Raw genomic sequence first — 56,982 nt, 5'->3', positions numbered from 1 at the left:
GGTAGGCGTCGGCCTGCTTCGAGAGGTCGTCGAAGATGATGAGGACGTGCTTGCCCTCGTACATCCACTGCTGACCGATGGCCGAACCGGTGTACGGCGCCAGGTACTTGAAGCCGGCCGGGTCGGACGCCGGGGCGGCGACGATGGTCGTGTACTCCAGGGCGCCGTTCTCCTCCAGCGCGCGGCGCACGCCGGCGATGGTGGAGCCCTTCTGGCCGATGGCGACGTAGATGCAGCGGACCTGCTTCTTCGGGTCGCCGGTGCGCCAGTTGTCGCGCTGGTTGATGATCGTGTCGACGGCCAGGGCGGTCTTGCCGGTCTGACGGTCACCGATGATCAGCTGACGCTGACCACGGCCGATCGGGGTCATCGCGTCGACGGCCTTGTAGCCGGTCTCCATCGGCTCGTGCACCGACTTGCGCTGCATGACCGTGGGGGCCTGCAGCTCAAGGGCGCGGCGGCCGGACGTCTCGATCTCGCCGAGGCCGTCGATCGGGTTGCCGAGCGGGTCGACGACGCGGCCGAGGTAGCCCTCGCCGACCGCGACGGAGAGGACCTCACCGGTGCGCGTGACCGGCTGACCCTCCTCGATGCCGCTGAACTCACCGAGGACGATGGCACCGATCTCGCGCTCCTCGAGGTTGAGGGCGAGGCCGAGGGTGCCGTCCTCGAACTTCAGCAGTTCGTTGGCCATGGCCGAGGGAAGACCCTCGATCTTCGCGATGCCGTCGCCGGCAAGGGTGACCGTACCGACCTCCTCGCGCGAGGCCGCGTCCGGCTTGTACGACTGGACAAAGTTCTCCAGCGCGTCCCGGATCTCCTCCGGCCGGATCGTGAGCTCCGCCATCTGGGTTCCCTGCTCTCCTTGTTGGGCCCGAAGTTTCACTTGGGGGGTCTGGGGGCGACCCCCAGGAATCCTCTGCACGGCCCAACCAGGGCCGTAAGTACGTACTGCTTTTCTCGAGATCTCGAGTTGTCCCGAGATTTCGAGTTGCTGCTAGCTCGCCATGCGGCGGGCGGCGTCGTCCAGCCGGTCCGCGATCGAGCCGTTGATGACCTCGTCACCGACCTGCACCCGGATACCGCCGACGACCTCGGGGTCGACGTCGAGGTTGAGGTGCATCCGACGGCCGTAGAGCCTGGTCAGCGCGGCGCCGAGGCGCTGCTTCTGGCCGTCGCTCAGCGGCACCGCCGAGGTGACGACGGCGACCATGCGGTCCCGGCGCTCGGCGGCCAGCTTGGACAGGGACTCCAGTCCCGCTTCCAGGCTACGTCCACGCGGCGCGGTCACAAGGCGCACCACCAGACGCTCGGTGACCGGCTTGGCCCGCCCGCCGAGCAGCTGGTGCAGCAGCTCGGTCTTGGCGGCCGTGCCGGCGGCGCGGTCGGTCAGCGCGGCGCGCAGCTCGGTGCTGGAGGAGACGATCCGGCCGAACCGGAACAGCTCGTCCTCGACGTCGTCGAGGGTGCCGGTCCGCTCCGCGGCCGTGAGGTCGGCGATGCTCGCCAGCTCCTCCAGCGCGTCCACCAGGTCGCGGGGCTGCGACCAGCGGGAGCGCGCCATCCCGGCCACCAGGTCCGCGGCGGACCCGCTGACCTGGGCGCCGATCAGACGCTGGACGAGTTCCGCCTTGGCCTCTGCGGGCTGTGCCGGGTCGGTGAGGACCCGGCGCAGGCCGGCCTCGCGGTCGAGCAGCGCGGTGACGGCCGCCAGCTCGTCCGCGAGCTGCACGGCGTCCACGGACGTGGAGTCCGTCAGCGCGTCGAGACGCTCACGTGCGGCTGCCAGGGCCTCGCGGCTCGCTCCGTTCATCGCGTGGCCTCGGCCTTCTCCTCGAGCTCGTCGAGGAAGCGGTCGATCACACGGCTCTGGCGGGCGTGGTCCGCGAGCGACTCACCGACGAGCTTGCCGGCCAGTTCGGTGGCGAGCTTGCCCACGTCCTGGCGCAGCGTCTGCGCGGCGGCCTTGCGGTCGGCCTCGATCTGGGCGTGACCGGCGGTGACGATCTCCTCGCGCTGCCGCTGGCCCTCGGCCCGCATCTCGGCGATGAGGGCGGCACCCTGCTCCTGCGCCTCCTGGCGCAGGCGCGCGGCCTCGTGCCGGGCCTCGGCGAGCTGGGCCTTGTACTGCTCAAGGACGCTCTGGGCCTCGACCTTCATGGCGTCGGCCTCTTCGATGCCGCCTTCGATCGCCGCGCGACGCTCCTCCAGAACCTTGTTGATGTTCGGAAGCAGCTTCTTCCAGAAGAAGAAGAACACGATGGCGAAGGCGATGGTGCCGACGAGCAGCTCGGGCCCTTCGGGAACGAGCGGGTTCCCGCCCTTCTCCGGGGCCGCCAGCTGTACCAGGTTGGCGATCACATCAGTGCCTTTCGTCGTTTCGTGTCGGGTAAGGGGTGATTACTTACCGAACACGAACGGCATAACGATGCCGATGAGGGCGAGCGCCTCACAGAAGGCGAAGCCCAGGATCTGGTTGGCACGGATCAGACCGGCGGCCTCGGGCTGGCGGGCCAGGGCCTGGGTGCCGTTACCGAAGATGATGCCGACGCCGATGCCGGGGCCGATCGCGGCGAGGCCGTAACCGATGGAGCCGACGGAACCGTGAACACCAGCGGTGGCGGCAAGGGTCTGGAGAGCGGACATGCCGGTTCTTCCTTCTCTTTACTGGACCGGTGGGGGTTGGCCACCGGACGTCTGGGGGTTGGCGGGGGTGGTACGGCTCAGTGGTGCTCGGCGAGAGCGCCCTGAATGTAGGAGCAGGCCAGCAGCACGAAGACGTACGCCTGGACGGCCTGGACGAAGAGCTCGAAGAGGATCATGGCCATCGTCATCACGAAGGAGACGCCGGCGCCCACGACCAGCCAGCTGTTCAGCAGGTACCAGGAAGCCACGGTGAACATGACCAGCATCAGGTGACCGGCGAACATGTTGGCGAAGAGTCGCACCGCGTGCGTGAACGGGCGGACCAGCAGGTTCGAGAAGAACTCGATGAGCATGACCAGCGGCAGCACGGCGCCGAGGGACTTGTCGTAGCCCGTGACGTTCTTGAAGAAGCCGACGAAGCCGTGCTTCTTGAAGGTCAGCGAGACCCACGTGATGTACACGATCGCGGCGAGCACCGCCGGGTAGGCGATGATCGAGGACACCGGGAACTGCGCCAGCGGGATCACGGACCAGACGTTCATGATCCAGATGAAGAAGAACAGCGAGACCATGAACGGGACGTACTTCTCGCCCTGGCGCTTGCCGAGGGTCTCGTACACGATGCCGCGGCGCACGAAGTCGTAACCCGCCTCGCCGACCATCTGCAGCTTGCCGGGCACGACCTTGGCCTTGCCGAAGGCGGCCCAGAAGAAGGCGACGATGAGCAGGGTGGTGATGAGCACGAGGAGCATCACCTTGTTGAACTCGAAGCCCCCGACCGTGGCGATCGGCTTGAACAGGAAGGACTCAAGGCCCGGGGCCGGGAAACCGCACCCGTTGTCGGACAGGACCCGACAACTCCAGTCAAAGGCGAGCTGGGTCTGGTCAGCACTCACCGCGGGCTCCTTCGGCGTGACGCATGGGTACGGCAACCTCGTTGTGTCGGCGCGGCTCAGGCCGCGGATCGGCACCGGACTTGGTGTTACGGATGTGGGGGCGGCTGGGGGGCATCGAGCCTCGCGATCGAGCAGGCGTCAGCTCAGATGCCCGCGCCCGCGATGCCGCAGTTGGCACCGGACGATAGCAGGAGATCTCACAAGCCTTTATCCCGCCCCTACCCCTCACGGCTTCGGCCCTGTCTTCTCGGGCTTCTCACTCTTCGCGGAGTCCGGGTCGATGTAGAAGATCTTGGCCTTCAGGTGCGCACGAGCCTGCGCGGCCATCCACACGACGGTCGCGACGACGAGCGACACGGCGAACGTCTTCGCATTGAAGAGGGAGGTGTCCTTGAAAACAGCGACGAAGATCAGGAGGAGGAGCAGCTGGGCCACGTAGAGCATCAGGCCCATCATCTGGAACAGCTGCGGGAGCGTTTTTGCCGTCCACTGGAGAACGTAGAGACCGATTCCCATGAACAGGATGGCCAGCACCGTACCGACGGCCGCACCGAGCGCACCCTTGCCCCCCGCGACCGCCCCGCTCACGGCGATGGCGATCACGCCTGCAGCAGCTGTGGGCACAGCGATCTGCAGAAGGTTCCGGGCGTCTTTGGACGGCATGGCGGCAACTCCGCTTTCACAGGGGGCAGGGTGTCGTCATGGACGAGCGTAGTCCCGGGCTGAGTAGTCGAGACCTCACACCAATGGACCGTCGCACTCGGGTCCTTCGGTTCTATCCGGGGTTCTCGTGAACCGTATCACAAACTATTTGATGAGGTCTTTACCTGGTGAGTGTGCTTGCTGTCACACATGAGAGTGACAGTGCACGTCTGTGCAGAAACCCGACCCAGTTGTCTGGTATTAGGGGGCTTTATACCACCACGACTTGGCAATGCTCTAGTCAGATTCTTACCTTGGGCGTCTCTACCGGCGATCAACGAAACGCGAACGGGGGCCGATGGCCGTCGCCCCGTTGACGCCCGCGACGCCGGCGGAGACGGGAGCCCGGGGCCCCGCCTCCTGCGCCTCTGCGGCCTCCCCGGCCTCCAGAGCCACAGCGGCCTCGGCGGCACGGCGACGGCGCCGGTAGCGCGGCGGCACGAACTGCTGGGCCCAGACGGGCACCCGCGGCGTGAAGCGCGGAAGCAGCAGCAGGACCAGACCGACCGCGCTGAGGAAGACCACGCCCAGCACGATCCACATCGAGGCCGAGTTGACCGAGTAGGCCAGCGCGCCGAAGGCGATCAGCGCCGACCAGAAGTACATGATCAGCACGGCCCGGCTGTGCGAGTGACCGATCTCCAGCAGCCGGTGGTGCAGATGCCCGCGGTCCGCGGCGAACGGGGACTGGCCGCGCCAGGTCCGGCGGACGATCGCGAGGACCAGGTCCGCCGCCGGCACCGCGATGATCGTCAGCGGCAGCAGCAGCGGGATGTAGACCGGCACCGTCTGGTGCACCGCCGCCTTCTCCGAACCCGTGAACAGGGCGAGGGCGTCCGGGTCCAGCTGGCCCGTGATCGAGATCGCGCCCGCCGCCAGCACCAGGCCGATCAGCATGGAACCGGAGTCGCCCATGAAGATCCGCGCGGGATGCATGTTGTGCGGCAGGAAGCCCAGGCACATGCCCATCAGGATGGCCGCGAACAGGGTGCCGGGAGCGGCGGCCTCGATGCCGTACGAGTACCAGATCCGGTAGGCGTACAGGAAGAACGCGGCCGCCGCGATGCACACCATGCCGGCCGCGAGGCCGTCCAGGCCGTCCACGAAGTTCACCGCGTTGATCGTGATGACCACGAGCGCGACGGTCAGCAGCGTGCCCTGCCACTGGGTCAGCGCCACGTTGCCGACGCCGGGGATGGGCAGCCACAGGATCGTCAGACCCTGTACGACCATGACACCCGCGGCGATCATCTGGCCGCCGAGCTTGATCAGGGCGTCGATCTCGAACTTGTCGTCCAGGACGCCGATCAGCCAGATCAGGGCCGCGCCGGAGAGCAGGGCCCGGGGCTCGTTCGACTTCGCGAAGACCTCGTTGAGGTTGGTCAGGTGGTCCGCGACCAGCAGGCCCGCGCACAGGCCGAAGAACATGGCGATACCGCCGAGACGCGGAGTGGGTTCCCGGTGCACGTCACGGGCCCGGATCTCCGGCATCGCCCCGGCCACGATCGCGAACTTCCGTACCGGTCCTGTCAGCAGGTACGTCACCGCGGCCGTGATGCAGAGCGTCAGCAGGTATTCACGCACGGGCTTCCCCACAGGTCTCGCTGGCCATCACAGCCCCACACCCTAGCGATGGACGTATGTGGATGGGGACTTCCGGGTAGCCATGATGGTTGCACGTGTGGCTGTGGGCCACGGCACACATCAGGGTGTACGGGACAGCGCCTACCCCCGTTCAGCCCGGATACGGCGGAAAACCGGCTGTGAGAACGCGCACCTCCTCCCGTGCCGCGGCCGGGTCGGTCCCGCCGCGCAGCACGGCCGCCAGCAGCGCGGCGATCCGGACCATCTCCGGCTCCCCCATGCCCTGTGTGGTCACCGCCGCCGTCCCCAGCCGCAGCCCGCGGGCGTCGCCGTGCGGCAGCGCGCAGCAGTCCAGGACGATCCCGGCGGCGGCGAGCCGGCCGCGTGCGCTGCGGCCGTCCACCCCGAGGGGGGCCGGGTCGGCGGTGATCAGATGGGTGTCCGTGCCGCCGGTGGTGACGGTGAGGCCCTCGGCGGCCAGGTGACCGGCGAGCACGCGCGCGTTGGCGATCACCTGATGGGCGTACAGCGCGAAGGCCGGTGTCGCCGCCTCGCCGAACGCGACGGCCTTCGCGGCGATGGTGTGCATCTGCGCGCCGCCCTGGGTGAAGGGGAACACCGCCCGGTCCACCCGCTCGGCCAGCTCGCTCCCGCACAGGATCATCCCGCCGCGCGGCCCGCGCAGCACCTTGTGGGTCGTCGCGCACACGATGTCGGCGTACGGCACCGGGTTCGGCGCCGCGCCGCCGGCGACCAGCCCGATCGGATGCGCGGCGTCGGCGATCAGATAGGCCCCCACCTCGTCGGCGACCTCGCGGAAGAAGGCGTAGTCGATGTGGCGCGGGTAGGCGATCGAGCCGCACACGATCGCCTTCGGCCGGTGGTTGCGGGCGAGGTGACGCACCTGGTCGTGGTCGATCATCCCGGTCTCGGCGTCCACGCCGTAGCCGACGAAGTCGAACCAGCGGCCGGAGAAGTTCGCGGGGGAGCCGTGGGTGAGGTGGCCGCCGTAGTGCAGACCGAGGGCGAGCACGGTGTCGCCGGGGCGCAGCAGGGCGGCGTAGGCGGCCAGGACGGCCGAGGAGCCGGAGTGAGCCTGGACGTTGGCGTGTTCGGCGCCGAAGAGGGCCTTGGCGCGGTCGACGGCGGCACGTTCGGCGAGGTCCACGAGCTCGCAGCCGCCGTGGTGCCGGGCGCCGGGATAGCCCTCGGCGTACTTGTTGGCGAGCGGCGACCCGAGGGCGGCGAGCACGGCCGGCGAGCAGAAGTTCTCGGCGGCGATCAGCTGCAGGGTCGTCGACTGCCGCGCGAGCTCCGCGAGCAGGATCTCGGCCATCGCCGGGTCCTGCCGCCGCAGGACATCGGTCTCGAGGGTAGGGGTGACCGACATGGCGGGCTCCCGGGCTGTCGACGGTGACGTGCTCCCAATGTAGGCCGCGGATGTGTCGTATGCCCGGTATTGCAGCTCTTTAGGAGGCGCTCACGTCCGCGCCGGTACCCCGGTCAGCGCCGTCACCACCGGATCGAGCGCCTGGTGTATCTCGTCGCCGATCGAGCGGAAGAACGTCAGCGGCGCCCCGTACGGGTCGTACACCTCGTCCGCCTCCGCCGTCGGGGCCAGAAGCCACCCGCGTAGAGCCGCGGCCGCGCGGACCAGGGCGCGAGCCCGGGTGACCACGCCGTCGTCCAGCGGCGGCAGCGTGGCCGGGTCTATCGCCCGGACCAGCCGCGTGAACTCCTTCAGGGTGAAGGTGCGCAGCCCCGCCGAATGGCCCATGGAGATGACCTGGGCGCGGTGGTCACGGGTCGCGGTGAGCACGAGGTCGGCCCGGATGACGTGCTCGTCGAGCAGCTCCCTGCCGAAGAACCCGGAGGCGTCCGCGCCGAACTCCGACAGCACCGTCTCGGCGTTGGCCTCCATCGGCGCGCCCTCGTGGCCCCAGGTGCCGGCGCTCTCCACGATCAGCCCGCCGCCGAGCACGCCGAGCCGCTCCGTCACGAAATGGCGGGTCAGCCGCTCGGTGATGGGCGAGCGGCACACGTTGCCGGTGCTGACATGGAGGATGCGGAAGGTGTCGCGCGGAAAGCCGAACGTCGTCGTCTCCTCCGCGAGACGCTCCCCGATGCCTATGCCACGCCCCGCTTCAGGGGCCGTCAATTCGCCACCTCGAGGTCGGGTACGACCTTGCGCAGCTCCTCCGGCGAGATCGCGCCCTCGCGCAGCAGCAGCGGGACCCCGCGCGAGACGTCCACGATGGACGAGGGCACGTTGCCCGGGGTCGGGCCGCCGTCGAGGTAGACGGAGACGGAGTCGCCGAGCATCTCCTGCGCGGCGTCGCAGTCCTCCGGTGCCGGGTGACCGCTGAGGTTGGCGGAGGAGACGGCCATCGGGCCGACCTCGGTGAGCAGTTCGATCGCGACGGGGTGCAGCGGCATGCGGACGGCCACCGTGCCCCGGGTGTCGCCGAGGTCCCACTGCAGGGACGGCTGGTGCTTGGCGACGATGGTCAGGGCGCCCGGCCAGAACGCGTCGACCAGCTCCCAGGCCTGCTCGGAGAAGTCCGTGACGAGGCCGTGCAGCGTGTTCGGGGAGCCGATGAGGACAGGGGTGGGCATGTTGCGACCCCGGCCCTTGGCCGCGAGCAGGTCCGCGACCGCCTCCGAGGAGAACGCGTCGGCGCCGATGCCGTACACCGTGTCGGTCGGCAGCACCACCAGCTCGCCCCGGCGGACGGCGGACGCGGCCTCGCGCAGACCCGTCGCGCGGTCGGTCGCGTCGTTGGTGTCGTATCGCCGTGCCATGTCTAGCGGGCCTCCTCGTACACGTGCTGCTGGATGAAGGTCGTCGGGGTGCTCACGGCAGCGCCTTGCGGGCGGTCGCGAACCGGGGGCGGTTGTTGAGGTCGGGGTGGTCGGCAGCGTCGGCCCAGCCCCGCTCCTCCGTGAAGATCCACGGCACCTGGCCGCCCTGGGTGTCGGCGTGCTCGATCACCACGACCCCGCCGGGGCGCAGCAGCCGGTGCGCGGTGCGTTCGATGCCCCGGATCAGGTCGAGGCCGTCCTCGCCGGAGAACAGCGCCAGCTCGGGGTCGTAGTCGCGCGCCTCCGGGGCGACGTACTCCCACTCCGTGAGCGGGATGTACGGCGGGTTGGAGATGACCAGGTCGACCTGTCCGTCGAGGTCGGGGAAGGCCGTCAGGGCGTCGCCCTGCCGCAGGTCGACCCTGGACCCCGCCACGTTCTTCCGCGTCCACACCAGGGCGTCCTCGGACAGCTCCACGGCGTGCACACGGGAGCGCGGGACCTCCTGGGCGAGGGCGAGCGCGATGGCGCCGGAGCCGGTGCACAGATCGACGATGCACGGCTCGACGACGTCCATGGCGCGTACGGCGTCTATGGCCCAGCCGACCACGGACTCGGTCTCCGGCCGGGGCACGAAGACGCCCGGCCCGACCTGGAGCTCCAGATAGCGGAAGTAGGCCCGCCCGGTGATGTGCTGCAGCGGCTCACGCTGTTCGCGCCGGGCGATGACCTCCCAGTACCGGGCGTCGAAGTCCGAGTCCTTCACGGAGTGCAGTTCGCCCCGCTTGACGCCGTGCACGAACGCGGCGAGCTCCTCCGCGTCCGTGCGCGGCGAGGGCACGCCGGCGTCGGCCAGCCGCTGGGTGGCCTGGGCCACCTCCGCGAGCAGCAGGTTCACGCAAGTCCTCCGTGTGGTACTCGTCCGTGCCGGTGTGCGTTACGCGGCTGCCAGCTTCGCCGCCGAGTCGGCGTCGACGCAGGCCTGGATGACCGCGTCGAGGTCGCCGTCCAGGACCTGGTCCAGGTTGTACGCCTTGAAGCCGACGCGGTGGTCCGAAATGCGGTTCTCCGGGAAGTTGTAGGTACGGATCTTCTCGGAGCGGTCGACCGTGCGGACCTGGCTGCGGCGGGCGTCCGCGGCCTCCCGCTCGGCCTCCTCCTGCGCCATGGCGAGCAGCCTGGAGCGCAGGATACGCAGCGCCTGCTCCTTGTTCTGCAGCTGGCTCTTCTCGTTCTGGCAGGAGGCGACGACCCCGGTCGGCAGGTGCGTGATGCGCACCGCGGAGTCGGTGGTGTTGACGGACTGGCCGCCCGGACCGGACGACCGGTAGACGTCGATGCGGAGGTCGTTGGGGTTGATCTCCACGTCGACCTCCTCGGCCTCCGGGGTCACGAGGACGCCGGCGGCGGAGGTGTGGATACGGCCCTGGGACTCGGTGGCCGGCACCCGCTGCACACGGTGCACCCCGCCCTCGTACTTCAGCCGGGCCCACACGCCCTGACCGGGTTCGAGCTGGCCGCGGGCCTTCACGGCGACCTGGACGTCCTTGTAGCCGCCGAGTTCGGACTCGGTGGCGTCGATGATCTCGGTCTTCCAGCCGACGCGCTCGGCGTAGCGCAGGTACATGCGCAGCAGGTCGCCCGCGAAGAGCGCGGACTCGTCGCCGCCGGCGCCCGCCTTGATCTCCAGGATGACGTCCTTGTCGTCACTCGGGTCGCGCGGGACCAGCAGGAGGCGCAGGCGCTCGGTGAGCTCCTCACGCAGCTTCTCCAGGTCCTTGACCTCGGCCGCGAAGTCGGGGTCGTCGGCGGCGAACTCACGCGCGGTCTCGACGTCGTCACCGGCCTGCTTCCAGGAGCGGTACGTGGCGACGATCGGGGTGAGCTCGGCGTAGCGCTTGTTCAGCTTGCGCGCGTTCGCCTGGTCGGCGTGGACCGACGGATCGGCGAGCTTCTTCTCCAGATCGGCGTGCTCGGCGACGAGTTCGTCGACGGCCTCGAACATCTTGGGCTCCTGAATACTGCGGGGGAGGGCTGGCGGGCGACCAAAAACGCCGGTCCCGGGCACACCCCCGCGCGGGGGGCGTGGCCGTGGACCGGCGAAATGGGGCTCGCTACTTCTTGGAGCCGGCAGCCTTGCCGAAGCGGGCCTCGAAGCGGGCCACACGGCCACCGGTGTCGAGGATCTTCTGCTTGCCCGTGTAGAACGGGTGGCACTCGGAGCAGACCTCGGCCCGGATAGTGCCGGACTCGATGGTGCTGCGGGTGGTGAACGACGCGCCGCAGGTGCAGCTGACCTGCGTCTCGACGTACGCGGGGTGGATGTCGCGCTTCAAGGTGTCTCCTAGGTTTCGGGAGGGCGCCGGGTCGCTGCCACGGGGTGCGGGAGCGTGAACCGGAGCCGACGTACCAGTCTGCCAGGACTGGGGCCATCCACCCAAACCGGGGGTGCGGTTGTTCTATTCCTCGCGGGCGAGCGGGTGCCCGCGCCGTTACGCGGCGTTCACCACGCCCTTGGCCTCGCCCGTGGCCGTGCCCTTCGTGGCCGACTTCGGGACCGGGCGGTCGTTCTTCAGCGCGTCCCAGACCGACTGGGCCTTCTGCCTCTGCATGAGCACGCGGTTGGGGTTCGCCGGGTCGTACCGGACCGGCATGGTGACCATGGTCATGTTCTTGGCGCCGATGCCCTTGAGGCCGTCCGCGAAGTCGATCAGGGAGTTGACCGAGCCGAGTTCGGAGTCGGTGGTGACGGTCTTGGTGGCGGTGTCGGCGAGGTCGTACAGCTTCTTCGGGTCGCTGAAGACGCCGACGTGCCTGACCTGGCCGAGCAGCGCCTTGACGAAGGCCTGCTGCAGCTGGATGCGGCCCAGGTCGGAGCCGTCGCCCACGCCGTGCCGGGTGCGGACCAGGCCGAGGGCCTGCTGCCCGTCGAGGGTGTGGGTGCCGGCCCGCAGGTCCAGGTGGCTCTGCGGGTCGTCGATGTCCTTCGTCGTGGTGACGGGAACGCCGCCGAGGTCGTCGATGAGCTTCCGGAAGCCGGCGAAGTCGACCTCCAGGTAGTGGTCCATGCGGATGCCGGTGAGGGACTCGACCGTCTTCACCGCGCAGGCCGCGCCGCCGGTGGAGTAGGCCTCGTTGAACATCACGCCGTTCACGGCCGGGTGCGCGGTGCCCTTGGTGTCGGTGCAGGCCGGGCGGTCGATCAGGGTGTCCCGCGGGACGGAGACCACACTGGCCTTCTTGTGACCCTCGTAGACGTGGACGATCATCGCCGTGTCGGAGCGGGCGCTGCCGTCGTCGGTGCCGCCGCCGAGCTTCCTGTTGGAGCCGGAGCGGGTGTCCGAGCCGAGGACCAGGATGTTCTCGGAGCCGTTGTCGATCTTCGAGGGCCGGTCGCTGCCGAGGGCCTGGTCGATGTCGACGCTGCGGATGTTGCCGTTGAGCTTGAAGTACAGGAAGCCGGCGCCCGTACCGCCCAGCACGACCACACCGGCGGCCGTCCAGGCCGCGACGCGCAGGGCCTTGCGGCTCCTGCGGCGGCGCCCCTTGCCACTGCGGCTGGTGCCGGTGTCGCCCGGCTCGGGTATGACGGGCTCCGGCGTGCTCTCGGCGGACACATCGCTCCTAGGTCTCGTCGGTCGGTTACCCCCTGCTTTCAGGGTCAGGCGCGGTCAGTACCGCTCCATCGTCGCTCCGTGAGGGCGCACGGAGAAACTCGGGCCAGCGTTGCACAACGCAGAGTGCCCACCGCGTGCGGCGGTGGGCACCCTGTGTAACCGGGTTACTCGCGGTGAGCCTCGCTCACCTGGGGTTTCAGCCCCAGAGGTCGTACGCCTGGAATCCGGTACCGGCCGAGACCCTTGTGGCAAAGATCTCGCTTGTGGCCTTTCCGGTGCCCTTGTACAGGTACAGGGTGCCGCCGGGGGTGCGGGCGAGGAAGTCGGCCTTGCCGTCGCCGCTCACGTCGCCGACCGCGTCGAAGGCGTTGTAGCCGGTCCAGGCGCTGCGCACCTTGATCCGGGCGGAGAAGGCGCCCGAACCGGACTTGCCGGTGCCCTTGTACAGGTACACGTCGTCGCTGCCGGACGCGCGGGCGATCAGGTCGGCCTTGCCGTCACCGGTGAAGTCGCCGTGTCCGCGTACCGAGTTGTACTGGTTCCAGCCGGTACCCACCGAGACGCGCGAGCCGAAGGTGCCGTTGCCCTTGCCCGGGTAGATCCACAGCGTGCCGCCGGAGTCCACGGACAGGACGTCGGGCAGGTAGTCGCCGGTCACGTCGCCCGGCGCGATGATCCGGGTACGGGTCTTCCAGCCGGAGAAGATCTTGGTGCTGCTCCAGGAGCCGCTGGTCCGCGCGCTGTTGAGCACGAAGTGCTCCCAGTACACGTCGCCGGTCGAGCTGACCCGGTAGATCAGGTCCTGGTAGCCGTCCCGGTTCAGGTCCGTCTGCAGGACCAGGTTGACGCCGCTGAAGTCGCCCCACGAGATCGCCGAGCCGAACGAGGACCCCTTGGAGTCCTTCTCGTAGCCCTTCTTCGAGGAGGAGCTGCGCACGAACAGGTCGGCCTTGCCGTCGGTGTTGCTCAGGTTCGTGTCGTCGATCTGCGGATAGACCGTGCCGGCGTACGACGCGACCTTGCTGAAGACGCTGTAGGCGCCCTTCGCCACGCAGTCCTGGACGCCCCAGGAGACCACGCCGGCGATCCGGCCGTTCACGACGAGCGGGCCGCCGGAGTCGCCGTTGCAGGTGGCCGTGGTGCCGCTGTCGCTGCCGGAGGCCGGCTTGCCCGCGCACACCATGTGGCCCTTGACGAAGTCGCTGCCGTAGGCGCCAGAGCAGGTGGTGTCCGACTGGATCGGCAGGCTGGCCGTCTTCAGCGTCTGGGAGATGTCGTCGCTGGTGGAGCTGGTGCGGCCCCAGCCGTAGACCGTGGCGCCGGTGCCGGCGGCGTAGGAGGCGGTGTCGCCGGAGGTGACCATGCGGATCGGCGTGGCCTTCACCGGGACGGCCAAGGTGAGCACGGCGATGTCGTTGTCGATGGCGTCCGGGTTGTACGACGGGTGGTTCCACTGGCGCAAGACGCCGGTGGCCTGGCCGCCGTGCAGGTCGGTGGTGCCGTCGGACGCGGTGGTGGGCAGCTGGTCGGTGCCGGTGACGACGGCTCCGTAGGCCTTCCAGTCGTAGGCCTTGCCGTTCTCGTCTTTCACGCAGTGCGCGGCGGTGAGGATCTTCGTCGGCGAGACCACCGAGCCACCGCAGAAGAAGCCGACGTCGTCGCTGGTGGAGGTGGTGCCCTTGTCGTCGTAGTACCAGAGCTGGGCCATCCAGGGCGCCGAGGAGATGGTGGTCTCGTTGCCACCGATGATCTTCGGCGAGACGGCACCGGCGCTGCCGCTCCCGGCCGGCGCGCTGGTGCGGTCGGCACCGGCGATGCGCTTGTCCAGGGTGGCCTGGGAGGGCTGGCTGACGACGGGCGCGGCGGTCGGCTTCGGCAGCGCGGTGGCCGCACCGGCGGAGGTCGTCAGCAGCGCGGCGGCGACGGCAGCGGCGGCACCGGCCGCGGCGAGGGGCAGGCCGACGCGTATACGACGTCTGTGCCGCCCGGGCAGGGGCGTGGGCAAGGGAGGACCCCCCGGGGAGAGATGAGAAGGAAGGGACACGTGAGGCGTCCCGTACCTCTCAGCGCCAAAAGGCCGCCCCTCGTCACTGCTGGACGAGGGGCGGCCCCTGGGCTTACCTGCTCTCAGTCTCCGTTGCCGGGAGTCGGCGTCGTCTTCTGGATCTGCATCAGGAACTCGACGTTCGACTTGGTCTGCTTCATCTTGTCGAGGAGCAGCTCGATCGCCTGCTGCTGGTCGAGGGCGTGCAGCACCCGGCGCAGCTTCCAGACGATGCCGAGTTCCTCGGCACCGAGCAGGATCTCCTCCTTACGGGTGCCGGACGCGTCCACGTCCACCGCCGGGAAGATGCGCTTGTCGGCGAGCTTCCGGTCGAGCTTGAGCTCCATGTTGCCGGTACCCTTGAACTCCTCGAAGATCACCTCGTCCATGCGGGACCCGGTGTCCACGAGCGCCGTGGCCAGGATGGTCAGCGAGCCACCGTCCTCGATGTTGCGCGCCGCACCGAAGAACCGCTTCGGCGGGTACAGCGCGGTCGAGTCGACACCACCGGACAGGATGCGGCCGGAAGCCGGGGCGGCGAGGTTGTACGCACGGCCCAGACGCGTGATCGAGTCGAGCAGCACGACCACGTCGTGGCCGAGCTCGACCAGCCGCTTCGCCCGCTCGATCGCCAGCTCGGCGACCGTGGTGTGGTCCTCGGCCGGGCGGTCGAAGGTCGAGGAGATGACCTCGCCCTTGACCGACCGCTGCATGTCGGTGACCTCTTCCGGACGCTCGTCGACGAGGACGACCATCAGGTGGCACTCGGGGTTGTTGTGCGTGATCGCGTTGGCGATCGCCTGCATGATCATGGTCTTGCCGGTCTTCGGCGGGGCCACGATCAGACCGCGCTGGCCCTTACCGATCGGCGACACGAGGTCGATGATGCGGGTGGTGAGCACACCCGGGTCCGTCTCCAGGCGGAGGCGGTCCTGCGGGTAGAGCGGGGTCAGCTTGTTGAACTCCGGGCGGCCGCGGCCGTGTTCGGGCGCCATGCCGTTGACGGAGTCGAGGCGGACGAGGGCGTTGAACTTCTCGCGGCGCTCGCCCTCCTTCGGCTGACGGACCGCACCGGTGATGTGGTCACCCTTGCGCAGGCCGTTCTTGCGGACCTGGGCCAGGGAGACGTACACGTCGTTCGGGCCGGGCAGGTAGCCGGAGGTCCGGATGAAGGCGTAGTTGTCGAGGATGTCCAGGATGCCCGCGACGGGGATCAGGACGTCGTCCTCGGCGAGCTGCGGCTCGGCGACCTCGTCGCGGCCACGGCGGCCCCGGCGGTCGCGGTAGCGGCCGCGACGGCCACGGCGGCCGCCCTCGAAGTCGTCGTCGTCCTGCCGGCCGTCCTGGCGACCCTGCTGCTGGCCCTGCTGCTGACGCTGCTGGCCACCCTGCTGGTCGTCGCCCTTGCCACGGCGGTCACGGTCGCGGTCACGGCCGCGCTCACGGCGGTCGCGGCGGCCACGGCCCTCGCCGTCACCGGCGTCGCCCTTGGCCTCGCCCTGCGCCTGCTGGGCGGGCGTCTCGGCCTTCGGCTCGCTCTTCGCCTCGGCGGCGACCGTCTCGGCGCTGTTCCCGGCGGGGCTGCCGGCATCGGCGGTGGCACGGCGGCGACGGCGCTCGGTCGGGGCGTCGTCGGAGGCCGGCTGGCCGGGGATCTCGATCTGCTGCTGGGCCACGGCCTTCTCGGCCTTCTCGGCAGGAGCCGCGGCCTTCTTGTCACCGTCGGCGGCGGCCTCACCCGTACGGGCCTTGGAGGTTGCGCGGCGCTTGGGCTTGGTCTCGGTGGCGGCCTCGGCCTTGGGGGCGGCACCCCCGGCGGCCTGCGCCTCCTTGATGACCTCGATCAGCTGGCTCTTGCGCATCCGCGCGGTGCCCCTGATGCCGAGGCCCGAGGCGACCTGCTGCAGCTCGGCCAGCACCATGCCCTCGAGGCCGGTACCGCGGCGCCGCCGGGAGCCGGCACCGGTGGCAGGCGCGGAGGCGTCCGTGGCGGGCGCGGCAGCGGTCTCCTCGACACGTGCGCCCATCAGATCGGTGGTGTCGCTCACGAAGGGTCCTTCCCTGGAGCGGACGTCGGCCTGTCTGGCTCGGCGACCGGTTGTGCTGTCCGGCTACGGTCCTGTCTTCCGTGAACCGTGCCGGGGCGGTGGTCCGCCAAAGCGGCGGAGGAAATGTGCGGTGAGTGGCGCTTCCGCGAGTCGTGGCACCCAGTGTCACGTGGCGTGGTAGCACCTGTTCCGAAGCGTGCCCAGCGGCTCGCTCAATGTCCGCATACGACGTACTGCCCAGGTACGGCGCACGGAACACGGAGTGGCGTGGGAGGCTCCCGGAAGGATGTCTGTCCCGGACTGGGACACGAGGCACCTCGCCATGGTGGGGTCGGGTGCAGACTTGAGGTTAACACTACCGGATCCAACAAACATTCCCCCTCTCGAAATCCGGCAACCGTGTGTCAGGTCGCAAGCGGCAGCACGCTCGCTCCCTGGACATCGAGGTCCAGCCGGTTCGCGGCCCATCCCGCACCCGCGAGGTGGGCGACCTTGTCGGCGCTGTCGGCGTCGGCCAGCGCCATGACGGTGGGCCCGGCGCCCGAGATGACGGCCGGGATGCCGTCGGCCCGCAGCCGCTCCACCAGCGCGACGCTCTCCGGCATGGCCGGGGCGCGGTACTCCTGGTGGAGGCGGTCCTCGGTGGCGGGCAGCAGCAGCTCGGGGCGCCGGGTCAGGGCCTCGACGAGCAGGGCGGCACGGCCCGCGTTGACGGCGGCGTCGACGTGCGGCACGGTGCGCGGCAGCAGGCCGCGCGCGGTCTCGGTCAGGACCGGCTTCCCGGGCACGAAAACCACCGGAACGATGGAATCACTGGGCTCCATCCTGATCGCCCGGGCGGCGCCGGCCTCCATCCAGGACAGGGTGAATCCACCGAGCAGGCACGCGGCCACGTTGTCCGGGTGGCCCTCGATCTCGGTGGCCAGTTCCAGCAGCGCCGCGTCGTCCAGACGGGTCTCGCCGCCTATGGTCACGGCGCGGGCGGCGACGATGCCGGCGCAGATGGCGGCGGAGGAGGAGCCGAGGCCACGGCCGTGCGGAATGCGGTTGGCGCAGACGATCTCCAGGCCGCGGGGCTGTCCGCCCAGCAGATCGAAGGCGGTGCGCAGGGAGCGGACGAGGAGGTGAGACTCGTCACGCGGGAGGGTCTCGCTGCCCTCCCCCGCGATGTCGATGTGCAGCCCGGAGTCGGCCACCCGGACGACCACGTCGTCGTAGAGCCCCAGCGCGAGGCCGAGGGCGTCGAAGCCCGGGCCGAGATTGGCGCTGGTGGCGGGAACGCGCACCCGGACGGCGGCGGCGCGGAACGCTGGACCGGCCATCGCTCGTTGACTCTCCTTGAGCTGCGTGACTGTCGAAGACATTCGATACGTACCTGGAGACCCTCGGGCCGCGCAGACGGCGCGGCGTCACCCATGTGCGCAGCCATATGCCAGGCATATGCAACGGGCGGGTTCGGTACAGCCTATCGAAGGAAGGTTCTGTGGCGACATAGGGCGCACAGGAGGCGCACGATGCGTGTCGTAAGCCCCCTGTGCACCCTGTCAGGGAAAAACCCGGGTACCGGCGCTCAGCCGAGGCCGAGGCGCTCGGCCGCGGCGGCCGCGTCGACCGGCACGGTGACCGGCTGCGGGGCGCCGGCGACGGCCCAGTCGGGGTCCTTCAGGCCGTTGCCGGTGACCGTGCACACGATCCTCTGGCCCGGGTCGACCTTGCCCTGCTCGGCCGCCTTCAGCAGACCGGCCACGGACGCGGCGGAGGCGGGCTCCACGAACACGCCCTCCTGCGCGGCCAACAGGCGGTAGGCGCGCAGGATTTCACGGTCCGTCACCTCGTCGATGGCGCCGCCCGACTCGTCACGCGCGGCCAGGGCGTACTGCCAGGAGGCCGGGTTGCCGATGCGGATCGCGGTCGCGATGGTCGACGGGTCCTTGACGACCTCGCCGCGCACGATCGGGGCGCTGCCCGAGGCCTGGAAGCCCCACATCCGGGGAGTCCTCGTGGCGAGACCGTCGGCCGCGTACTCCTTGTAGCCCTTCCAGTAGGCGGTGATGTTGCCCGCGTTGCCGACCGGGAGGACGTGGATGTCCGGCGCGTCGCCGAGCATGTCCACGATCTCGAAGGAGGCCGTCTTCTGGCCCTCGATACGCACCGGGTTGACCGAATTGACCAGCGCCACCGGGTAGTTCTCGCTCAGGTTGCGCGCGAGGGTGAGGCAGTCGTCGAAGTTGCCGTCCACCTGGAGGATCTTCGCGCCGTGCACGAGGGCCTGGCCCATCTTGCCGAGGGCGATCTTGCCCTGCGGCACGAGGACGGCCGAGACCATGCCCGCGCGCACCGCGTACGCGGCGGCGGAGGCGGAGGTGTTGCCGGTGGAGGCACAGATGACGGCCTTGGCCCCCTCCTCCTTCGCCCTGCTGATGGCCATGGTCATGCCGCGGTCCTTGAAGGACCCGGTGGGGTTGGCGCCCTCCACCTTCAGGTGGACCTCGCAGCCCGTGCGCTCGGAGAGCACCTGCGCGGGCACGAGGGGCGTGCCGCCCTCGCGGAGCGTCACGACCGGCGTGGTGTCGGATACCGGCAGCCTGTCCCGGTACTCCTCGATGATTCCGCGCCACTGGTGGGTCATTGCTGGTTACTCTCCTTCAACCCGCATGATGCTGGCGACACCCCGCACGGTGTCGAGCTTGCGCAGCGCCTCGACGGTCCCGGTCAGGGAGGCGTCGGACGCGCGGTGGGTGACGACGACGAGGGAGGCCTCGCCGTCCTTGCCCTGCTGGCGGACGGTGTCGATGGACACCCCGTGCTCGGCGAACACGGTCGCGACCTGGGCGAGCACACCCGGCTTGTCCGCGACGTCGAGGCTGATGTGGTAGCGCGTGACCACCTCGCCCATGGGCGAGACGGGCAGGGCGGCGTACGCCGACTCACCGGGCCCCGTTGCGCCGTTGAGCCGGTTGCGGCAGACGGCGACCAGGTCGCCGAGCACGGCGGAGGCGGTCGGGGAACCGCCGGCGCCGGGGCCGTAGAACATGAGCTGGCCGGCCGCGTCGCTCTCCACGAAGACGGCGTTGTACGCGCCGCGCACGGAGGCGAGCGGGTGGCTCAGCGGAATCATGGCCGGGTGCACGCGCGCGGTGACGGACGCACCGTCCTTCGAGCGCTCGCAGATGGCGAGCAGCTTGATGGTGCAGCCCATCTCCTTGGCCGAGCGGAAGTCGGCGGAGGTGACCTCGGTCATGCCCTCGCGGTAGACGTCGTCGAGGCGCACGCGCGTGTGGAAGGCGATCCCGGCGAGGATGGCGGCCTTGGCGGCGGCGTCGAAGCCCTCGACGTCGGCGGTCGGGTCGGCTTCGGCGTATCCCAGGGCGGTGGCCTCGTCGAGCGCCTCCTGGTACCCGGCGCCCGTGGAGTCCATCTTGTCGAGAATGAAGTTGGTCGTCCCGTTGACGATCCCCAGCACCCGGTTGACCTTGTCCCCGGCGAGGGACTCGCGCAGCGGGCGGATCAGCGGGATGGCGCCGGCGACGGCGGCCTCGTAGTAGAGGTCCTTGTTGTTCTCCTCCGCGACCGCGTGGAGGGCGGCCCCGTCCTGGGCGAGCAGCGCCTTGTTGGCGGAGACGACGGAGGCGCCGTGCTCGAAGGCGGTGGTGATGAGGGTCCGGGCGGGCTCGATCCCGCCGATCACCTCCACCACGACGTCGATGTCCCCGCGTTTGACGAGGGCGGTGGCATCGCTGGTGACGAGAGCCGGGTCGATGCCCTCACGCACCTTGCCCGGGCGGCGCACCGCGACGCCGGCCAGCTCCACCGGGGCGCCGATCCTCTGGGCGAGGTCGTCGGCGTGCGTCGTCATGATGCGCGCCACCTCTGAGCCGACAACCCCACAGCCCAGCAGCGCCACCTTCAGCGGACGCGTACGCATCATCCGACCTCGTTTCCTCATACCGTCTACGGTTGGACCAGTCTCACTCACCGGACGGGAGTTTCTACCCTTCGTCCGGATTCTGAGACGTGTATTTCATTTGTACGGGCCGGGAAGACCGGAGATCTTCCCGGGCCCTTCGCCGGGACTAGCCGACGTCGAGACGCAGGAGGTCCTCCTCCGTCTCGCGCCGGACGATCACCCGGGCCTCGCCGTCCTTCACCGCGACCACCGGCGGCCGCAGGACGTGGTTGTAGTTGCTGGCCATGGACCGGCAGTACGCGCCCGTGGCCGGCACGGCGATGAGATCCCCCGGGGCCAGGTCGGCGGGCAGGAACGCGTCCTTGACCACGATGTCCCCGCTCTCGCAGTGCTTGCCGACCACGCGGGCGAGCATCGGCTCGGCACCGGAGGTCCGGGACACGAGGGCGACGGTGTACTCGGCGTCGTACAGGGCCGTCCGGATGTTGTCGGACATACCGCCGTCGACGGAGACGTACGTCCGCAGCCCCTCCAGCGGCTTGACGGTGCCGACCTCGTAGAGCGTGAACGCGGTCGGGCCGACGATGGCGCGCCCGGGCTCGACGGAGATGCGCGGGGTGCGGAGGCGAGCGGCGTCACACTCACGGGTGACGATCTCGGTGAGGGCCTTGGCGATCTCGTGCGGCTCACGGGGATCGTCGTCGCTGGTGTAGGCGATGCCGAGCCCACCCCCGAGGTCGATCTCGGGCAGCTCCACGCCGTGCTCGTCGCGAATGTCCTTCAGCAGCCCGACGACGCGGTGCGCGGCGACCTCGAAGCCGGACATGTCGAAGATCTGCGACCCGATGTGGGAGTGGATCCCGATCAGCTCCAGCCCGTCGAGCTGCAGCGCCCGCCGCACCGCCTCCGCGGCCTGCCCCCCGGCCAGCGGGATCCCGAACTTCTGGTCCTCGTGCGCGGTGGCGATGAACTCGTGCGTGTGAGCCTCGACGCCCACGGTGATCCGGATCTGGACCCTCTGCCGCTTGCCCAGGGACTGCGCGATGTGGGCCACGCGCACGATCTCCTGGAAGGAGTCGAGCACGATCCGCCCGACCCCCGCCTCGACGGCGCGGCGGATCTCGCCCTGGGACTTGTTGTTGCCGTGGAAGGCGATGCGTTCGGCCGGCATGCCGGCGGACAGGGCGGTGGCCAGCTCGCCCCCCGAGCACACGTCGAGGTTGAGCCCTTCCTCGCTGAGCCACCGCACGACGGCACGGGACAGGAACGCCTTCCCGGCGTAGAACACGTCGGCGTCGGCCCCGAAGGCGGTACGCCACGCACGCGCGCGTGCCCGGAAGTCGGCCTCGTCGAGGATGTAGGCCGGGGTGCCGTGGGTCTCGGCGAGGGTCCTCACGTCGACACCGCCGACGGTGACGACCCCGTCGGCGTCGCGCGTGACGGTCTGGGCCCAGACCTTCTGGTCGAGGGCGTTGAGGTCGGTGGGCGGCGCGGAGTAGTGCCCCTCGGGCAGGACGTCGGCGTGACGGGGCCCGGCGGGGTGGGCGGAACGGCTCATGACGTGACTCTCAGACTCTCTGTCTCTCCGGGGCGCATCTTCTTCTCGTTCTTCCTGAGGCCCTCAGAGGTGTTCGGGTGCGTCGATGCCGAGCAGGGACAGGCCACCGGCCAGCACCGTCCCGGCGGCTTCGGCGAGCGCGAGCCGGGCGCGGTGGGCGGCCGAGGGTTTCTCCTCGCCGCAGGGAAGCACGGAGGGCAGAAAGGGCAGCACGGCATCGGCGACGGTGACGAGATGCCGGGCAAGCCGATCCGGGGCACGGTGGGTGGCGGCCGCGGCGAGGATACGGGGGTGATCGGCGAGGGGGGTGAGGAGGTCGCGGGCGGGGCGGGCGGGGTGGGGGGCCGCCTTGTCTGTGGGGCGGGCGGGGTGGGGGGCCGCCTTGTCTGTGGGGTGGGCGGGGTGGGTCTTGTCTGCGGGGCGGGCGGCGACGGGGCTGGTGTCGATGGCGCGGGCGGGGTGGGGGGCCGCCTTGCCTGCGGCGCGGGCGGGTGGGGCCTCGTCTGCGGGGCGGGCGGCGACGGGGCTCGTGTCGACGGGGGTGGCGTGGAAGGGGGTGGCCTTGGCCGGGTGGGCGTCGCGTGGGCCGGTGCCGGGGGCGTTGGTGTCGGCGGGGCGGCTGTGGGGGGTGTCGGCGCTGGTGGGGCCAACACCGAGAGGGCCGGTCTCCGCCAGAGGGCTGTGGGCGCCGGCACCGAGAGGGTCGGGCTCCGCCGGGTGGATGTCGGGCGTGCCGACGCCGATGGATCCGGCCTCGTGCGGGCCAGTCTCCGCCGGGCGACTGTCAGGCGTACCGGCAACGGTGGAGCCGACGTCCTGCGGGCCGGTCCCGGCCGGGTCGGCGTCGAGCGGGCCGGTGCCGACGGGTCCGGGTTCGGCGGTGAAGCCCAGCCGGGCGGCGTTACGGCCGAGGGCCCGGATGCGCGCGTGGGCGTACCGCACCCGGAACAGCGGATTGCTCTCCCGCTGGACCAGATGATCGGCGGTGATCCGGGGCCGATCGTGCGGGGCGGGGTGCAGCAGGGCCCACTGCGAGGCGTCGGCCCCGAGCGGGGAGGGATCCTCCGGCGCGGGCACGGGCCGCAGATTGACGGGCTCGGCGTGCTCTACGGTGGCCCGCCCGCCCTGCGTGGCCACGATCCGTACGACGGCGTCGGCGACGACCTCGGCCCGCACCTCGTACGGCACCCGTAGCGCGACGACCTGTCCGGCGAGGGCGTCCCCGTGCCCGTACGCGGCACCACGGGCCCGGATCTCCCGCACCAGGCCGGTGACGGGGTCGGCCTGCGGTTCGAGGCTGATGTTGAGGAACCCGGGTCCGGTGACGACGACGTCCCGGATGCCGTCGGCGCCGACGAGCCGGGACCGCAGAATCCCGGCGACCCGCCGCGGCGGCAGCCCGGCCGGCCGAGCGAGCTGCAGGGCCACGTTGGTGGCGAAGTCCCCACACCCTCCTGGCCCCGGCTCGGTCACCACCACCCGCTCGGGCACCGCCACACTCAGCTCCCCGTCATCGACAGCACAACGCACCGCGTGCAGCACGGTGCGGGAGAGCTCGACGGGGGTCACGGGACAAGCGTAGGGGAGGGACGGGGTGGGTAGGCGAAGTGGTTCTCACTGTGGGACGGGGCCCTACGATCCCGGCGGTGAACCTGCGGGCCGGATCCCCCGGTTCCGGGGGGTGAGACCTATGGACCCGACCCCTCTAGTTCCTGGCGTGGGACCTGCAGGACAGATCTGATCCCTCCTGCCACGCGCAACGGAACCGGCCTGCGGCGCCGCGGCGGCCCCATACCCCAGCCCGCCCCTGCCCACTCCCGATCCCCGCTCCCTTGCCACCTCACGCCTAACGCCTAACGAATCGCTTGACGCCAAACGCTTGACGGGTAACACCTAACCTCCGGAGGAGATCCCACCCGGTACACCATCGGACACCCCGTCCATGGCCCCCTCCGAGAACCCGTCGCCGACCCCGCCCGGAAGCCCGTTTGCGACCGCCCCGGGGATACCGTCGCCGCCCCCGTCTCCATCGACTCCGTCCGCTCCATCGGCATCTCCACCCCCGCCCTCTCCCCCGCCCCGGTCGCCATCGCCGGTCCCGCTTCCGCCTCCACCCCCGCCTCGGTGGCCGCGCACTCCACCCTGCCCCTCTCCCCCGTCCTCACCGCTCCCGCGCTCGATCAGCTGCTTGACGAGCCGTACGAGTTCGGCCGGTTCGAAGGGCTTGGCAAGGAAGGCGTCCACGCCGACGTCGAGGCCGGTGTCCACCTCGTACTGCGTGCACGCGCTGATGATGGCGAGAGGCAGGTGGTGGGTACGGGGATCGGCGCGAAGCCGGGCGGCGGTGCGCAGGCCGTCCAGCCGGGGCATGACGACGTCGAGCGTCACGACATCGGGCCGCACCTGGTGCACCACATCCAGACACTCGGCACCGTCGGCCGCGGTCACGACCTCGAGCCCTTCCAGTTCGAGATTGACCCTGATCAGCTGCCGGATGACCTTGTTGTCGTCCACAACAAGCACCCGACCGGAGGCGCCTGGCACAAGTCGAGAGTAGGTCCGGACCGGCCACCGCGTCCGGGTTTTCCCCACTTCCACCCCGTACAGGGGACCCACCCCGCCCACGCAGTGGACACCGTTCCGCCCAGACCAGGGGCCTCCCTGCCCCCAGCGGGGAAACGCGTTCCTGATCACCCCGCCGGACCTGCTAGTGTTCTACCCGTCGCCGCGAGCGAAGAGCTCCACGGCCGACACGCCCCCGTAGCTCAGGGGATAGAGCAACGGCCTCCGGAGCCGTGTGCGCAGGTTCGAATCCTGCCGGGGGCACCCTGTATGAGGTGCCCAAAGACCCCGTCACCAGCGGAAACGCTGAGGCCGGGGTCTTCGCGTTTGTTGCAGGCGTACACGGACCGAAGCGGCCGCATGTCGGGGTCTGCGGAGGAGGCACGGACGGAATCTTGGAGCGTCCGTCGAGGTCAGCTGCCCCATCCGACGGACCGTCACCTGCGTCCGGCCGCCCTTCCGGGGGCTCCCGACGCCACCAACCGCTCCGCTCGGTCACCAAATGAGCACGTAACGCCGCGTCCGGCGCCAGCGGCGCCCGATCCCGCTCAAGCGACGCCCACCCTTCGACGGTCAGATCGTGATGTATCTCATAAAACAGTCAGATCAGGAGCTATCTCGTAAACCGATTTAGCAGGCATCAAGCCGGTCGCGGCTGCACAGGAGAAAGCCCAACCCGTCGATGGCCCCGCCGTCACCTGGGCTGAAGCCATGCGGCAGGCGGGCCGGCGTGAGCGCCCTCAGCGGGTTGGCCGGGCCGTGCGGGGCACGCTCGGGATGGACATAGGGGATCGAAGCGGACGAAGCAGTGACAAGCCACACAGGGGTACCCCCTTGCCTCAGGGAGGGCCTCGGGGTGGGATCGCAGTCCACGGCCGAGCGTGGTCTAGTCCACCTACGAGGAGCATCCATGCGCAGGATTCATGCGCGGCGGCGCACTGCGGTCGCCGCAGCCTGGGTCACCAGCCTCACCAGTTTCGCAGCGGTAGCGGGACTTTTGTCTGGTTCTGTCGCCGTCGCTGCACCCGTGCGACCGGCGCAGGAAGTCAAGCCCGCGCCGGCGGCCGGGCAGCAGTCGAAGAGCGCGCCCGGCAGTCTGATGACCACTGCGCAGTGCCGGGAGCAGTGGGGGTTCGACTGCTACAACGCGCTCCAGTACCGCCAGGCGTACAACCTGAACCCGCTGTACAAGGCTGGAGTGACCGGCAAGGGGCGCACGATCGTGATCGTGGATCCGTTCGGCTCGCCGACCATCCAGAAGGACCTGGATGTCTACAGCGCCCGATTCGGCATGAAGAGCACCCATGTCGACGTGGTCAAGTGGGGCAACGTCCCGCGCTTCGATCCCGGCGACGCCGACCAGCTCGGCTGGGCCGGGGAGACCACTCTCGACGTGGAGATGGCGCATGCCGTCGCCCCGGACGCGCACATCGTCCTGGCGGAGACCGGGGTCGGCCGGATCGGGGACGGCACCACCGGCCTGCGGGAGGTCATGGACGCCGAGAAGTCGCTCATCGACCGCGGCGTGGGCGATGTGATCAGCCAGAGCTGGGGCGTGGCGGAGAACAACTTCCCCGGCTTCGGCAAGGGTGACTTCTCCAGCATCCAGAACCTGCGGTACGCCTACAAGGACGCTGCCAAGCACGGTGTGACCGTCACCGACGCTTCCGGCGACAGCGGACCCACCGACACCACCTCGAACGGCCAGACCACGTATCCGTACCGGGTCAACGCCTGGCCGACCGACGACCCCCTGGTGGTCTCGGTCGGCGGCACCCAGCTGCACCTGGACGCCAACGGCAACCGCATCGCGCCGGACAGCGTCTACAACGACCACGGCGCCAGCGGCGGCGGCCAGTCCCACGTCTTCGCCCGTCCCTCGTATCAGAACGGGGTGGCCGGCAGTCACCGCAGCACCCCGGACGTCTCCATGTCCGCCGCGCTGAAGGGCGGCGGATGGGTGTACTCCAGCTACGACCCCAATCGGGTCGGCTGGGAGGTCTACGTCGGCACCAGCGAGGCCAGCCCGCTCTTCGCAGGAATCGTGGCCCTGGCCGACCAGGTCGCCGGGCACCGGCTGGGAGACATCCACAAGGCCCTGTACTCGCTCTACGCGAAGTCCTCGTCGAACCCGTCCACCGGGATCGTTGACGTGAAGGACGGCACGAACAACACCTATGCGGGAGTCACCGGCTACACCGCGGTGAAGGGCTACGACATGGCGACCGGTGTCGGAACGATCGACGCGGCCCGCTTCGTCCCGGCCCTCGCCAAGGCGGGCTGACCGCATCCCGTCCCCGAGGCGCGAGCGCCCGGCGTACCACTGCCGGGCCCGCGCCGGGACGGCGGCTCGTATACGCAGACAACGCCGGCGGAAGTGGCCGTGTGACGGGGTCCGTGCACGAGGCGTGGACAGGGTCTTGGTGCATTCGCCCTGGTCAGCCCTGGCAAAGAGCAGTCGGCCCTTCGGGATCAACCGCTTATGAGCGAGGCCACCTGCAGACCGACACGACCCAAGGGGCCGCCGCGTCGCTCTCAGGCCGTGGTCAATTGCTTCAGAACGGCCTGCGCCACTCCCCTGGCACTACCAGGGTTCTGTCCCGTGATCAGCCGGCCGTCCTCGACCACATACGACTCGAAGGGTTCGTCTGCCGTGCTGTAGTCGGCCCCGAGTTCCTTCAACCTCTCCTGCAGGTTGTAGGGAACGGCGTCTGCCCGGTTCGCCAGTTCCTCTTCGGGCCAGGAGAAGCCCGTGACCCGCTTCCCCTTCACCAGGGGATCGCCGTTGCTCAGGAAGGCATTCAGCAGTCCAGTCCCTCCATGGCAGACCGTCGACACGACGCGCCCCGATTCATAGAACCGCGCCATCAGTTCTTCCAGTTCAGGGGTCTGCGGAAAATCGAACATCACTCCGTGTCCACCCGTGAGGTAGATCGCGTCGTAGTCGTCGAGATGCACGTTGGAAATCTTCCGCGTGTCTTCCAGGAGATCCATGAACGCTCGGTCCCGGTACCGCTTTTCGGTGCCGAACTCCGCCAGGACCTCATGGGAAAGACTCTCAGGATCCAGCGGGATCTTGCCGCCCTGAGGACTGGCGATGTCCATGGTGTAACCACCCTTAGCAGCCACGTCCCAGAAGTGGGTCAGCTCCCCCAGCCACAGCCCCGTACGCATGCCCACTTTCTCGTATTCACCGATGTTGGTGACGATGACCAGGATCTTCTTCGTCGCTGTCATGATCTCTTCTCTCGCTCCAGTCGTGTTTCCACCTACCGAACGACGCCTTGGTTTGAAGAAAGCCGCGGCGTTTGACCTTCGTTCCGCGGTCGGAGCAAGGTCACTCCGGTTGGAGCAAGGTCGCTCCGGTCGGAGCGAGGTCGCTCGCCGAGCCCCGCCTCCTCATCGACTGAGGCTGTGGACGTCAGGGAGATCTCGAAAACAACCGTAGACCGATCGATTTGGCACGGCAAAGTCAAGTCCGGCAACGACGAAGCCCCCTGGTTTTCCTGGGGTCCGATTCAACCTGGCTGATCCGGGCTGGACATGTGTCGAGCTCCCGAACACCAGCACTGGTACGCCAACATCGTCTCGGTTGATTGGCGGACCTCACCGCCGCTCGCCGCCAGCTCGAAGCTCGACTTCGTCGCCCGGTTCCACGGCTGTGCGGCAGGCGCACTGCTGGGAGGCGCCGGCGCCACCGACTCGAGCCGACGCTCACCGGGCGACTTCTGACATCCACGGCTGACTGTGAGGAGGTTGGTGGTGACGCCCGAGGCGGTTCTGACCCGCCGCTGACCGACCGCCGCGCCAGAGGACAGCAGCCGGCGGAGCGGCCGCTCACCCTTGCCGCTCCGCTGCCACGTCCTCCACGTTGGCCGGTCTCCGCCGTTCTCACGAATCACGACACCCCGACGGTTCGCCTGGACTCTCAGGTCGTTGACCGGCGGGCCATGGGGAAGTGCCGAGCGCCGGCTCTTGGCCGGCGACGGAGATTCACCCGCCGCTCGCTGGCTGTGTCGCTGCCGCCATGGGCTCGCTCCCTCCCATGTCCAGCCGGAACGGAGGGTATGTATCGGTCATGAGAAACGCGTAGACGAGCACCCTCAGCGTCCAGCGCAGCAGGCCGATGAGGAAGTCGAACAGACCCCGCGGGTAGCGACCAGTGAACGTCAGGATCACCACCGCGATCAGAGAGAGCAGGCCGATGAGTCCGGAGGAGAACGGACTGTAGTGGTCGAGGTACCGGCACACGCTCCCGCCGCTGCTCATCAATATCGCGATCACCAGCAACTGTGGGATGACCAGCAGCCACTTGACCAGAACCAGCCCGCGGGACAGCCGCTTGGGATAGGTGACATCGACGCGGATCGGGTAGCCGGGCACGTCCTTGAGAGTGAACGGCGGATACCTGTCGGTGCCCAGCACTGCGGAGGCGTAGTAATTGACTCGCGTACTCCAGCGTATGACACCGACATTGAAATCGAAGAGCGGTCGGGGATAGCGACCGCTGATGAGGATGCTGAAGAACGCGACGATGCTCAGCAGCAGGAAGGCGATCCACAGAAAGAACAGGACGATGGAGTGCGGGATGGCGAGGATCCACTTCACCAGCCATTTCCATCGGGTGAGCCGGGGGTCCAGGGTCGCTTCGACGCATAGGGGATGGGCGGAAGTGGGAAACATCTCTGCCACATACTTTCTTGTACGAATAGGGGAAAGGTGTGTCCCGTAAATCGCATGTCCAGGAGTGTTCCGGACGGTGCGAACGGGCCACTGGCTCTCTGTGAGCCGTATCCCCATGGGATCCCGGAAATCGAATCGCGTCATGCCCCTGGATCGCGTGGCACGAGATCACGTGACTTGACCTATGCCGGCGGACCCGGTAAGCCACGCACGGCTACTCGGCCCCATCCGGCCGCCTCTGAATCGCTGAAACCGGCACCTGACATCAACGACGGCGGACGCATGAGGATTGCGGTGGTGCCATAGGGCCATAGGGAGCGGGTGCGCCGCCGATGACACGGCGGTCCGGCGGCGGTCGAGCGGCGTCAAGACGACAGCCTGCCCGCTGTCCACGCCAAGCGTCTGCGTCGACGTGCAGGCTCGTGGCGTGGTCCCCCCGAGACCGCTGGACCCTCCGGAGCCGTGTGGGCAGGTTCGAATCCTGTCGGGGGCACTCGCCCAGGATCAGCAGCAATCAAGTGCTGACCAGGGCGGATGCCGACATGAACGAGCGGGCGACAGTCTCGCTGTCTCCCGCTCACCCGTCGGCCACCACCCTTCGCGGAGACATCGCGACAAATTACGCGAAGATGGTTGAGAGGCGGTTTTTGGTGCGTTCCAAGGAGTCACGGATGGACGCCTCGGGCGAGTTCGTTCGAAGCGGTGGCCCTTCGGCTCTCCTGGCCGTGGACGGTGTCGTGCGCAGCCTCAATGCGGCGATGGCCAGGGCTCTGGGCAGGTCGGTTGAGCAGTGCGTGGGTCGTGGGTTGGTTGATCTGATGCCGGTGAGCCAGCGGACTGCGGTCGAGAGTCTCGTGGCCCACGCCGCCACGACGAAGACGATCGTGATGCGGGTGCTGGAGTTCCCCGGGGCGGGCGCACCCGTCGTCTGCCTGGTCGAGGCGCGACCCGTGAAAGATCCTGCGGGTGGCGAACCGCTGGTGCGGATGCGCTCGTTGGACGCGGGCAACGACCTGGGCGGTCTGGTGATCCCGTTCCGGTTGGCGGCCGCGGCCGCGAATCTCGGGCTGTGCATGTATTCACCCCAGGAGCACCAGCTGGAGTGGCTGGGTGGCGCGCCCGCCTTGGCGACGCTGTTCCCGGAGGCCTCCATGCCGTTGTCCAGGGTGGTTCGGCGAGTCCACCCTGACGACCGCGGGGCTCTGCGGCGGCTCGCGCGTTCGACCGCCGCCCGGTCCCCCTGGATCACGTTGCGATTCCTCACCGAGCGCGACGGCTGGCACCTGCTGGCCTGCCGGGCCCGCCGGATCCAGCTGGGGGACGGCGGCCCTGAGCGGGTCTTCGGAGTGATCCGTGACGACACCAAGGGGGAAGCGCGCCGGCGCAGAGCGTTGGTCGCGCTGAGTGCTGAGCGGCAGCGAGCCGCCGAGATCGCGGCCTTCGCCTCCGCCGTGATGACCGCAGTCACGGAGCAAGAGGTGCAGCAGGTCGTCCTGACCCGGCTCGCCGCGACCTTCGGCGGTACCGGTGCCGCGCTGGCGTTCAGCACGGAAGGCCGCCTGCGCGTCTCCTCCGATGCCGGCATCCCGATGCCGGTGGCCGCCCTGCACGGCCTGCCGCTGGACGCCCCCAGCGCGCTGCCCCATGTGATCCGCACCGGCGAGCCGCAGTTCATACCCAACCGGGAGGACTACATCCGCCGCTGGCCGCACGGGGCCATGGTGCCGTACTTCGACGAGCTCGACTCCGGTTACGCCATCTCGATCGCCTCCCTCGACCCGGTCGGCGATCAGCCGCTCGCGGCCTGGCTGGTGACGTACGACAGCGAACACCACTCGTCCCCGGATGAGCGGGCCCTCATGGCCACTCTCGCCGACCTCGCAGGCCAGGCACTGAAACGCGTCAGGTTGCAGGAGGCACGGGTCGAGCTGGCGACGGCGCTGCAGCAGACCATGCTCCCCACGCTGCCCGAGCACCTGCCGGGCCTGGTCGTCGCCGCCCGGTACCGGCCGAGCCAGGACGGGCTGGACATCGGCGGAGACTGGTACGACGCCTTCGTCATGCCTGACGGTGCGGTCGCCGTGGAGATCGGTGACACCCAGGGGCACGACGTGGACGCCGCTGCAGCCATGGGACAGGTGCGCGCCTCGATGCGCGCGATAGCTGCCCGCGAACCGGATCCCGCAACCGTGCTGACACGCACCAACGAGCTGCTCGTCACCATGGACGCGACACGTTTCGCCAGCTGCACCATGCTGCACATCGACCCGGACGACGGACGGGTCACCGGTGCCAGCGCCGGTCATGTGCCGTTGCTGTACGCACGCGACGACGGCTGTCACAGCGTCCGTGAGCTGCCGGGCGGCCCGGTGCTGGGGGTCCTGCCCGACGCCGATTACCGCAAGGGAATCTTCACGCTGGACAAGGGTGCCGCGCTGGTCATGGTCACCGACGGCGTGGTCGAAGGACCGGGGCTCACATTGGACGCCGGGTTGGAGCGAGCCGGGACACTGATCGGCGCGGCCCTCCACGACGGACTGAGCGTCGAGGAGACCGCCGACCGCCTCCTCGACGCCGCGGTCGCGGTGGACCACCTCGACGACGTGGCCGTGCTGGTCATCCGGCGTACGTGACCGCGTCAAGCCTGCGGGGAGTCATCGATCGGCCGATGCCGACGCTGCTGTCGCTCATCCGCAAAGGCGTCCTCATGGACGAATGCGGATGATCGTCTTTCCTTTGCGTCGCTCGGTCGGATTGAGGGCGGAGACGGCATCGTCGAAGGCCGAGACGTTGTCGATGTTCGTCCGCAGTCGTCCGTCCTGCACCCGGCGGGCGATCTCGCTCAGTTGGGCGCGATCGGACTCGACGACGAAGTCGACCGCCAGGCCGTCGGCGGGTCGTGCCTCCGGCGGGCCGACGATGGACACCAGCGTTCCTCCGGCCCGAACCAGGCCCGCGGACCGCTTCCCGATGTCGCCGCCGATGCCATCGAGCACCAGATCGACGCCGCCGACCTCTTCCAGGCCGTCGTTCTCGAGGTCGACGAACTCCTTCGCGCCGAAGTCGAGCACCGTCTGACGGTCGGCGGCGCGTCCGGTGCCGATGACGTACGCACCGAACTCACGCGCGAGCTGCGTCACCATCGACCCGACTGCGCCGGCCGCACCGTGCACGAGCACGCTCTGCCCCGCCCGAAGGCGGCCGTGCTCGAACAGTCCCTGCCACGCGGTCAGGCCCGAGATCGGCAGGCTCGCGCCCACCGTGAAGTCGACCTCGCCCGGCAGCGGCGCGAGGTTGCGCGCCTCGACGGCCGCGTACTCGGCCAGGGTGCCGTCGCGGTACCAGTCCGTGATGCCGAACACCCGCTGCCCCACCGACAGTCCGGTCGTGCCGTAGCCGAGGGCGGTGACCACTCCGGCCAGCTCGTGCCCAGGGATCGACGGTGTCCGGTCACGGTCGACGCGATCGGTCCAGGTCGAGGGCCACTCCAGCTCGGTCGGGACGAATCCCGACGCATGAATCCGAACGACGACGTCGTTTATCGCCGCCTGCGGCTCGGGCCGCTCCACCAGCGTCATCCCGGCCGTTCCCGCAGCCTGGTCCGTCACCACGATCGCTTTCATGGGAATTGTCTCCTCGGGCATGTGTCTCTTCGGTGGAAATGCCGCAGGGATGGAAGGACTGTTCGACATCACCTCGGCGGGGGCCACAGGACGCGGCCGGCCGGTCCGGTCAGCGCCGGCCGGACTGCTGTTCGCTCGTCGTCATGTCTCCGACCCTAGGAACGGAGCAGCCCAGGAGTACGGTCCATTTCCATCGTAAATCCGTGGGCCACTCAGGGGGTTGGCCTGCATGGCCGGCCGACCGGGCCGGCCAGGCCCGGGCCGGTCGGCCCGGTCGGCCGGGCCTGCTCGATGGGCTGCGACGTCCTGCCGAGCGTCGAGGCATTGCCGAAGACCCTCGCCGAAGACCCTTGCCCACGGTCACCCGCCGCAGGAAGATCCCTTTCGGATCGAGGGAGACGTGATGCTGCGGTTCATGGACTGGTCCGTGGTCGTGTTGGGCTGTGCGCTGGTCCTCGGTGGCCTCGCCGGCCGGTGGTGGGAACGGACCCGCGTCCGGAAGACCGAGTCCCCCGATGAGGGCATGCGGCTCCTCTGGTCATGGTTCCCCTTCGTCATGGGCCTGGGGATGATCTGCGCCAGGGTGCCTGGCCTGTTGCGCGCGCCCCACCTCGTCGTAGAGGTCTTCGACGCGCTCAACTTCGTACTGGCACTCACGGCTCTGGGCTTCATCCTCAGGCTGGGGCGCCGCTTCCTTCGCGCGCGCGGCACCACGTGACGGCTGTGACGGCCCTCCCGGCCGGGAGACGGGCATCTTCCACGCGTTCAGAGGCGTGCGCTTGGATGGGCGGGTGACCGTTCATGACGTTGCTCGGCAGTTGCCGGAGGTGGCAGTCCTGCGAGAGCACTGCCGCTCGCTGGCCGTCCTGGAGGCGGTCCTTAGCCCTGAGTGGGCGGACCGGTACCACTCCTTCGACGACCACTGGTCCGAGAGGGAGTCGATGGCCTCGATGCGGAACGGATCGGGCGACGAGTACTCGATCGTTTTCTCGCCCGCCGGTGCCTACGTCCGGGGATTCGCTCACGAATCACCTATGAGCCCTTATGCGGAGGACGGGCCATGGCCAGGAGTGCTCGATGAGGTCCCTGAGGCCTTCCGGCCGTGCGTGGAGGAGCCGGCGTTCTCGGATGAGGACGGGATGCCTCTCGTCACGGCGTGCATGTGGCGAGAGACGGGCGACGGCGGCTGGGCAGCGGGGACGATCGACTTTCCCGGCGAGGCGTCGGGAGATCCCGACGGCGCCGGGCACCTCTTTCAACTGTTGGTCGATCGCTCGCCGGAGGCGTTCCAGCGGTGGGCCGAGGACTACTACGAGGTTCCGGTCAGCCTGGAAGCCGTTCGGCACGTCTTCTCCTCGCGCTCTCTGACCGAAGAAGTGGCCCGTGCGTTGAACCCGGAGATCGTCCTGGCAGACCTCGCGGAGGACATTTCCGATATCGGATATCCGATGGACTGAGACAGGATTCCGCCCGGCCGCCGACGACCGGTGACCGGTGCTGCGGTAACGACAGGTGTGCTGAAGACACCCTGTCCCAAAAGGCCCGTCGGCCCGCCGGCTGAAGTGGTGCCGGCGTCGGCCTCGGCCATGCGCTTGGCCCCCGCGCGGCCCGCCGTCCGGAACTGGCGGGCCAGCGCCCCTGAAGGCGCCGTCGCGGGGTAAACGGAACCTACGCCTCCGTGAGGCAAAACGGAAGGCCTTGTTTTCCGGCCTCACTCGGCGGCCGCATATCACCCACCAGAAGGCGGTCACCCGCCTCCCTTTCTCTTCAACCTGGACAAATACGGGCATTTCACACTTACGTGACCGTCAGGAGCGCGCCGGTGTCGCGGTCGGGGCGGTGGTCTCGGTCGGCGTGGCCGCGGTGAGCGATGTCGCGGGCCCCGCGCGCCGCCCGCTCGGCGCGCTGCTCGCCTCCTGCGCCATGGTGCTCGGAGCGGGGCTCGGTCCGCTGCCGGCCGAGGTGCTGTCCGAGGTGCCGTCCGAGACACTGCCCGCGCCGACGGTAACCGTGTTCGCGGTGGAGGCGGTGCTGCTGGGTACGGCGGTCGCCGTGATGCTGCGGATGCCGGTGGGGCGGCCCGCGACGAACGGTGCCGGGGCCCCTCAAGCCGACCGCTTGCGTGATGCGGTCTTCTTCGCTGTCGTCTTCTTCTCCGTGCCCTTGGAAGCCGCCGCCTTCTTCGCACCCGTCGTCGGCTTGGCGGTCCTGGCCGTGGACTTGCGTGCCGGCTCCGCCTTCTTCGCGGCGGCGGTCTTCTTCGCCGTGGACGTCGACTTCTTGCCGTCCGTCGTCTTCGGCGCGGCTCTCCGCTGCAGGGATCTGACCTCGGCCGCTGCGGCGGCCGGCGCCTCGCGCGATTCCCGGGCCGCCCGCACGCTGTTCTCCAGTGCCGCCATCAGGTCCAGCACCTTGCCCCCGGCGGCCGGCTCCGGCGCCTGGGGCGGGGCCTCGCCGGAGGCCTTCGCGGCGATGACCTCCTCCAGCGCCTCCCGGTACTCGTCGTGCAGGTCCTCCAGGTCGACCTCGCCGAGGGTGTCCATCAGGGCGTCCGCGAGGTCGAGTTCCTTGTCCCGGATGCTGACGGAGGCGTCGGGGGCCACGCCCTCCGGCGCGCGGACCTCGTCCGGCCACAGCAGGCCGTGCATGGCGATGGCGTCGCCGACCACCCGCAGCATGCCGAGCCGCTCCCGGCCGCGCAGCGCGTACTTGGCGATGGCGACCTTGTTGCTGCGCTTGAGGGCCTCGCGCAGCAGGGTGTACGGCTTGGCGGCCGGGGCGCCGGCGGCGGCGAGGTAGTACGCCGCTCCCATCTGGAGCGGGTCGATCCGGTCGGCCGGCACGAAGGCCACGATCTCGATGGTGCGGGCGGTCGGGATCGGCAGGTGGGAGAGGTCGTCGTCGGTGATCGGGATGATCGTGCCGTCAGCGTCCTCGTACCCCTTGCCGATCTCGCCCTGGCCGACCTCCTGGTCGTCGAGTTCGCACACCTTGCGGTAGCGGATGCGCCCGTTGTCCTCGGTGTGGATCTGACGGAAGGAGATCGCATGGCTCTCCGTGGCGTTCACCAGCTTGATCGGGATGCTGACGAGCCCGAAGGAGATGGCGCCGTTCCATATCGACCGCACGTGCCGCACCCTTCCCTAGGCCGATTCCACCGCTTTCAGCGGTTTGTCTGGGATTGTCATCGTATGACGCCTATCACAGAGGTGGAGGGGCGGCGGGTCGCGCTCAGCAACCTGCAGAAGGTGCTGTATCCGGAGACCGGCTTCACCAAGGCGGAGCTGGTGCACTACTACGCGACCAGCGCCGATGTGCTGCTGCCGCATCTGCGCGACCGGGCCGTGTCCTTCCTGCGCTATCCGGACGGCCCCGAGGGCCAGCTGTTCTTCACCAAGAACGTGCCGCCGGGTACGCCCGAGTGGGTCACCACGGCCGAGGTGCCGCGGTCCTCGGCGGACGGTCCGGCCCGGATGGTCGTCGTACAGGATCTGCCGAGCCTGGTCTGGGCGGCGAACCTGGTCACCGAGTTCCACACCCACCAGTGGCTGGTGCAGAGCCCGGACGAGGCCGACCGGCTGGTCTTCGACCTCGACCCGGGGGCGCCCGCGAACGTCGTCCACTGCTGCGAGGTGGCCCTCTGGCTGCGCGAGCGGCTCGCGGCCGACGGGATCGAGGCGTACCCGAAGACGGCCGGGTCGAAGGGGCTGCACCTGCTGGCGGCGGTGCGCGGGGGCGGTTCCGAACGGACGAGCGAGTACGCCAAGGCGCTCGCCGTGGAGGCCGAGCGGGCGATGCCCCGGCTGGTGGTGCACCGGATGACGAAGAGCCTCAGGCCGGGGAAGGTGTTCGTCGACTGGAGCCAGAACGCGGCCCGCAAGACCACGGCCACGCCCTACACGCTGCGCGCCCGCCGGGCCCCGCTGGTCTCGGCGCCGGTGACCTGGGACGAGGTCGCCGACTGCCGCAGCCCGGACCAGCTGGAGTTCCGGGCGGAGGACCTCGCGCCGCGGCTCCAGGACCTGGGGGACCTGATGGCACCCCTGCTGGACGCGGAAGCGGCGGCGCCCCTCCCCTGACCTACAGCCTCCCCCAGGTGTTCCGGTCCCTGGCCATCCCGTGCAGCGCCTCCACGTCCGCCGGCTTCAGCACCCCGCCGAACCGGGCCAGGCCCGCCAGCTCGGTGTCCTGCACGATCCGTACCGCCCGCGGCCGCTCGGTCACCGTCACCTCGGCGGGGCCCGCCAGGGCCAGCACCGGGCGCACCTCGGCGGTCAGGGCGTGGGAGGCCCGGTCGGCGAGGGCCCGCAGCCGGCGCAGCAGCGGCTCGGCCTCGCGGCGGCCCACGCGGACCATCGGGTCGGCGACCAGGACCCGGGCCTTGCGGGCGTACAGGGCGTGTACGGCGTACAGGCCGCCGGGGCCCAGCAGCAGATGGTGGATGCGGTCGCCGCCGGGCAGGACGATGGAGTGCAGGGTGTGCCAGCCGGCGCCCTCAAGGCCGTCCAGGGCCGTGCCGACCGTCTCCTCGGCGGCCAGGGCGCGCCGGCGCGGGTCGGGGCGCAGCCGGTGGGCGGGGCCGGGGTCGCGGTCGAGGGCGACGAGCAGGGCCTCGCCGGGGCGGTTGGGTGCCAGGTCGTCGTCGGGATGCAGGGCCAGCCGGACGAGTTCCGCGGGGGTCGGCACCGGGGGCGGGCCGACGGTCACCGGGCCGGTCAGAAACGGTTTCAGGGCACCGAGTACGTCGTCGCCGCAGCCCTCGCCGAGCAGGTTGACCCGGCCCGTCTCACGGTCGTACCAGGCGACGTTCGATCCGTCCGGGCGGCAGACGTACAGCCGTTCCCGGCCGTGCCGATAGGCCGGCACCACGCGCAGTGTGCTCATGCGCCATCACCCCTCGACCATGGGAACAGGCAGGGTGCTCCCGGGGCAAGACCGGTTACCGTGGAGGGCGGCCCCGCGAGGGGGAGTTGGGGAGGCGCCGTTGCGGATCCGCGGAAAGCAGCCCGACGTACCGGCTCCGGAGAGCCCGTGGAACGAGATCGTGCCCGGCCTATGGATGGGCGGGCACGAGTTCCGGGGCCGCTCGGGACGGCCGGAGCTCGCCGTCGTACGAGACGAGTTCGATGTGGTGCAGACGCTGCTGCGACTGCCGGGGTACGGCCCCGATCCGGGGGTCGAGCACCATGTGTGGCCGATTCCGGACGGCCCGCTGGACGGGACCCAGCTCGCCGGGGTGATCCGGCTGGCCCGCGCGGCGAACGAGGCGCTGGACGCCGGACGACGGGTGCTCGTGCGCTGCTACCACGGGTACAACCGCTCGGGCCTGGTCGTCGCGCACGCCCTGGTCCAGCGCGGGCGCGCCTCGCCGGACGAGGTGATCCAGCTGATCCGGGCCCGGCGCTCGGCGTGGGCGCTGCACAACGAGTTGTTCGTGGAGTACCTGCGTGCGGGGCTGTCGACCGTGCGGCTGCTGGAGGAACTGGCCGAGTAGCCTCTCTTCCAGCGTCACCCTGACGGGTGCAAAAAGGACTTACATACGAATTTCCTCGTCTACACATAAGGTGTACGGGGCCCCCACCGACCCCGACACCCCAGGAGCACCGTGCCAGCCCGCCGTCCCGCGCGCACCGCCGTCACCGCGGCCGCCGTCGCCCTGCTGTCGGCGACGGCGGTGGCCTGCGGGGACTCCGGCGGGCTGCGGGGCGCGGGCGCGACGGCGACCGCCATCAGCCCCGCCAGGCTCTGGCCCGGCCTGCGCCCGGCGTCCAGCCCCGCCTACCCCTACGACGTGGCGACCCGGGCCGTCGTCAAGGGCGTCACGGTCCCGGGCGACGACATCCGCGCGGCGGACCCGGTGGACGTGGTCGAGGCCGAGATCAAGGCGCATCCGGACGACTACGGGTCGAAGGGGGCGTACCACGGGACCGTGGACCGGCTGAAGTACTGCCGGCCCGGCGCCGACCGGGCCCGCTGCCCGCTGCTGAAGCCGTACTACCGGGACCTCACCGGTGACGGCCGGAACGACATGACGCTCGGCTTCCGGCTGTACCCGACCAACCAGACGGCCGTGCGGGTCTACACCGTCGAGAAGCACAGGCTGGTGCAGGTGCTGGCCGACAACGACGCGATCCTCGGGGTGGAGCTGGCCGGCCGGTCCCTGATCGAGCGCTCACCGGCCGACATCTCCGGCTACGAGTACCGTACGACCTGGGTGTGGGACCCGGGGCAGCGGGCGATGGTGTTCTCCCGCGACGAGTACCTGCACACCGGTGACGGCCGGCACGCCAAGAAGCCCTCGGCCTCGCCGTCCGCCTCGCCGTCCGCCTCCGGTTCCTCCCCCGCTGCCTCCTCCGCCGCCTCTTCCGCGAGCGCGCGATGAGGGTCGCGCTGCCCCGCTGGGCCGGACCGCTCGCCGTGAAGGCCGCCGCGTTCATCACGGTGATGTGCTGCGCGCTGGCCGCGCTGCTCGGCGTCCTGGTGCACGTCTCGGTGACCAACCAGACCGTCGGCCAGGCTCGCAGCCTGGCCCTGTCCCGCCTCGCGGACGCCACCCAGGCGTACGAGGCCGGCGACACGCTGCTGCCGAACGCGGGGGTGGACCCCGAGGGGCTGCCCGCGCCGCTGCGGACGCTGGCGGCGGCCGGTGAGCGCGGCACCATGGTCTCCGCCCACCACGGACGGCCGACCATGTGGGCGGCGGGCCCGGTCGCCGGGCACCGGGCGCTGGCCGTGGCGGTCGACTACTCGCAGCAGTCCCGCACCATCGCCGGGCTCGACAACTCGATCCTGTGGTCGTCGGGGCTCGCGATCGGGGCGACGGTGCTGGTCGGCGTGTTCGCGGTGACCCGGGTGACCCGGCGGCTGCACGGCACCGCCCGGGTGGCCCGGCGGATCAGCGCGGGCGACCTGGACGCCCGCGTCGACGACCCCCTCACCAAGGACCCGTCCCGGCCGCAGGACGAGGTGGCCGCGGTGGCGGCGGCCCTGGACTCCATGGCGTCGAGCCTGCAGAGCAAGCTGCTGAGCGAGCAGCGGTTCACCGCGGACGTGGCGCACGAGCTGCGCACCCCGCTGACCGGGCTGCACGCGGCGGCGGAGCTGCTGCCGCCGGGCCGGCCGACCGAGCTGGTGCGGGACCGGGTGGCGGCGCTGCGCACCCTCACCGAGGACCTGCTGGAGATCTCCCGGCTGGACACCGGGCGGGAGAAGCCGGCGGTGGACACCGAGGAGCTGGGGGCGCTGGCCCGGCGGGTGGTGCGCGCCTCGGCGACCGACACGGAGGTGCGCGTCCTCGCCGACGCGCGGGTGGAGACCGACCGGCGGCGGCTGGAGCGGGTGCTGGGGAACCTCGTGGCCAACGCGCACAAGCACGGGGCACCGCCGGTGGTTCTGACGGTGAACGGGGCGGTGGTCACCGTACGTGATCACGGGGCCGGGTATCCGGACTATCTCGTGGCTCACGGGCCGCAGCGGTTCCGTACGGAGGGCGGGGCCACCGGGCACGGGCTGGGGCTGACCATCGCGGCGGGGCAGGCGGAGGTGCTGGGAGCGCGGTTGTTCTTCGGCAACGCGGTGGACGGCGGGGCCGTTGCCACGCTGGTCCTGCCCGTGGCGGACGGGCGGTAGGACCCGGCGCGTCCGCGCCACGCTGGTGCCGGTGGGCACCCCACACAAGCCGCCCTATTTGGGTAGGTTCCGGGCATGACCAAGGCCGGAACCACCGTGGCGGCGGCGCAGACTCCCGCACCCGCCGTACGCCTCCCCCGGCGCCGTGGCATCGAACTCGCCCTGATCCTGCTGGCCGTACTGCTCTCCGTGTACGGCTACTGCGCCGTCGGCCTGGCGCGGACCGGTACCGTCCCGCCGGGCGCGGTCGGTTACGGTGCCGGGCTCGCCGTGCTCGCGCTGTTCGCGCATCTCGTGGTGCGCGTCCGGGCGCCGTACGCCGACCCGCTGTTCCTGCCGATCGGTGTGCTGCTCAACGGGCTCGGACTGGTCCTGATCTACCGGCTGGACCTGGAGACCCCAAGCGACCAGGCGGCCCCGGCCCAGCTCGAGTGGTCCACCCTCGGGATCGGGCTGTTCATCGCCGTCGTGCTGGTGCTGCGCGACCACCGGGTGCTCCAGCGGTACGCGTACGTGTGCGTGGCCGCCGCGCTCGGACTGCTCGCGCTGCCGATCGGGTTCCCCGCGGTCAACGGCGCCCGTATCTGGGTGCGTGTCGCCGGATTCTCCATCCAGCCGGGCGAGTTCGCGAAGGTGCTGCTCGCGGTGTTCTTCGCCGCCTATCTGGCCGCCAACCGCAGCGCGCTCGCGTACGCGGGCCGCAGGCTGTGGCGGTTGCAGTTCCCGACCGGGCGGGTGCTCGGGCCGATCGTGACGATCTGGCTGCTCAGCGTCGGAGTGCTGGTCCTGGAGCGGGATCTGGGCACCTCGCTGCTGTTCTTCGGGCTGTTCGTGGTGCTGTTGTACGTCGCCACGGGGCGCACCGGCTGGATCGCGGTCGGGCTGCTGCTCGCCGTGCTCGGCGCGGTGGCGGTGGGGCGCCTGGAGCCGCATGTGAACCAGCGGATCGAGGACTGGCTGCATCCGTTCGCCACCATCGAGGCCGGGCAGGGCCCCAACCAGCTCTCCCAGTCGCTGTTCGCCTTCGCGGCGGGCGGAGTTCTCGGCACCGGGCTCGGGCTCGGCCACTCCATCCTCATCGGCTTCGCCGCCAAGTCGGACTTCATCCTGGCCACGGCGGGCGAGGAGCTGGGGCTCACGGGCCTCGCGGCGATCTTCCTGCTGTACGCCCTGCTGGTGGAGCGCGGCTACCGGGCCGGCCGCGCCCTGCGGGAGCCCTTCGGCCGGCTCCTCGCGGTCGGGCTCGCCTCGATCCTGGCGCTGCAGGTGTTCGTCATCGCGGGCGGGGTCACCGGGCTGATCCCGCTGACCGGCATGGCGATGCCGTTCCTCGCCCAGGGCGGCTCCTCGGTGGTCACCAACTGGGCGATCGTGGCGCTGCTGATCCGGGTGAGCGACTCGGCGCGCAGCCAGTACGACGGACGGGAGGCACCGTGAGCGACTACGGCGGCGGGCGGCCGATGGCCCGCTACATCCGGCACGCCAGTGCGTTCAGCGCCCTGCTGCTGACGGCACTGCTGGTCAACGCGGCCCGCGTGCAGGTGGTGCAGTCGGGCGTCTACGACGGCAACCCCGCCAACCGGCGTGCCACGATCGCCCGTTACGGTCAGCCGCGCGGCGACATCCTGGTCGGCGACGAACCGGTCACCGGCTCCGTGGACACCGGCGAGCAGTTGCGCTACGAACGCAGCTACCGCAACGGCCCGTTGTACGCGCCGGTCACCGGCTTCGCCTCGCAGTCGTACGGCACCACGTTCCTGGAGCACGCCGGGGACGGGGTGCTCTCCGGCACGGATCCGATGCTGTCGCCGCTGCCGCTGTGGAACGACATGACGCGTGGACCCGGTCCGGCCGGGAACGTCGTCACCACGCTGAACCGGCGGGCACAGGAGGCGGCGTACCGGGGGCTCGCCGGACGCAAGGGCGCGGTGGCCGCGATCGAGCCCACCACGGGCCGCGTCCTGGCGCTGGTGTCCAGTCCGTCGTACGACCCCGGGGTGCTGTCCGGCAACGGCGAGGCGGTGGCCTCGGCGTGGGCGCGGCTCAACCACGACCCGGAGAAGCCGATGCTCAACCGGGCGGTACGGCAGACCTATCCGCCGGGGTCGACGTTCAAGGTGGTCACCGCGGCGGCGGCGCTGGACGCGGGGCTGGTCACCGACGTGGACGCGCGTACCGACTCCCCCGACCCCTACCGGCTGCCGGGCACCACGACCCGGCTGACCAACGAGGCCGACGGCTGCCGGGACGCCTCGCTGCGGTCGGCCTTCGAGTGGTCCTGCAACACGGTGTTCGCCAAGCTCGGGGTGGACGTCGGGGTGCGGAACATGGAGGCCACGGCACGGGCGTTCGGGTTCAACGACCCCGGGTTGCGGATCCCCTTCTCCGTGTCGCCGAGCACCTTCGACACGCGTGTGGACAGGGCGCAGCTGGCGCTGTCCTCGATCGGGCAGTACAACACGCGGGCCACGCCGCTGCAGATGGCGATGGTCGCGGCGGCCGTCGCGGACCGCGGTCAGCTGCGGTCGCCGTACCTGGTGGAGCGCACGACCCGGCGCGGCGGGGAGACGGTCGCCGGGAGCGGGGCGCATCCGGTGCGGCAGGTGATGAACGCCTCGACCGCCGAACGGCTCAAGGAACTGATGGCCGACGTGGTGCACGAGGGCACCGGTACGCGGGCGGCCATCCCCGGTGCCCTGGTCGGCGGCAAGACCGGTACCGCGCAGCACGGGATCGGCAACTCCGGTGTGCCGTACGCCTGGTTCGTCTCCTGGGCGCAGGCCGAAGCCTCCCTGGACCCGCAGGTGGCGGTCGCGGTGGTGGTGGAGGACGCCTCGGCGCACCGGGGCGAGATCAGCGGCGGCGGGAACGCGGCGCCGATCGCACGGGACGTGATGCGCGCGGTTCTCGGCAAGTGAGACGGGGATTCCGCCGGCGAGCACGGCCGACCTACCGTTCGGTCATGACCGATGCGCCCGCGTACGAACTCGCCGAAGTCAACATCGCCCGCCTCAAGTTCCCTTTGGACTCACCTGAGTTGAAGTTCTTCGTCGACTCGCTCGACCCGGTCAACGAGGCGGCGGACGCCGCGGACGGCTTCGTCTGGAGGCTGCAGAGCGACTCCGGCAACGCCACCGACATCCCGGTCCTCGGCGACGAGTGGCTGATCATCAACCTGACGACCTGGCGGGACCTGAACGCGCTGACGGCGTTCATGTACCAGGGCCTGCACCGGGAGTTGCTCTCCCGGCGCAGGGAGTGGTTCGAGCAGCTCGCGGAGGCGGTGACGGCGGCGTGGTGGGTGCCGGCCGGTCACCGCCCGACCGTGGCCGAGGCGGAGGACCGGCTGCTGCACCTGCGCGAGCACGGCGCGACGCCGTACGCCTTCACCCTGCGGACGTCGTTCCCGGCGCCGGGGACGCCGCAGGAGACGGCCGAGGTCAGCCGACCGGCCTGAGCATCTCGGAGCGGACCTTGACGGTGTGCCGGGCGGCCGCGTCGAGGTCCACGTCGGACGGGTCGGGCGCCGGCAGGGCGGCCTCGCCGATGATGGCCGCCGTGTTGCCGTCCGCCCAGGCGCAGACCGGGTAGGTGATCGTCACCAGGGACGCCTTCTGGGTCAGCACCTCGCAGCTGATCGTGACGTCGGAACCGGAGGGGGTGACGTCCTTCGGCGCCTGGTCCACGGTCACGCTGTCGGCCTCGGTGGCGCCCTTGAGCATGTTGCGCCGCACGGCGTCCTTGTTCTTGAAGCGGCCGTACATGCCGGACACCAGCAGCATGCCCTTGCTGCTGTCACCGCCCGGGCTGTAGCGGGCGGTGACGGCGTGGATGTCCTTGGCGTCCCAGGCGCCGTCGGCCTCCTTCTCCACCTTCTTGCCCTCGGTGTCGGACATGTCCTGGGCGAGCTCGTACTTGCCGTCGAGCAGCGTCCTGGGCAGCGTGAGCTTGTTCTTCGCCGCGGGGAAGCCGCTGCTCGCCGCCATCCCGATCAGGACGAGCACCACGACGACCGACACGACGGCGCCGCCCACGATCCCGAGGACGAGCCCGACCCGCCGCTTCTTCGGCAGGGGGGCCATGGGCGGCGCCCCCCAGGCCGGGTACGGCTGCTGTGCGTACGGCTGGGGCGGGTACGCCTGCTGCTGCGGGTACGGGGAGCCGTACGGGCCGGGAGCGGCCTGCGGGGGCTGCTGGCCGTACGGGCCCGGGGCGGCCTGCGGGGGCTGCTGGCCGTACGGGTACGGCGGCTGCTGGGGGCCGTTGGGGTACGGCTGCTGCGGCGACGGAGGCATGGACACGCCAGCACGCTACTGCACCCGGGTGACAGGCCCGACGGCCGCCTCAGCTCTCCGCCGCCCCCGACTCGATCGCCTCCCGCACCTCCGCGACCCGGTCCCGCTCCTCGGCCGCGAAGCGTTCGGCGTCCAACCGCTCGGCCAGTTCCTCGTCCTGGGCCATGAGCAGGTCCAGATTGGCGTCGCCCATCTCGAACACGCCCATGTCCACATAGGCCTGCTGCAGCCGCTTGCCCCACAGCCCGATGTCCTTGACGCAGGGCACGATCCGGCTGAAGAGCAGCCTGCGGAACAGCTGGAGGAACTCGGAGCGCTCACTCAGCGCCTCCGCCTCGGCCTTGGGGATGCCGAAGTTCTCCAGCACCTCCGCGCCCCGCAGCCGGTCGCGCATGAGGTAGCAGCCCTCGATGACGAACTCCTCGCGCTCGCGCAGTTCGGCGTCGGTGAGCTGCTTGTAGTAGTCGCGCAGCGCGAGCCGGCCGAAGGCCACGTGCCGGGCCTCGTCCTGCATGACGTAGGTGAGGATCTGCTTGGGCAGTGGCTTGTCGGTGGTGTCCCGGATCATCCCGAACGCAGCCAGCGCCAGGCCCTCGATGAGGACCTGCATGCCCAGGTACGGCATGTCCCAGCGGCTGTCGCGCAGGGTGTCCCCGAGCAGGGACTGCAGGTTGTCGTTGATCGGGTAGACGAGCCCGATCTTCTCGTGCAGGAAGCGGCCGTAGATCTCGGCGTGCCGGGCCTCGTCCATGGTCTGGGTGGCGGAGTAGAACTTGGCGTCCAGGTCGGGCACCGACTCCACGATCCGCGCCGCGCAGATCATCGCGCCCTGCTCGCCGTGCAGGAACTGGCTGAACTGCCAGGAGGCGTAGTGCCGGCGCAGGTCGCCCTTGTCCTTGTCGGTGAGCCTGTCCCAGTACTTGGTGCCGTACAGGGACATCATCTCGTCGGGCGTGCCGAGCGCGTCGTACGGGTCGACCTCCAGGTCCCAGTCGATGCGCTGCTGCCCGTCCCACTGCTTGTCCTTGCCCTTCTGGTACAGGGCGAGAAGGCGTTCGCGGCCTTCGTCGTACTCCCAGCTGAAGCGGGCCGCGCCGCTCGCGGGCACCTGCCAGGTGGAGTCACCGGGGTCGTTGGCGTACAGGTCTTGGGTCGGCATACCTCGCAGGCTCACACGTAGACGTGAAGTCAACAAGTCACGCGCAGGGGATTGACGACCTTGCTGACAAGCAGTCTCATAAGAGCCAGGACGACTACCCCCGGGTAACGAGGTGAGGGAGCCATGACGACCCTGACGGAAGCGGACGCGCTGGACGGTCTGCGCGACGCGCTCGGCCTGCTCAAGGACCGGGAGCAGGTGGCCGAACGGCTGCTGGTCTCCTCCGCCAAGCACTCCTTCGACCCGGACAAGGAGCTGGACTGGGACGCGCCCTTCGAGGAGGGCAAGTGGTTCTGGCCGCCGGAGCTGGTGTCGCTGTACGACACGCCGATGTGGAAGCGGATGAGCGAGGAGCAGCGGATCCTGCTGTCCCAGCACGAGGCGGCGGCCCTGGCCTCGCTCGGCATCTGGTTCGAGATCATCCTGATGCAGCTCCTGGTCCGGCACATCTACGACAAGGCGGCGACGAGCGCGCACGTCCGGTACGCCCTCACCGAGATCGAGGACGAGTGCCGGCACTCGAAGATGTTCGCCCGGCTGATCTCGCACGGCGGCACGCCCTGGTACCCGGTGAGCCGCGCCCACCAGAACCTCGGCCGCCTCTTCAAGACCATCTCCACCACCCCCGGCTCCTTCACGGCCACCCTCCTCGGCGAGGAGGTCCTGGACTGGATGCAGCGGCTGACGTTCCCGGACGAGCGGGTCCAGCCGCTGATCCGGGGCGTGACGCGCATCCACGTGGTCGAGGAGGCACGCCATGTCCGGTACGCCCGCGAGGAACTGCGGCGCCAGATGGTGACGGCGCCGAAGTGGTCGCAGGAGTTCACCCGGGTCACCTCCGGCGAGTTCGCGCGGGTGTTCTCGGTCGCCTTCGTGAACCCCGAGGTGTACACGAACGTGGGACTGGACAAGCGGGAGGCGATGGCCCAGGTGAAGGCGAGCGGACACCGCAGGGAGGTCATGCAGACCGGCGCCCGGCGGCTGACCGACTTCCTGGACGACATCGGTGTGCTCAGGGGGGTCGGGCGGCGACTGTGGAGGTCGTCGGGCTTGTTGGCGTGACCGACCGGCCACGGCGGACCGGCCGACGACGGACGGTCCCCTGAGCGGAGCGATTAGGCTGCGGTCCATGACCCCGGCCGCCACCCCCGCCTACCGCCGACTCAGTGTCGAGGAGCGGCGAAGTCAGCTGCTCGGCGCCGCCCTGTCGCTCTTCGCCCACCGCGCCCCCGAGGACGTGTCGCTGGACGACGTGGCGGAGGCGGCCGGAGTGTCGCGCCCCCTGGTGTACCGGTACTTCCCGGGCGGCAAGCAGCAGCTGTACGAGGCCGCGCTGCGCTCCGCCGCCGAAGAGCTCCAGCTGTGCTTCGACGAGCCCCGCAAGGGACCCCTGCTGCCCCGCCTGTCCCGCGCCCTGGAGCGGTATCTGGCCTTCGTCGACGAGCACGACACCGGCTTCAGCGCGCTGCTCCAGGGCGGCAGCGTGGTCGAGACCTCGCGGACCACGGCCATCGTCGACGGGGTCCGCCGGGCCGCCGCCGAGCACATCTACAGCCACCTCGGGGTCGCCGACCCCGGCCCCCGGCTGCGCATGACCGTCCGGACCTGGATCACCGCCGTGGAGGCGGCCTCGCTGATCTGGCTGGACGAGGACAAGCAGCCCCCGGTGGAGGAGCTGCGCGCCTGGCTGGTGGAACAGTTCGTGGCCGTCCTCACGGTCACCGCGGCCCGGGACCCGCAGACGGCCACCGTCGTCGGCGAGCTCGCCGAGGATGGCCGAAACTGAAGCCGTGAAGAGTCAGGACACCCCCTTCGAGGGCGGCCCCATGGACGGGCGCGTGCTGCCGGTCATGGTCGGGCCCACCGGGCACCCCCCGAAGACCTACCGCATCCCCGTCCCGGCCCCGGACGGCGGCCCGCCCACGGTGCTCGTCTACCGCCGTGTGCCGCGCGGCCACAGCAGGCGGCTCGGCCTGATCCAGGGATGGAAGTACGCGTACGACCCGGACGACACGTCCGGCGGGAAACTCAGGTGGCCCTGGTCGAAGCCGGGCACCACGCCGCACGGCGGGCCGGGCTCCCCGGACGAGTGACAGGCCTGCGCCGAATCGCGCACGCCGGGCGCGCGCCACACGGATACATCTGATTATCGCGGTGCGATAGGAGGTGAACAGCCCGCCCACCGGGACCTCCCCGCACCCGAGGTGATGATGTGTCAGGAATGCTACTGCGCCTGGCCTGTACGGCCACCGTGGCGGCCCAGGCCGTCCTCGTACCCGCACCCGCCGCAGCCGCACCGGAGCCGCAGCGGTCCGTGTCCCAGCTGCTGACGGCCCTCCAGCAGCTGTACCGGCAGACCGAACGGGCCACCGAGACCTACAACGCCACGGCCGAGCAGCTGGAACGGCAGCGCGCGGAGGTGTCCCGCCTCGACGGCGAACTGGCCCGCGCCCGGCTCGCCCTGCAGGACAGCAGGACCGACGTCGGACGACTGGCCCGCCAGCAGTACCAGAGCACCGACGGTCTCGGCCCGTACGTCCGCCTGCTCCTCTCCCCCGACCCGCAGCACGCGCTGGACGAGGGCCACGTCATCGGCGAACTGGCCCGTGAGCGGGTCCGGACGGTGACCCGGCTGACCGCCACGGAACGGCAGCGGGACGCCCTCGCCCGGGCCGCCCGCAAGGCGCTGGACACCCAGCTCGTCCTCGCCGACCGGCAGAGGAAGCAGCGCGACGGCGTCCAGGCCGAGCTGGCCGGCGTGGAACGCCTGCTGGCCACCCTCACGCCGGCCCAGCTGGCCGCCGTCGCCGCCCTGGAACAGCAGGGCGTCACCACGGCGCAGCAGAGGCTCACCACCGCGGGCGCCCTTCCCGCGAACCGTCCGGCCTCGCCCGCGGGCGCCCGCGCGGTCCGCTACGCCCTGGACCAGCTCGGCAAGCCGTACGCGTGGGGCACCGAGGGCCCCGGTTCCTACGACTGCTCGGGCCTGACCGCACAGGCGTGGGGGCACGCGGGCACACCGATCCCCCGCACCGCCCGGGAGCAGTGGCAGCACCTGACAAGGATCCCGTTCAGCGAACTGCGCCCGGGGGATCTGGTGGTGTACTTCCCCGACGCGACACACGTGGCGATGTACGTGGGCAACGGCGAGGTCGTACAGGCACCGCGCCCCGGAGCGAACGTCGAGGTGTCACCCCTGGCGTCCTATCCGGTGCTCGGTGCCGTACGCCCGGATCAGGCTCCCGCCACCGACGCCAGGTAGGCCTCGGTCTTCTCGGGCTCGTAGAAGAAGTTCTCGAAGTCCGCCGGGTCGTTGAACGCGTTGGCGAACCGGTCGGCGACCGGCTGGAGCTGGCCGGCGGCGCCGATCAGGTTCAGGATGTGCTCCGGCGGCGGCGCCAGCATCGCGTTCGTCCACTTGGTGACGTGCTGGGCCGTGTTCCAGTACCGGTCGAACGTGCTCTGCATCCACTCCTCGTCGAACTCCTTCTCCCCGTGCTCCAGGATCGACGCGAGATACGACGCCGCGCACTTGGAGGCGGAGTTGGAGCCCTGGCCGGTGATCGGGTCGTTGGCCACGACGACATCCGCGACGCCGAGGACCAGGCCGCCGCCGGGCAGCCGGCCGACGGGGTTGCGGACCGTCGGGGCGTAGCGGCCGGCCAGTGTGCCGCCCGCGTCGGTGAGTTCGACCTTCGTCGCCCGCGCGTACTCCCAGGGCGTGAACTTCTCCATGAGTTCCAGGGTCAGGGAGAGGTGCTCCGCCGGGTCCTTGACGCCGTTGAAGACGTCGAGCGGACCGCCGGGTATGCCCTCCCAGAACAGGATGTCGGCGCGGCCGGACGTGGTCAGCGTGGGCATGATGAACAGCTCGCCGACCCCGGGGACCAGGTTGCAGCGGACCGCGTCGAACTCGGGGTGCTCGGGGCGCGGGCCGAGCCCGTGGACGTACGCCACGGCCAGCGCGCGCTGCGGCTCGCTGTACGGCGAACGCGAGGCGTCGCGGCCGAACATCTGGACCAGCTCGCCCTTGCCGGCCGAGACCAGGACGAGGTCGTAGGTGCGGGAGAAGTAGTCGAGGTCCCCGACCGCCGCGCCGTGGATGACCAGCTGGCCGCCGCGCTGCGCGAACGTCTCCATCCAGCCGGCCATCTTCACCCGCTGGTCGACGGACTGCGCGTACCCGTCGAGCCTGCCCACCCAGTCGATCGCCCGCTGTGTGGGCCCCGGGTCGTGCGAGCCGGGGGCCGCGACGGAGACGCCGAGCCCCTCGATCTTCGGGGCCTGGGACTCCCAGAAGTTCAGCTGGAGGTCGCGCTCGTGCTGCAGTGCCGTGTGGAACATGCACTGCGTCGACATGACCCGTCCGGTGCGGATCTCGTCCGCGGTCCGGTTCGACATCAGGGTGACCTCGTAGCCGTGCGACTGCAGGCCGAGGGCGAGCTGGAGACCGGACTGGCCGGCTCCGACGACGAGTATCTTCCGCATGCGGGTGGGGACTCCTAACGGGTACTGCTCGGGGACTACTCGGGGGTTTCGTCCAGCGCGTGGCCGACCAGGGCCAGGAGGGTTTCGATGACCGAGATCCGACGCCGCGCATCCATGATCATGACAGGGATGTGCGCGGGTATCGTCAGCGCCTCCCGGACGTCCTCCGGTTCGAACACCTCGCTGCCGTCGAAGTGGTTGACCGCGACGACGTACGGCAGCCCGCAGCTCTCGAAGTAGTCCAGCGCCGGGAAACAGTCCTTCAGCCGGCGGGTGTCAGCCATGACGACCGCGCCGATCGCGCCACGCACCAGGTCGTCCCACATGAACCAGAACCGCTGCTGGCCCGGCGTGCCGAACAGGTAGAGCACCAGGTCGTCGTCGAGCGTGAGGCGGCCGAAGTCCATGGCCACGGTGGTGGTGAGCTTGCCCGGCGTGGCGGTCAGGTCGTCGGTCTCCTCGCTCGCCTCGGTCATCAGCGCCTCCGTCTGCAGGGGCGTGATCTCCGAGACGGAGGTGACCAACGTGGTCTTGCCGACGCCGAAGCCCCCGGCCACCACGATCTTCGTGGCGATGGGGGCCCGGGTGCGGTCCGTCTGCCAGGACTTCAGGTCCTCGTCGGGCTCGACGAAGGAAGCGACGCCGGCGGCGTCAGAGACGGCGGAGTCCACTCAGCACCCTTTCCAGCAGAGCGCGGTCCGGGCGGCCGGTGCCGTGACCGGTTCCGGTGCCGTACACACGGATCTTTCCCTGGTCCGCGAGATCGCTCAGGAGAACGCGGACCACGCCGAGCGGCATCTTCAGCAGCGCGGCGATCTCGGCCACCGTGCGCATACGGCGGCACAGTTCGACGATGGCCCGCATCTCCGGCATGACCCGGGTGGTGAGGGAACCATTCGTCAGTTCCTTGCGCTCCTCCGGGGCCTCCAGCGCGGCCACGAACGTCTCCACGAGGAGGACGTGGCCGAAGCGGGTACGGCCGCCGGTGAGCGAGTAGGGGCGGACGCGGGCGGGCTTGCGTTCGCCGCCGCGCACGGGCAGTTTCGATGTGCCGCTCATCGGGCGCTCCCGGTCGACTGGGCCTCCAGTGACTGCCGTAGCTCCGAGCGGAGTTCCGGGGTGAGGACGTGCCCGGCGCGGCCCACGAACAGCGCCATGTGGTACGCCACCACGCTCATGTCGCACTCGGCGCTGCCGTGCACGCCGAGCAGCGAGCCGTCACTGATCGACATCACGAACAGGCTCCCCTCCTCCATCGCGATCATCGTGTGCTTGACGCCGCCGGACTCCATCAGCTTGGCGGCACCGACGGTGAGGCTGCCGATGCCGGAGACGATGGTGGCCAGGTCGGCGGAGGAGCCGCGGGGCCCTTTCACCGGGCGGGCCGGCCGGGACCGTTCCGCGTGCCCCGGGTCGGACGAAAGGAGCAGCAGACCGTCCGAGGAGACCACGGCGACGGACTGGATGCCGGGGACTTCCTCGACCAGGTTGGTCAGCAGCCAGTGCAGGTTGCGGGCCTCACTGCTCAGTCCGTAGGTACTGGGCGCGGTCAACTGCTTGCCTCCTCGGCTGTGCCCCCCGTGACTTCTTCGGCGTGTGCGTAACTGGCGGGCCGCTGATGGCCGGCGGTCCGTTCGGCGATCTCCGCCTCCACGTCGCGGTAGCCGGCCTGGGCGCCCTGGCGGAACCCGCCGAGCCTCCTGCGGAGGGCTTCGGCGTCGACGCTTGTGCTGCGCCTGCGGGGCGGGGCGGCGGGCGCGGTGATCTTGGGCGTGCGCTTGGGCAGGCCCTTGCTCGTGACCTGGTCCTCGGCCTCCGCCTCGGCCTCGGTCTCCGCCTCGGCTTCGGCTTGGGCGGGGATGCCCGCACCGTCCGTGCGGCTCTGGTCTTCGGGTGCGGGTGGCCCGTGCGGGGCGTCCTGGCCGCCGCCGGCGGCCGCCGGCTCCGTGGGCTCCGTGGGCTCCGTCGCGAGGTCCGGGAGCAGCAGTTCCATCGTCGACTCGGCGTAGGTCTCCGCCGGGGCCTTGGGGCGGGTCTCCGTGTTCTGGACGCCCGGGTCGGCCTGTTCGTGGACCGCCCGCTCCGTGTCCTCGGCCTCGCCGGGCACGTCGCCCCGGCCGGCGGCGACGCCCCGCACCACCTGCTCCGCCAGGGCGACCAGCGGGTCCGTGTCCTTGGTGCGGGCGTGCAGGACGTTGGAGTTGACCTCGGCGTCGGCCCCGGGGAGGGAGTAGGAGCTGGTGCCGCTCAGGTGCGTGGCCTGCGGGGGCAGCGCGGTCGGCGGGGCGTCGGCGAGGAGGGTGGCCGGCAGGACGACGACCGCCGCGATGCCGCCCTGCTTCTGCTCGCGCAGCTGCACGCGGACGCCGTGGCGCTGGGCGAGCCGGGCGACGACGTACAGGCCGAGACCGAGACCGGTGTCGCCCTCGTCGCCGTACGTCGTCCCGGGGTCGAAGTCGGCCAGGCGCTGGTTGAGGCGGCCGAGGCGGTCGGTCGCCATGCCGATGCCCTCGTCCTGGACCGAGAGCATCACCTCGCCGCTCTCCAGCAGCCAGCCGGAGACCTCCACCGGCATCTCGGGCGGGGAGAACGCGGTGGCGTTCTCCATCAGCTCGGCCAGCAGGTGGGAGAGGTCGTCGGCGGCGAAGCCCGCCACATGGGCGTGCGGGGGCAGGGCCGCGATGCGTACGCGTTCGTAGCGTTCGATCTCGCTGACGCCGGCCCGGACCACGTCGACCAGCGGCACCGGTCCGTGGTGCTGCTGGACGTGCTCGGCACCGGCCAGGACCAGCAGGTTCTCGCTGTGGCGGCGCATGACGGTGGCGAAGTGGTCCAGTTTGAAGAGGGTCGCGAGGCGGTCCGGGTCCTGTTCGCGGTCCTCCAGGCCCTCGATGACCGCGAGCTGGCGTTCGACCAGGCCGAGGGTGCGCAGCGAGAGGTTCACGAACGTGCCGCCGATGCTGTCGCGCAGCCGCTCCAGCCGCTCGGCGGCCTGGCTCAGCTCGGCCTGGAGGGCCTCGCGGGCGTCGGCCATCTTCTGCCGCTGGCCGATCAGGTGCCTGCGGTCGGTCTCCAACGTGGTCACGCGCTCGTGCAGGGCGGCCGCGTGTGCGTGCAGGGCGTTGACCGAGCGGACGACCTGGGCGAACTCGTCGTTGCGGCCGGTGAAGGCGATCGGCTCCTGGGCGGCCGGGTCCCCGGCCTCGGCCAGCCGGGCCGAGCCGCGGCGCAGCACCGACAGGGGGCGGGTCAGGGTGCGGGCCATGGCGGTGGCGATGCCCACGGCCACCAGCATCAGGGCGCCGAGTACGGCGATGCGGATCTCCAGCGCCGTGACGTCGTCGTCGCGGAGCTGCGCCAGGTCCTTGGTGCGGTGGTCGTAGAGCGCCGACTCCGCGCCGCGCATCAGGTCGACGCGGGCGGACAGGGCCGCGTCCAGCTTCTTGGTGCTGGTGGCCAGCTCGCCGTCGGTCAGCGTCGGCTGGTCGGTGAGCGTGGCCAGGTACTTCTCCGCCGAGTTGACGTCGGCGCCGGTGACCGTGGAGTCGTAGGAGTCGACGGCCTTCGCGGGGGCGGTCGCGCGGAAGTCGGCGAGGGCCGCGTCGGCGCGCAGCCGGGCCTGCTGGGCGGCGGCGGTCAGCGCGTCGCGCTGCTTGCGGTCGGCCTCGGAGACGGTGGAGGTCGTGGTGGCCAGGCCGGTGACCGGGTTGATCACCGTCTTGGTGGTGGACGGCACGTTCAGCGCGGCCAGCAGCAGGCCGCGGGCGGCGGCGGACTGCTGGACGGCGGTGTCCAGTTCGGCGAACGCGTGGGCGCCGGAGCCGGCCCGCGGGGGTGTCCGGTCGGCGAGCTGCTCGGCGAGCCGGTGCAGTTCGGTGATGGCCGCCGAGTACGCCTGGTGGGCCTGCAGGGCCGTGCTCTTGCCGGTGAGGGCGGCCCGCCGGACGGCGGAGATGCCGTCGAGGTCGCCGCGCAGGCTCGCCGGGGTGTCGGACTCGGCGCGCAGGTCCTCGACCTGCCGGTCGACGCGGGCACTGCGGTCCTCGGAGGGGGCCTTCGCCTTGGGGCGACCCGCCGCTATGTAGGTGGTGACCTCGTCACGCTCGTCGGCGAGGGAGTTCGCGAGGGCGAGGGCGTCCTGGGTACGGGCGGCCAGGGTCACCAGATCCTGGGAGTCGCCGACGTCCTGGGAGGCGCCGATCAGGCCGGGCACCCCGGCGCCGGCGATCGCGGCGGCCACCACGGCGACAGCGACGATCAGCCGGGTGCGCACATGGGTGGGGCGGCCGCTGCCCACGGGGGTCTGCTGGGCGGTCCCCGCGGGGTCCGTCTGCCTGCCTGTGCGCCGAGGCCGCTTTTTCTGCACCGGTGCTCGCAATCCTGAACTCGTCTACCCAGGGGCCCGGGTGGCGCCCCGTCATCGCGGTGCCAAGTGGTGGTGCGTACACCCGGTTCGTACGGTTCCCGACCCTCCCAGCGCCGGTCGGCGGGGGTCGCGCATCACCTGACCCGCCACCCGAAGGAGTGAACATCGGAGGGGAGTTGGCGGGCAAGTTCCCGTGGCGCGTGCGAGGTGCCTTCGCGGCACGCCGGTTGGACGCACGCGGCAGGCTTTGGCAGTATTCGCCACCACGCCTTCCCGGAGTCGCTCATTCCCCCCCAAACCAGGCGCCTGACCTGCGGGGTCGTGTCAATTCGACGGCAGTTGCCAGCCTTTGGCGAATCCTGTGAAGGGCTCGTGCAGACTGGCCGGATGCGAACTGATCTCGTTTCGGAACCCGGCGATCCGAACCGCCCCAACGAGGACTTCGCCGGTGTCGGACTACCCGCCTCCGGACAGGGAGGTTGTGTGATCGTCCTGGACGGAGTCACTCCGCCCCGGGGCGGGACGGGGTGTCTGCATTCCGTCCCCTGGTTCACCGCCCGGCTCGGCGGCGCGCTGACCGAACTGACCGTTTCGGGCAGAGATCTGACGCTCCCGGAGGTCCTCTCGCGGGCGATCGGCCGCACCGCCGGGGCCCATGCGCAGACCTGTGAGCTTTCTCACCCGCGTACACCGCAGGCGACTGTCGCGCTGGCCCGCTGGTCCGCCGAGACGGTCGAGTACCTGGTGCTGTCCGACTCCGCGCTGCTGCTCCAGGGGCCGGACGGGAAGGTCACCCCGGTCCTGGACGACCGTCTGGCCCGGCTCCCGCGCTCCGCGCTCGCCACCGACGCCCTGGTGGACGCCACCCTGCGCAACAAGGAGGGCGGCTTCTTCACGGCCGCCGCCGATCCCGCGGTGGCCGCCCGCGCGGTCGCCGGCACCCTGCCCCGCGGTGCGGTGCGCGCCCTGGCCGCGCTGACCGACGGCGCGACCCGCTGGACGGAGAAGTTCCACGAGGGCGACTGGGCCGCCCTGTTCGACGTGGTCGCGAAGGAGGGCGCCCGGTCGCTGGTGGACCGGGTGCGGGACCTGGAGACGGCGGACCGCGAGTCGCGCGCGTCGTTGGGGCGGAGCAAGACGCACGACGACGCGACGGTGGTCTACGTGGAGCTGTGACCGACGGGGAACGCGGCTACTTCTCCATGACCCGGTTCAACTGGTTCAGCAGCCGGGCCAGTTCCGCGACCTCGGTGCGGTCCCAGTGGGAGAGCTGGCGGACGTAGCGGGCGCGGCGCGCCTCGCGGACCTTGCCGACCCGGCCGCGCCCCTCGTCGGTCAGGGTGACGAGCCAGGCGCGGCCGTCGGCGGGGTCGGGTTCGCGGGCGATCAGGCCCAGTTCCTCCAGGGCGCGCAGCTGGCGGGACATGGTGGCCTTGCCGACGCCGATGTAGGCGGCGAGTTCCGTGGCCCGCTGGCCGCCCAGCTCGTCAAGGCGGATGAGCAGTCCGTACGCGGAGGACTCCAGGTCCGGATGGACCTCGCGGGCCATCTCACCCTGGTTGGCCCGGGCACGCCGCAGCAGCACCGTCAACTCCCGCTCCAGCGCCAGGAATTCCTGGTCCGCACCACTGGGCGTCGTCTCGTGGGCGCCGCGATGTGCGTCGCCGTTTCCGTCCTCGTGCACGTCAGCACCCCTGCTCGGTTTCGCCGTCCTGAAAGTTTCTGCCAAAAATCGTCATTGCCGCAGCTCCGTCAGTATTTCGCAGGCGTAGACCAACGGCGGCGTCCGGACCCCCTTCCCACGCCATCATCTACGTGCGTAGCTTCTTTACCAGGCAATGAATGGCATGCCCACGCCAGTGCGGCATCCGGTACACGGTCACGGCCACGTTCCCCCCACCCCACTCTCCGGAGGCACGTCATGCCCGTGCACAGACCCGGTTCGGACCGCTCCGTCCGCCCGCGCCCGCTCGCCGTCCTCGTCACGGCCCTGCTCGCGGCGCTCTCCCTCACCCTGCCCCTCACCTCCGCCCACGCCGCGAGCACGCCCAGCCGCGGTTCCGCCTACATGGGCATGGGCGTCCTCGCGCACGACGGCCGGGACGGCACCCCCACCTCCGGTGACGTCACCCAGACCGAGGGCGTGGACGTCGCCGGCTACCAGGGCAACGTCGCCTGGTCGACCCTGTGGAGCAGCGGGGTCAGGTGGGCGTACACGAAGGCGACGGAAGGCACGTACTACACGAACCCGTACTTCGCCCAGCAGTACAACGGCTCGTACAACGTGGGCATGATCCGCGGCGCCTATCACTTCGCGACCCCGGACACCACCAGCGGCGCCACCCAGGCGAGCTACTTCGTCAGCCACGGCGG

Annotated in this window: 51 protein-coding genes, 1 tRNA gene and 2 pseudogenes (2 of these 54 running past the window's edge); 19 read left to right on the top strand and 35 right to left on the bottom strand. The window is 70.4% G+C overall.

Annotation, left to right across the window (positions count from 1 at the left end; all coding sequences use genetic code 11):
- From atpA to AB0D93_RS15060, 22 genes and pseudogenes are all read right to left on the bottom strand, one after another.
- A protein-coding gene (gene atpA / locus AB0D93_RS15165; RefSeq protein WP_362118929.1) for a F0F1 ATP synthase subunit alpha crosses the window boundary here: on the bottom strand, positions 1 to 847 show its 5' portion. It extends 746 nt beyond the left edge of the window; 847 of the gene's 1,593 nt are visible here — the first part of the coding sequence; the start codon lies at positions 845 to 847; the stop codon falls past the left edge of the window.
- 150 nt (positions 848 to 997) lie between these two features.
- On the bottom strand, positions 998 to 1,813 hold the full coding sequence (locus AB0D93_RS15160) for a F0F1 ATP synthase subunit delta (RefSeq protein WP_362118926.1): 816 nt from the start codon (positions 1,811 to 1,813) through the stop codon (positions 998 to 1,000).
- Positions 1,810 to 2,361: a F0F1 ATP synthase subunit B gene (locus AB0D93_RS15155; RefSeq protein ID WP_362118923.1), complete on the bottom strand. Its 552-nt coding sequence runs from the start codon at positions 2,359 to 2,361 to the stop codon at positions 1,810 to 1,812. Before AB0D93_RS15155 ends, AB0D93_RS15160 begins: the two co-directional genes overlap by 4 nt.
- Before the next feature lie 39 nt (positions 2,362 to 2,400).
- Positions 2,401 to 2,646, bottom strand: a complete 246-nt coding sequence (gene atpE / locus AB0D93_RS15150; protein ID WP_362118920.1) for an ATP synthase F0 subunit C — start codon at positions 2,644 to 2,646, stop codon at positions 2,401 to 2,403.
- Between the two features lie 77 nt (positions 2,647 to 2,723).
- Positions 2,724 to 3,494, bottom strand: a complete 771-nt coding sequence (gene atpB, locus AB0D93_RS15145) for a F0F1 ATP synthase subunit A (protein ID WP_362119169.1) — start codon at positions 3,492 to 3,494, stop codon at positions 2,724 to 2,726.
- A 273-nt stretch (positions 3,495 to 3,767) separates the two neighbouring features.
- On the bottom strand, positions 3,768 to 4,205 hold the full coding sequence (locus AB0D93_RS15140) for a hypothetical protein (RefSeq protein ID WP_362118917.1): 438 nt from the start codon (positions 4,203 to 4,205) through the stop codon (positions 3,768 to 3,770).
- A 303-nt stretch (positions 4,206 to 4,508) separates the two neighbouring features.
- Positions 4,509 to 5,828 (bottom strand): MraY family glycosyltransferase, encoded by a 1,320-nt coding sequence (locus AB0D93_RS15135; protein WP_362118914.1) that lies wholly within the window; start codon positions 5,826 to 5,828, stop codon positions 4,509 to 4,511.
- A gap of 151 nt (positions 5,829 to 5,979) precedes the next feature.
- Complete coding sequence (gene glyA, locus AB0D93_RS15130) at positions 5,980 to 7,218, bottom strand: serine hydroxymethyltransferase (RefSeq protein ID WP_362118911.1); 1,239 nt, start codon at positions 7,216 to 7,218, stop codon at positions 5,980 to 5,982.
- 90 nt (positions 7,219 to 7,308) lie between these two features.
- Positions 7,309 to 7,986 (bottom strand): protein-tyrosine-phosphatase, encoded by a 678-nt coding sequence (locus AB0D93_RS15125; protein ID WP_362118908.1) that lies wholly within the window; start codon positions 7,984 to 7,986, stop codon positions 7,309 to 7,311.
- A complete protein-coding gene (locus tag AB0D93_RS15120; protein ID WP_362118905.1) occupies positions 7,983 to 8,630 on the bottom strand; it encodes an L-threonylcarbamoyladenylate synthase in 648 nt (215 codons plus the stop codon). Before AB0D93_RS15120 ends, AB0D93_RS15125 begins: the two co-directional genes overlap by 4 nt.
- A 52-nt stretch (positions 8,631 to 8,682) precedes the next feature.
- A complete protein-coding gene (gene prmC, locus AB0D93_RS15115) occupies positions 8,683 to 9,528 on the bottom strand; it encodes a peptide chain release factor N(5)-glutamine methyltransferase (protein WP_351215683.1) in 846 nt (281 codons plus the stop codon).
- A 39-nt stretch (positions 9,529 to 9,567) separates the two neighbouring features.
- Complete coding sequence (prfA, locus tag AB0D93_RS15110; protein ID WP_362118901.1) at positions 9,568 to 10,635, bottom strand: peptide chain release factor 1; 1,068 nt, start codon at positions 10,633 to 10,635, stop codon at positions 9,568 to 9,570.
- 109 nt (positions 10,636 to 10,744) lie between these two features.
- Positions 10,745 to 10,966, bottom strand: coding sequence for a 50S ribosomal protein L31 (gene rpmE, locus AB0D93_RS15105; RefSeq protein WP_030740744.1), 222 nt, complete (start codon positions 10,964 to 10,966; stop codon positions 10,745 to 10,747).
- A 156-nt stretch (positions 10,967 to 11,122) separates the two neighbouring features.
- A complete protein-coding gene (locus AB0D93_RS15100) occupies positions 11,123 to 12,247 on the bottom strand; it encodes an LCP family protein (protein WP_362118897.1) in 1,125 nt (374 codons plus the stop codon).
- Between the two features lie 196 nt (positions 12,248 to 12,443).
- A complete protein-coding gene (locus AB0D93_RS15095) occupies positions 12,444 to 14,216 on the bottom strand; it encodes a trypsin-like serine protease (RefSeq protein WP_362119166.1) in 1,773 nt (590 codons plus the stop codon).
- A 158-nt stretch (positions 14,217 to 14,374) separates the two neighbouring features.
- On the bottom strand, positions 14,375 to 16,339 hold the full coding sequence (gene rho, locus AB0D93_RS15090) for a transcription termination factor Rho (protein ID WP_362118894.1): 1,965 nt from the start codon (positions 16,337 to 16,339) through the stop codon (positions 14,375 to 14,377).
- Between the two features lie 404 nt (positions 16,340 to 16,743).
- Positions 16,744 to 17,661, bottom strand: coding sequence for a homoserine kinase (gene thrB, locus AB0D93_RS15085; protein WP_362118891.1), 918 nt, complete (start codon positions 17,659 to 17,661; stop codon positions 16,744 to 16,746).
- Between the two features lie 248 nt (positions 17,662 to 17,909).
- Entirely contained in the window at positions 17,910 to 18,968 is a 1,059-nt protein-coding gene (thrC, locus tag AB0D93_RS15080; RefSeq protein WP_362118888.1) for a threonine synthase, read from the bottom strand.
- A 6-nt stretch (positions 18,969 to 18,974) separates the two neighbouring features.
- On the bottom strand, positions 18,975 to 20,267 hold the full coding sequence (locus AB0D93_RS15075; RefSeq protein WP_362118885.1) for a homoserine dehydrogenase: 1,293 nt from the start codon (positions 20,265 to 20,267) through the stop codon (positions 18,975 to 18,977).
- Between the two features lie 145 nt (positions 20,268 to 20,412).
- Positions 20,413 to 21,804, bottom strand: a complete 1,392-nt coding sequence (gene lysA / locus AB0D93_RS15070; RefSeq protein ID WP_362118882.1) for a diaminopimelate decarboxylase — start codon at positions 21,802 to 21,804, stop codon at positions 20,413 to 20,415.
- 63 nt (positions 21,805 to 21,867) lie between these two features.
- Positions 21,868 to 23,373, bottom strand: coding sequence for an ArgS-related anticodon-binding protein NrtL (nrtL, locus tag AB0D93_RS15065; protein WP_362118879.1), 1,506 nt, complete (start codon positions 23,371 to 23,373; stop codon positions 21,868 to 21,870).
- Between the two features lie 603 nt (positions 23,374 to 23,976).
- Positions 23,977 to 24,348, bottom strand: a pseudogene (locus tag AB0D93_RS15060) (response regulator); the annotation flags it as partial.
- A 210-nt stretch (positions 24,349 to 24,558) separates the two neighbouring features.
- Between AB0D93_RS15060 and AB0D93_RS15055 the strand changes: the two are divergent.
- Together AB0D93_RS15055 and AB0D93_RS15050 are read left to right on the top strand one after the other, a co-directional pair.
- Positions 24,559 to 24,630 (top strand) — tRNA-Arg (locus AB0D93_RS15055).
- 835 nt (positions 24,631 to 25,465) lie between these two features.
- Positions 25,466 to 26,650: a S53 family peptidase gene (locus AB0D93_RS15050; protein WP_362119163.1), complete on the top strand. Its 1,185-nt coding sequence runs from the start codon at positions 25,466 to 25,468 to the stop codon at positions 26,648 to 26,650.
- A gap of 251 nt (positions 26,651 to 26,901) precedes the next feature.
- Here the strand turns inward: AB0D93_RS15050 and AB0D93_RS15045 are convergent, their stop codons facing one another.
- Positions 26,902 to 27,603, bottom strand: coding sequence for a type 1 glutamine amidotransferase domain-containing protein (locus tag AB0D93_RS15045; RefSeq protein ID WP_362118876.1), 702 nt, complete (start codon positions 27,601 to 27,603; stop codon positions 26,902 to 26,904).
- A 756-nt stretch (positions 27,604 to 28,359) separates the two neighbouring features.
- Complete coding sequence (locus AB0D93_RS15040; protein ID WP_362119160.1) at positions 28,360 to 29,049, bottom strand: DUF4389 domain-containing protein; 690 nt, start codon at positions 29,047 to 29,049, stop codon at positions 28,360 to 28,362.
- A 332-nt stretch (positions 29,050 to 29,381) separates the two neighbouring features.
- Between AB0D93_RS15040 and AB0D93_RS15035 the strand changes: the two genes are divergently transcribed.
- Positions 29,382 to 31,682 carry a SpoIIE family protein phosphatase gene (locus AB0D93_RS15035; protein WP_362118873.1) on the top strand — a complete coding sequence of 767 codons (2,301 nt, stop codon included), beginning with the start codon at positions 29,382 to 29,384 and terminating at the stop codon, positions 31,680 to 31,682.
- Positions 31,683 to 31,754: 72 nt separating this feature from the next.
- On the opposite strand, the gene AB0D93_RS15030 is transcribed toward AB0D93_RS15035, so the two are convergent.
- Positions 31,755 to 32,672 (bottom strand): NADP-dependent oxidoreductase, encoded by a 918-nt coding sequence (locus AB0D93_RS15030; protein ID WP_362119157.1) that lies wholly within the window; start codon positions 32,670 to 32,672, stop codon positions 31,755 to 31,757.
- Between the two features lie 403 nt (positions 32,673 to 33,075).
- Between AB0D93_RS15030 and AB0D93_RS15025 the strand changes: the two genes are divergently transcribed.
- The 3 genes and pseudogenes from AB0D93_RS15025 to AB0D93_RS15015 all read left to right on the top strand — a co-directional run.
- Complete coding sequence (locus AB0D93_RS15025; RefSeq protein ID WP_362118870.1) at positions 33,076 to 33,390, top strand: hypothetical protein; 315 nt, start codon at positions 33,076 to 33,078, stop codon at positions 33,388 to 33,390.
- 73 nt (positions 33,391 to 33,463) lie between these two features.
- Positions 33,464 to 34,129, top strand: coding sequence for a hypothetical protein (locus AB0D93_RS15020; protein WP_362118867.1), 666 nt, complete (start codon positions 33,464 to 33,466; stop codon positions 34,127 to 34,129).
- 364 nt (positions 34,130 to 34,493) lie between these two features.
- Positions 34,494 to 34,775: pseudogene (locus AB0D93_RS15015) on the top strand (MFS transporter); the annotation flags it as partial.
- A gap of 2 nt (positions 34,776 to 34,777) precedes the next feature.
- On the opposite strand, the gene AB0D93_RS15010 reads toward AB0D93_RS15015, so the two are convergent.
- Positions 34,778 to 35,800, bottom strand: a complete 1,023-nt coding sequence (locus AB0D93_RS15010) for a Ku protein (RefSeq protein WP_362118864.1) — start codon at positions 35,798 to 35,800, stop codon at positions 34,778 to 34,780.
- Between the two features lie 63 nt (positions 35,801 to 35,863).
- Here AB0D93_RS15010 and ligD point away from each other — a divergent pair, with 63 nt between their 5' ends.
- Positions 35,864 to 36,751 (top strand): non-homologous end-joining DNA ligase, encoded by an 888-nt coding sequence (ligD, locus tag AB0D93_RS15005; protein ID WP_362118861.1) that lies wholly within the window; start codon positions 35,864 to 35,866, stop codon positions 36,749 to 36,751.
- A 1-nt stretch (position 36,752) separates the two neighbouring features.
- On the opposite strand, the gene AB0D93_RS15000 is transcribed toward ligD, so the two are convergent.
- Entirely contained in the window at positions 36,753 to 37,556 is an 804-nt protein-coding gene (locus AB0D93_RS15000; RefSeq protein WP_362118858.1) for an NERD domain-containing protein, read from the bottom strand.
- A 100-nt stretch (positions 37,557 to 37,656) separates the two neighbouring features.
- Between AB0D93_RS15000 and AB0D93_RS14995 the strand changes: the two genes are divergently transcribed.
- From AB0D93_RS14995 to AB0D93_RS14970, 6 genes are all read left to right on the top strand, one after another.
- Positions 37,657 to 38,166, top strand: coding sequence for a protein phosphatase (locus AB0D93_RS14995; RefSeq protein ID WP_362118855.1), 510 nt, complete (start codon positions 37,657 to 37,659; stop codon positions 38,164 to 38,166).
- 111 nt (positions 38,167 to 38,277) lie between these two features.
- Positions 38,278 to 39,054: a hypothetical protein gene (locus tag AB0D93_RS14990; RefSeq protein ID WP_362118852.1), complete on the top strand. Its 777-nt coding sequence runs from the start codon at positions 38,278 to 38,280 to the stop codon at positions 39,052 to 39,054.
- Positions 39,051 to 40,301: a HAMP domain-containing sensor histidine kinase gene (locus tag AB0D93_RS14985; protein WP_362118849.1), complete on the top strand. Its 1,251-nt coding sequence runs from the start codon at positions 39,051 to 39,053 to the stop codon at positions 40,299 to 40,301. Before AB0D93_RS14990 ends, AB0D93_RS14985 begins: the two co-directional genes overlap by 4 nt.
- Before the next feature lie 75 nt (positions 40,302 to 40,376).
- Positions 40,377 to 41,738, top strand: a complete 1,362-nt coding sequence (locus tag AB0D93_RS14980; RefSeq protein WP_362118846.1) for an FtsW/RodA/SpoVE family cell cycle protein — start codon at positions 40,377 to 40,379, stop codon at positions 41,736 to 41,738.
- Between the two features lie 23 nt (positions 41,739 to 41,761).
- Positions 41,762 to 43,219, top strand: coding sequence for a penicillin-binding transpeptidase domain-containing protein (locus tag AB0D93_RS14975; RefSeq protein WP_362119154.1), 1,458 nt, complete (start codon positions 41,762 to 41,764; stop codon positions 43,217 to 43,219).
- 44 nt (positions 43,220 to 43,263) lie between these two features.
- Positions 43,264 to 43,758, top strand: a complete 495-nt coding sequence (locus AB0D93_RS14970; protein ID WP_362118843.1) for a DUF3291 domain-containing protein — start codon at positions 43,264 to 43,266, stop codon at positions 43,756 to 43,758.
- Here AB0D93_RS14970 and AB0D93_RS14965 read toward each other — a convergent pair.
- Positions 43,742 to 44,596, bottom strand: a complete 855-nt coding sequence (locus tag AB0D93_RS14965) for a hypothetical protein (protein ID WP_362119151.1) — start codon at positions 44,594 to 44,596, stop codon at positions 43,742 to 43,744. The two genes, AB0D93_RS14970 and AB0D93_RS14965, sit on opposite strands and share 17 nt — an antisense overlap.
- A gap of 49 nt (positions 44,597 to 44,645) precedes the next feature.
- A complete protein-coding gene (locus tag AB0D93_RS14960; RefSeq protein ID WP_362118840.1) occupies positions 44,646 to 45,755 on the bottom strand; it encodes a ferritin-like domain-containing protein in 1,110 nt (369 codons plus the stop codon).
- Between the two features lie 123 nt (positions 45,756 to 45,878).
- Between AB0D93_RS14960 and AB0D93_RS14955 the strand changes: the two genes are divergently transcribed.
- From AB0D93_RS14955 to AB0D93_RS14940, 4 genes are all read left to right on the top strand, one after another.
- Positions 45,879 to 46,817 carry a diiron oxygenase gene (locus tag AB0D93_RS14955; RefSeq protein WP_362118837.1) on the top strand — a complete coding sequence of 313 codons (939 nt, stop codon included), beginning with the start codon at positions 45,879 to 45,881 and terminating at the stop codon, positions 46,815 to 46,817.
- A 67-nt stretch (positions 46,818 to 46,884) separates the two neighbouring features.
- The gene (locus tag AB0D93_RS14950) at positions 46,885 to 47,541 is read left to right on the top strand and encodes a TetR/AcrR family transcriptional regulator (RefSeq protein WP_362118834.1); all 657 of its coding nucleotides are present in this window, start codon (positions 46,885 to 46,887) and stop codon (positions 47,539 to 47,541) included.
- Complete coding sequence (locus tag AB0D93_RS14945; protein WP_362118831.1) at positions 47,528 to 47,848, top strand: hypothetical protein; 321 nt, start codon at positions 47,528 to 47,530, stop codon at positions 47,846 to 47,848. The genes AB0D93_RS14950 and AB0D93_RS14945 overlap by 14 nt, the downstream gene beginning before the upstream one ends.
- A gap of 119 nt (positions 47,849 to 47,967) precedes the next feature.
- Positions 47,968 to 49,017 (top strand): C40 family peptidase, encoded by a 1,050-nt coding sequence (locus AB0D93_RS14940; protein ID WP_362118828.1) that lies wholly within the window; start codon positions 47,968 to 47,970, stop codon positions 49,015 to 49,017.
- On the opposite strand, the gene AB0D93_RS14935 is transcribed toward AB0D93_RS14940, so the two are convergent.
- The 5 genes from AB0D93_RS14935 to AB0D93_RS14915 are packed head-to-tail and all read right to left on the bottom strand — an operon-like array spanning position 48,990 to position 54,609.
- A complete protein-coding gene (locus AB0D93_RS14935) occupies positions 48,990 to 50,243 on the bottom strand; it encodes a styrene monooxygenase/indole monooxygenase family protein (protein ID WP_362118825.1) in 1,254 nt (417 codons plus the stop codon). The two genes, AB0D93_RS14940 and AB0D93_RS14935, sit on opposite strands and share 28 nt — an antisense overlap.
- 35 nt (positions 50,244 to 50,278) lie before the next feature.
- Positions 50,279 to 50,914, bottom strand: a complete 636-nt coding sequence (locus tag AB0D93_RS14930; protein ID WP_362118821.1) for an ATP/GTP-binding protein — start codon at positions 50,912 to 50,914, stop codon at positions 50,279 to 50,281.
- Positions 50,895 to 51,302, bottom strand: coding sequence for a DUF742 domain-containing protein (locus tag AB0D93_RS14925; RefSeq protein ID WP_362118818.1), 408 nt, complete (start codon positions 51,300 to 51,302; stop codon positions 50,895 to 50,897). The genes AB0D93_RS14930 and AB0D93_RS14925 overlap by 20 nt, the downstream gene beginning before the upstream one ends.
- Positions 51,299 to 51,796, bottom strand: coding sequence for a roadblock/LC7 domain-containing protein (locus tag AB0D93_RS14920; protein ID WP_362118815.1), 498 nt, complete (start codon positions 51,794 to 51,796; stop codon positions 51,299 to 51,301). The genes AB0D93_RS14925 and AB0D93_RS14920 overlap by 4 nt, the downstream gene beginning before the upstream one ends.
- Positions 51,793 to 54,609 (bottom strand): nitrate- and nitrite sensing domain-containing protein, encoded by a 2,817-nt coding sequence (locus AB0D93_RS14915; protein ID WP_362118812.1) that lies wholly within the window; start codon positions 54,607 to 54,609, stop codon positions 51,793 to 51,795. Before AB0D93_RS14915 ends, AB0D93_RS14920 begins: the two co-directional genes overlap by 4 nt.
- Before the next feature lie 387 nt (positions 54,610 to 54,996).
- On the opposite strand from AB0D93_RS14915, the gene AB0D93_RS14910 reads away from it, so the two are divergent.
- Positions 54,997 to 55,785 carry a protein phosphatase 2C domain-containing protein gene (locus AB0D93_RS14910; protein ID WP_362118809.1) on the top strand — a complete coding sequence of 263 codons (789 nt, stop codon included), beginning with the start codon at positions 54,997 to 54,999 and terminating at the stop codon, positions 55,783 to 55,785.
- A gap of 16 nt (positions 55,786 to 55,801) precedes the next feature.
- On the opposite strand, the gene AB0D93_RS14905 is transcribed toward AB0D93_RS14910, so the two are convergent.
- A complete protein-coding gene (locus AB0D93_RS14905) occupies positions 55,802 to 56,293 on the bottom strand; it encodes a MarR family transcriptional regulator (protein WP_362118806.1) in 492 nt (163 codons plus the stop codon).
- Between the two features lie 237 nt (positions 56,294 to 56,530).
- Here AB0D93_RS14905 and AB0D93_RS14900 point away from each other — a divergent pair, with 237 nt between their 5' ends.
- On the top strand, positions 56,531 to 56,982 hold the 5' portion of the coding sequence (locus AB0D93_RS14900; protein WP_362118803.1) for a lysozyme. Its footprint extends 382 nt past the window's final position; 452 of the gene's 834 nt are visible here — the first part of the coding sequence; the start codon lies at positions 56,531 to 56,533; its stop codon lies beyond the right edge, outside the window.

It is taken from the genome of Streptomyces sp. NPDC048191 (assembly GCF_040652655.1).
Lineage (GTDB): Bacteria > Actinomycetota > Actinomycetes > Streptomycetales > Streptomycetaceae > Streptomyces.
This window is presented reverse-complemented; position numbering and strand designations above follow the sequence as displayed.

Excerpts from the sequence above, each read along its gene's own strand:
- AB0D93_RS14985 (WP_362118849.1), top strand. The coding sequence starts at position 39,051 with ATGAGGGTCGCGCTGCCCCGCTGGGCCGGACCGCTCGCCGTGAAGGCC.
- prfA (WP_362118901.1), bottom strand. The coding sequence starts at position 10,635 with ATGTTCGAGGCCGTCGACGAACTCGTCGCCGAGCACGCCGATCTGGAG.
- AB0D93_RS14960 (WP_362118840.1), bottom strand. The coding sequence starts at position 45,755 with ATGCCGACCCAAGACCTGTACGCCAACGACCCCGGTGACTCCACCTGG.
- AB0D93_RS14910 (WP_362118809.1), top strand. The coding sequence starts at position 54,997 with ATGCGAACTGATCTCGTTTCGGAACCCGGCGATCCGAACCGCCCCAAC.
- AB0D93_RS15075 (WP_362118885.1), bottom strand. The coding sequence starts at position 20,267 with ATGATGCGTACGCGTCCGCTGAAGGTGGCGCTGCTGGGCTGTGGGGTT.
- thrC (WP_362118888.1), bottom strand. The coding sequence starts at position 18,968 with ATGACCCACCAGTGGCGCGGAATCATCGAGGAGTACCGGGACAGGCTG.
- AB0D93_RS15035 (WP_362118873.1), top strand. The coding sequence starts at position 29,382 with ATGACACGGCGGTCCGGCGGCGGTCGAGCGGCGTCAAGACGACAGCCT.
- AB0D93_RS15025 (WP_362118870.1), top strand. The coding sequence starts at position 33,076 with ATGCTGCGGTTCATGGACTGGTCCGTGGTCGTGTTGGGCTGTGCGCTG.
- AB0D93_RS15140 (WP_362118917.1), bottom strand. The coding sequence starts at position 4,205 with ATGCCGTCCAAAGACGCCCGGAACCTTCTGCAGATCGCTGTGCCCACA.
- AB0D93_RS14945 (WP_362118831.1), top strand. The coding sequence starts at position 47,528 with ATGGCCGAAACTGAAGCCGTGAAGAGTCAGGACACCCCCTTCGAGGGC.
- AB0D93_RS14925 (WP_362118818.1), bottom strand. The coding sequence starts at position 51,302 with ATGAGCGGCACATCGAAACTGCCCGTGCGCGGCGGCGAACGCAAGCCC.
- AB0D93_RS14935 (WP_362118825.1), bottom strand. The coding sequence starts at position 50,243 with ATGCGGAAGATACTCGTCGTCGGAGCCGGCCAGTCCGGTCTCCAGCTC.
- AB0D93_RS15160 (WP_362118926.1), bottom strand. The coding sequence starts at position 1,813 with ATGAACGGAGCGAGCCGCGAGGCCCTGGCAGCCGCACGTGAGCGTCTC.
- AB0D93_RS15000 (WP_362118858.1), bottom strand. The coding sequence starts at position 37,556 with ATGAGCACACTGCGCGTGGTGCCGGCCTATCGGCACGGCCGGGAACGG.
- AB0D93_RS14955 (WP_362118837.1), top strand. The coding sequence starts at position 45,879 with ATGACGACCCTGACGGAAGCGGACGCGCTGGACGGTCTGCGCGACGCG.
- atpE (WP_362118920.1), bottom strand. The coding sequence starts at position 2,646 with ATGTCCGCTCTCCAGACCCTTGCCGCCACCGCTGGTGTTCACGGTTCC.
- AB0D93_RS14970 (WP_362118843.1), top strand. The coding sequence starts at position 43,264 with ATGACCGATGCGCCCGCGTACGAACTCGCCGAAGTCAACATCGCCCGC.
- AB0D93_RS14965 (WP_362119151.1), bottom strand. The coding sequence starts at position 44,596 with ATGCCTCCGTCGCCGCAGCAGCCGTACCCCAACGGCCCCCAGCAGCCG.
- AB0D93_RS15030 (WP_362119157.1), bottom strand. The coding sequence starts at position 32,672 with ATGAAAGCGATCGTGGTGACGGACCAGGCTGCGGGAACGGCCGGGATG.
- AB0D93_RS14975 (WP_362119154.1), top strand. The coding sequence starts at position 41,762 with ATGGCCCGCTACATCCGGCACGCCAGTGCGTTCAGCGCCCTGCTGCTG.
- thrB (WP_362118891.1), bottom strand. The coding sequence starts at position 17,661 with ATGGCCGGTCCAGCGTTCCGCGCCGCCGCCGTCCGGGTGCGCGTTCCC.
- AB0D93_RS14950 (WP_362118834.1), top strand. The coding sequence starts at position 46,885 with ATGACCCCGGCCGCCACCCCCGCCTACCGCCGACTCAGTGTCGAGGAG.
- AB0D93_RS15120 (WP_362118905.1), bottom strand. The coding sequence starts at position 8,630 with ATGGCACGGCGATACGACACCAACGACGCGACCGACCGCGCGACGGGT.
- AB0D93_RS14980 (WP_362118846.1), top strand. The coding sequence starts at position 40,377 with ATGACCAAGGCCGGAACCACCGTGGCGGCGGCGCAGACTCCCGCACCC.
- AB0D93_RS15040 (WP_362119160.1), bottom strand. The coding sequence starts at position 29,049 with ATGTTTCCCACTTCCGCCCATCCCCTATGCGTCGAAGCGACCCTGGAC.
- AB0D93_RS15045 (WP_362118876.1), bottom strand. The coding sequence starts at position 27,603 with ATGACAGCGACGAAGAAGATCCTGGTCATCGTCACCAACATCGGTGAA.
- lysA (WP_362118882.1), bottom strand. The coding sequence starts at position 21,804 with ATGAGCCGTTCCGCCCACCCCGCCGGGCCCCGTCACGCCGACGTCCTG.
- ligD (WP_362118861.1), top strand. The coding sequence starts at position 35,864 with ATGACGCCTATCACAGAGGTGGAGGGGCGGCGGGTCGCGCTCAGCAAC.
- AB0D93_RS15050 (WP_362119163.1), top strand. The coding sequence starts at position 25,466 with ATGACCACTGCGCAGTGCCGGGAGCAGTGGGGGTTCGACTGCTACAAC.
- glyA (WP_362118911.1), bottom strand. The coding sequence starts at position 7,218 with ATGTCGGTCACCCCTACCCTCGAGACCGATGTCCTGCGGCGGCAGGAC.